The organism is Proteus sp. MB838 (assembly GCF_054767435.1).
The window spans coordinates 1-55575 of record NZ_BAABMO010000026.1 but is presented as its reverse complement, the minus strand read 5'-3'; the positions used below and the strand labels follow the sequence as shown (position 1 = coordinate 55575).

General features: G+C 39.2%; 46 protein-coding genes, 1 tRNA gene and 1 pseudogene. 29 read left to right on the top strand and 19 right to left on the bottom strand.

The features are described from left to right. The 7 genes from tssI to ACYUCW_RS12285 all read left to right on the top strand — a co-directional run. A partial coding sequence (gene tssI, locus ACYUCW_RS12315; protein ID WP_460408697.1) for a type VI secretion system tip protein TssI/VgrG occupies positions 1 to 1193 on the top strand: 1193 nt, incomplete at its 5' end. Between the two features lie 25 nt (positions 1194 to 1218). Then, positions 1219 to 1638 carry a DcrB-related protein gene (locus tag ACYUCW_RS12310; RefSeq protein WP_004251951.1) on the top strand — a complete coding sequence of 140 codons (420 nt, stop codon included), beginning with the start codon at positions 1219 to 1221 and terminating at the stop codon, positions 1636 to 1638. Between the two features lie 64 nt (positions 1639 to 1702). Further along, positions 1703 to 2791 carry a PAAR domain-containing protein gene (locus tag ACYUCW_RS12305; RefSeq protein ID WP_460408695.1) on the top strand — a complete coding sequence of 363 codons (1089 nt, stop codon included), beginning with the start codon at positions 1703 to 1705 and terminating at the stop codon, positions 2789 to 2791. After that, positions 2761 to 6402 (top strand): RHS repeat-associated core domain-containing protein, encoded by a 3642-nt coding sequence (locus tag ACYUCW_RS12300; RefSeq protein ID WP_460408694.1) that lies wholly within the window; start codon positions 2761 to 2763, stop codon positions 6400 to 6402. The genes ACYUCW_RS12305 and ACYUCW_RS12300 overlap by 31 nt, the downstream gene beginning before the upstream one ends. Continuing rightward, positions 6399 to 6962: a hypothetical protein gene (locus ACYUCW_RS12295; RefSeq protein WP_004247666.1), complete on the top strand. Its 564-nt coding sequence runs from the start codon at positions 6399 to 6401 to the stop codon at positions 6960 to 6962. The genes ACYUCW_RS12300 and ACYUCW_RS12295 overlap by 4 nt, the downstream gene beginning before the upstream one ends. A gap of 172 nt (positions 6963 to 7134) precedes the next feature. Further along, positions 7135 to 9153: a hypothetical protein gene (locus tag ACYUCW_RS12290; protein ID WP_460408692.1), complete on the top strand. Its 2019-nt coding sequence runs from the start codon at positions 7135 to 7137 to the stop codon at positions 9151 to 9153. Between the two features lie 72 nt (positions 9154 to 9225). Further along, positions 9226 to 10188, top strand: coding sequence for a hypothetical protein (locus tag ACYUCW_RS12285; protein ID WP_163748617.1), 963 nt, complete (start codon positions 9226 to 9228; stop codon positions 10186 to 10188). 221 nt (positions 10189 to 10409) lie between these two features. On the opposite strand, the gene ACYUCW_RS12280 is transcribed toward ACYUCW_RS12285, so the two are convergent. The 5 genes from ACYUCW_RS12280 to pncB form a co-directional block, all read right to left on the bottom strand. After that, positions 10410 to 10517: a type II toxin -antitoxin system TacA 1-like antitoxin gene (locus tag ACYUCW_RS12280; protein WP_157836037.1), complete on the bottom strand. Its 108-nt coding sequence runs from the start codon at positions 10515 to 10517 to the stop codon at positions 10410 to 10412. Between the two features lie 104 nt (positions 10518 to 10621). After that, positions 10622 to 11812 carry an amino acid aminotransferase gene (locus ACYUCW_RS12275; protein WP_012367734.1) on the bottom strand — a complete coding sequence of 397 codons (1191 nt, stop codon included), beginning with the start codon at positions 11810 to 11812 and terminating at the stop codon, positions 10622 to 10624. Between the two features lie 352 nt (positions 11813 to 12164). Then, entirely contained in the window at positions 12165 to 13301 is a 1137-nt protein-coding gene (locus tag ACYUCW_RS12270; protein ID WP_460408690.1) for a porin, read from the bottom strand. A 341-nt stretch (positions 13302 to 13642) separates the two neighbouring features. After that, the gene (asnS, locus tag ACYUCW_RS12265; RefSeq protein ID WP_004244664.1) at positions 13643 to 15043 is read right to left on the bottom strand and encodes an asparagine--tRNA ligase; all 1401 of its coding nucleotides are present in this window, start codon (positions 15041 to 15043) and stop codon (positions 13643 to 13645) included. A 279-nt stretch (positions 15044 to 15322) separates the two neighbouring features. Beyond that, positions 15323 to 16537 carry a nicotinate phosphoribosyltransferase gene (pncB, locus tag ACYUCW_RS12260; protein ID WP_049198950.1) on the bottom strand — a complete coding sequence of 405 codons (1215 nt, stop codon included), beginning with the start codon at positions 16535 to 16537 and terminating at the stop codon, positions 15323 to 15325. Between the two features lie 341 nt (positions 16538 to 16878). Between pncB and pepN the strand changes: the two genes are divergently transcribed. Further along, positions 16879 to 19494, top strand: a complete 2616-nt coding sequence (pepN, locus tag ACYUCW_RS12255) for an aminopeptidase N (protein WP_460408688.1) — start codon at positions 16879 to 16881, stop codon at positions 19492 to 19494. Between the two features lie 161 nt (positions 19495 to 19655). On the opposite strand, the gene ACYUCW_RS12250 is transcribed toward pepN, so the two are convergent. Beyond that, on the bottom strand, positions 19656 to 20687 hold the full coding sequence (locus ACYUCW_RS12250; protein ID WP_004247678.1) for a PDDEXK nuclease domain-containing protein: 1032 nt from the start codon (positions 20685 to 20687) through the stop codon (positions 19656 to 19658). Between the two features lie 356 nt (positions 20688 to 21043). Between ACYUCW_RS12250 and pyrD the strand changes: the two genes are divergently transcribed. Both pyrD and ACYUCW_RS12240 read left to right on the top strand, forming a co-directional pair. Then, positions 21044 to 22054, top strand: a complete 1011-nt coding sequence (gene pyrD, locus ACYUCW_RS12245; RefSeq protein ID WP_004251935.1) for a quinone-dependent dihydroorotate dehydrogenase — start codon at positions 21044 to 21046, stop codon at positions 22052 to 22054. Positions 22055 to 22268: 214 nt separating this feature from the next. Then, positions 22269 to 22820 (top strand): cell division protein ZapC, encoded by a 552-nt coding sequence (locus tag ACYUCW_RS12240; protein WP_460408687.1) that lies wholly within the window; start codon positions 22269 to 22271, stop codon positions 22818 to 22820. A 265-nt stretch (positions 22821 to 23085) separates the two neighbouring features. Here the strand turns inward: ACYUCW_RS12240 and ACYUCW_RS12235 are convergent, their stop codons facing one another. Next, the gene (locus tag ACYUCW_RS12235) at positions 23086 to 24228 is read right to left on the bottom strand and encodes a YcbX family protein (RefSeq protein WP_049198946.1); all 1143 of its coding nucleotides are present in this window, start codon (positions 24226 to 24228) and stop codon (positions 23086 to 23088) included. A 109-nt stretch (positions 24229 to 24337) separates the two neighbouring features. Between ACYUCW_RS12235 and rlmKL the strand changes: the two genes are divergently transcribed. The 7 genes and pseudogenes from rlmKL to rmf all read left to right on the top strand — a co-directional run bounded on the left by rlmKL (position 24338) and on the right by rmf (position 33139). Beyond that, a complete protein-coding gene (rlmKL, locus tag ACYUCW_RS12230; protein ID WP_004247681.1) occupies positions 24338 to 26452 on the top strand; it encodes a bifunctional 23S rRNA (guanine(2069)-N(7))-methyltransferase RlmK/23S rRNA (guanine(2445)-N(2))-methyltransferase RlmL in 2115 nt (704 codons plus the stop codon). A 6-nt stretch (positions 26453 to 26458) separates the two neighbouring features. After that, the gene (locus tag ACYUCW_RS12225) at positions 26459 to 28390 is read left to right on the top strand and encodes an ABC transporter ATP-binding protein (protein ID WP_460408685.1); all 1932 of its coding nucleotides are present in this window, start codon (positions 26459 to 26461) and stop codon (positions 28388 to 28390) included. Between the two features lie 92 nt (positions 28391 to 28482). Then, positions 28483 to 29772, top strand: coding sequence for a membrane integrity-associated transporter subunit PqiA (gene pqiA, locus ACYUCW_RS12220; protein ID WP_004247682.1), 1290 nt, complete (start codon positions 28483 to 28485; stop codon positions 29770 to 29772). Beyond that, on the top strand, positions 29765 to 31417 hold the full coding sequence (pqiB, locus tag ACYUCW_RS12215) for an intermembrane transport protein PqiB (protein ID WP_004244676.1): 1653 nt from the start codon (positions 29765 to 29767) through the stop codon (positions 31415 to 31417). The genes pqiA and pqiB overlap by 8 nt, the downstream gene beginning before the upstream one ends. Continuing rightward, positions 31417 to 31989, top strand: a complete 573-nt coding sequence (gene pqiC / locus ACYUCW_RS12210) for a membrane integrity-associated transporter subunit PqiC (protein WP_107336981.1) — start codon at positions 31417 to 31419, stop codon at positions 31987 to 31989. Before pqiB ends, pqiC begins: the two co-directional genes overlap by 1 nt. Before the next feature lie 87 nt (positions 31990 to 32076). Continuing rightward, positions 32077 to 32480 (top strand): annotated as a pseudogene (locus ACYUCW_RS12205) (ASCH domain-containing protein). Between the two features lie 488 nt (positions 32481 to 32968). Beyond that, entirely contained in the window at positions 32969 to 33139 is a 171-nt protein-coding gene (rmf, locus tag ACYUCW_RS12200) for a ribosome modulation factor (protein WP_004244679.1), read from the top strand. Between the two features lie 307 nt (positions 33140 to 33446). On the opposite strand, the gene fabA is transcribed toward rmf, so the two are convergent. Together fabA and ACYUCW_RS12190 are read right to left on the bottom strand one after the other, a co-directional pair. Continuing rightward, entirely contained in the window at positions 33447 to 33965 is a 519-nt protein-coding gene (fabA, locus tag ACYUCW_RS12195; RefSeq protein ID WP_004244680.1) for a bifunctional 3-hydroxydecanoyl-ACP dehydratase/trans-2-decenoyl-ACP isomerase, read from the bottom strand. Between the two features lie 83 nt (positions 33966 to 34048). After that, positions 34049 to 35791, bottom strand: coding sequence for an AAA family ATPase (locus ACYUCW_RS12190; RefSeq protein WP_063215311.1), 1743 nt, complete (start codon positions 35789 to 35791; stop codon positions 34049 to 34051). A 364-nt stretch (positions 35792 to 36155) separates the two neighbouring features. On the opposite strand from ACYUCW_RS12190, the gene matP reads away from it, so the two are divergent. Next, complete coding sequence (matP, locus tag ACYUCW_RS12185) at positions 36156 to 36623, top strand: macrodomain Ter protein MatP (protein ID WP_004244682.1); 468 nt, start codon at positions 36156 to 36158, stop codon at positions 36621 to 36623. A gap of 164 nt (positions 36624 to 36787) precedes the next feature. Here the strand turns inward: matP and ompA are convergent, their stop codons facing one another. Further along, on the bottom strand, positions 36788 to 37876 hold the full coding sequence (ompA, locus tag ACYUCW_RS12180) for a porin OmpA (protein WP_004247686.1): 1089 nt from the start codon (positions 37874 to 37876) through the stop codon (positions 36788 to 36790). A gap of 348 nt (positions 37877 to 38224) precedes the next feature. Then, positions 38225 to 38779 carry an SOS-induced cell division inhibitor SulA gene (gene sulA / locus ACYUCW_RS12175; RefSeq protein WP_004247687.1) on the bottom strand — a complete coding sequence of 185 codons (555 nt, stop codon included), beginning with the start codon at positions 38777 to 38779 and terminating at the stop codon, positions 38225 to 38227. A 226-nt stretch (positions 38780 to 39005) separates the two neighbouring features. Between sulA and ACYUCW_RS12170 the strand changes: the two genes are divergently transcribed. Beyond that, on the top strand, positions 39006 to 39620 hold the full coding sequence (locus ACYUCW_RS12170; protein ID WP_004251927.1) for a TfoX/Sxy family DNA transformation protein: 615 nt from the start codon (positions 39006 to 39008) through the stop codon (positions 39618 to 39620). Between the two features lie 129 nt (positions 39621 to 39749). Here ACYUCW_RS12170 and yccS read toward each other — a convergent pair whose 3' ends face one another. Beyond that, the gene (yccS, locus tag ACYUCW_RS12165; RefSeq protein ID WP_004247689.1) at positions 39750 to 41924 is read right to left on the bottom strand and encodes a YccS family putative transporter; all 2175 of its coding nucleotides are present in this window, start codon (positions 41922 to 41924) and stop codon (positions 39750 to 39752) included. 115 nt (positions 41925 to 42039) lie between these two features. On the opposite strand from yccS, the gene helD reads away from it, so the two are divergent. After that, a complete protein-coding gene (gene helD / locus ACYUCW_RS12160; RefSeq protein ID WP_460408684.1) occupies positions 42040 to 44091 on the top strand; it encodes a DNA helicase IV in 2052 nt (683 codons plus the stop codon). A gap of 4 nt (positions 44092 to 44095) precedes the next feature. Here the strand turns inward: helD and ACYUCW_RS12155 are convergent, their stop codons facing one another. After that, positions 44096 to 44554, bottom strand: coding sequence for a methylglyoxal synthase (locus ACYUCW_RS12155; RefSeq protein ID WP_004244689.1), 459 nt, complete (start codon positions 44552 to 44554; stop codon positions 44096 to 44098). Between the two features lie 138 nt (positions 44555 to 44692). On the opposite strand from ACYUCW_RS12155, the gene ACYUCW_RS12150 reads away from it, so the two are divergent. Beyond that, a complete protein-coding gene (locus ACYUCW_RS12150) occupies positions 44693 to 45106 on the top strand; it encodes a CoA-binding protein (protein ID WP_004247691.1) in 414 nt (137 codons plus the stop codon). A gap of 64 nt (positions 45107 to 45170) precedes the next feature. Here ACYUCW_RS12150 and hspQ read toward each other — a convergent pair whose 3' ends face one another. Further along, positions 45171 to 45491 (bottom strand): heat shock protein HspQ, encoded by a 321-nt coding sequence (gene hspQ / locus ACYUCW_RS12145; RefSeq protein WP_004244691.1) that lies wholly within the window; start codon positions 45489 to 45491, stop codon positions 45171 to 45173. Positions 45492 to 45690: 199 nt separating this feature from the next. Here hspQ and ACYUCW_RS12140 point away from each other — a divergent pair, with 199 nt between their 5' ends. Next, a complete protein-coding gene (locus ACYUCW_RS12140) occupies positions 45691 to 45975 on the top strand; it encodes an acylphosphatase (RefSeq protein WP_004244692.1) in 285 nt (94 codons plus the stop codon). 2 nt (positions 45976 to 45977) lie between these two features. Here ACYUCW_RS12140 and tusE read toward each other — a convergent pair whose 3' ends face one another. After that, a complete protein-coding gene (gene tusE, locus ACYUCW_RS12135) occupies positions 45978 to 46307 on the bottom strand; it encodes a sulfurtransferase TusE (RefSeq protein WP_004244693.1) in 330 nt (109 codons plus the stop codon). Between the two features lie 180 nt (positions 46308 to 46487). Between tusE and ACYUCW_RS12130 the strand changes: the two genes are divergently transcribed. Both ACYUCW_RS12130 and ACYUCW_RS12125 read left to right on the top strand, forming a co-directional pair. Then, positions 46488 to 46575: transfer RNA gene (locus ACYUCW_RS12130), tRNA-Ser, on the top strand. 193 nt (positions 46576 to 46768) lie between these two features. After that, complete coding sequence (locus ACYUCW_RS12125; RefSeq protein ID WP_036908197.1) at positions 46769 to 47299, top strand: GNAT family N-acetyltransferase; 531 nt, start codon at positions 46769 to 46771, stop codon at positions 47297 to 47299. Between the two features lie 233 nt (positions 47300 to 47532). Here ACYUCW_RS12125 and ACYUCW_RS12120 read toward each other — a convergent pair whose 3' ends face one another. Next, positions 47533 to 47877, bottom strand: a complete 345-nt coding sequence (locus ACYUCW_RS12120) for a DUF1869 domain-containing protein (RefSeq protein ID WP_052124586.1) — start codon at positions 47875 to 47877, stop codon at positions 47533 to 47535. A gap of 2 nt (positions 47878 to 47879) precedes the next feature. Continuing rightward, complete coding sequence (locus tag ACYUCW_RS12115) at positions 47880 to 48212, bottom strand: DUF1971 domain-containing protein (protein ID WP_004247785.1); 333 nt, start codon at positions 48210 to 48212, stop codon at positions 47880 to 47882. 355 nt (positions 48213 to 48567) lie between these two features. Between ACYUCW_RS12115 and cbpA the strand changes: the two genes are divergently transcribed. From cbpA to yafC, 3 genes are all read left to right on the top strand, one after another. Then, the gene (gene cbpA / locus ACYUCW_RS12110; RefSeq protein WP_004247010.1) at positions 48568 to 49512 is read left to right on the top strand and encodes a curved DNA-binding protein; all 945 of its coding nucleotides are present in this window, start codon (positions 48568 to 48570) and stop codon (positions 49510 to 49512) included. Next, complete coding sequence (gene cbpM / locus ACYUCW_RS12105; RefSeq protein ID WP_004247011.1) at positions 49512 to 49817, top strand: chaperone modulator CbpM; 306 nt, start codon at positions 49512 to 49514, stop codon at positions 49815 to 49817. The genes cbpA and cbpM overlap by 1 nt, the downstream gene beginning before the upstream one ends. A 144-nt stretch (positions 49818 to 49961) precedes the next feature. After that, on the top strand, positions 49962 to 50858 hold the full coding sequence (gene yafC / locus ACYUCW_RS12100; RefSeq protein WP_036971038.1) for a DNA-binding transcriptional regulator YafC: 897 nt from the start codon (positions 49962 to 49964) through the stop codon (positions 50856 to 50858). A gap of 56 nt (positions 50859 to 50914) precedes the next feature. Here yafC and dkgB read toward each other — a convergent pair whose 3' ends face one another. Beyond that, a complete protein-coding gene (gene dkgB, locus ACYUCW_RS12095) occupies positions 50915 to 51718 on the bottom strand; it encodes a 2,5-didehydrogluconate reductase DkgB (RefSeq protein WP_004247787.1) in 804 nt (267 codons plus the stop codon). A gap of 563 nt (positions 51719 to 52281) precedes the next feature. On the opposite strand from dkgB, the gene ACYUCW_RS12090 reads away from it, so the two are divergent. After that, positions 52282 to 53778: a C69 family dipeptidase gene (locus ACYUCW_RS12090; RefSeq protein ID WP_049202010.1), complete on the top strand. Its 1497-nt coding sequence runs from the start codon at positions 52282 to 52284 to the stop codon at positions 53776 to 53778. A 78-nt stretch (positions 53779 to 53856) separates the two neighbouring features. Here ACYUCW_RS12090 and ACYUCW_RS12085 read toward each other — a convergent pair whose 3' ends face one another. Continuing rightward, positions 53857 to 54753 carry an AraC family transcriptional regulator gene (locus tag ACYUCW_RS12085; protein ID WP_004251900.1) on the bottom strand — a complete coding sequence of 299 codons (897 nt, stop codon included), beginning with the start codon at positions 54751 to 54753 and terminating at the stop codon, positions 53857 to 53859. A gap of 351 nt (positions 54754 to 55104) precedes the next feature. On the opposite strand from ACYUCW_RS12085, the gene ACYUCW_RS12080 reads away from it, so the two are divergent. Continuing rightward, positions 55105 to 55437 (top strand): MliC family protein, encoded by a 333-nt coding sequence (locus tag ACYUCW_RS12080; RefSeq protein ID WP_004247019.1) that lies wholly within the window; start codon positions 55105 to 55107, stop codon positions 55435 to 55437. The last annotated feature ends 138 nt before the right edge of the window (positions 55438 to 55575 follow it).

The window sequence follows — 55575 nt, the reverse complement described above, 5'->3', positions numbered from 1 at the left end:
ATCCGTTGTCTCATGAAAACAAAATTGAGCAGGGAGGACAGCACAGTGTGTTTGAAAGTTATGGTCGTTTTCAATTAGACGATGAAGGTCGCCCCCTAACACAGGTGCGCTTTGAGCAATTACGTAACGGCAGCAAAGTGGGGCAAGCGACAACAAACTGTTTTGCACTGATGCCCGGCAAAATCTTCACCTTATCTCAGCATCCCCATCAGCCGATGAATGATCGCTGGCAAGTGATCAGCGTCAGCCATCATGGTGTACAGCCACTGGCGGATAATAGCGGGGGCGAAGGCACACAACTGTCGAATAGCGTCTCCTTTATTCCGGGCACGCAAGAGTGGCGCCCCCCTTATCGTTATAAACCGACGGCGGACGGCGATGAAGTGGCGACGGTGGTGGGACCACCAGGGGAAGAAATCTACGTGAATGAATATGGCGCCGTGAAAGTGCATTTTCATTGGGATCGTCGGGGAAGTGCCGATCACAGTGCTTCATGCTGGGTGCGGGTTGCCATGGGTTGGAGTGGAAATGGCTATGGTTTTTCGGCGGTACCGCGCATTGGCACACAAGTGCTGGTCAGCTACCTGAATGGGGATATCGACAGGCCCATCGTGACGGGATGTACTTATGATGGTCGTAACGCACCACCGATTAAGTTCCCAGAGAATAAGACACAAACCACTTTCCGTAGCCAAACCCACAAAGGGGAAGGTTTTAATGAATTGCGTTTTGAAGATGCGGGCGGTAAGCAAGAGGTGTTTCTTCATGCGCAGAAGGATATGAATACCGTAGTCCAAAACGATAAGGGAACGACGGTAGGCGCCAATCATACTGAAACCGTTATGCAAAACCAAAAGATCTCAGTACATGGTACGCAAACTACGGCGGTTCAAGCGGATCAAAAAAATATCGTGTTTGGTAACCAACATTCAATCGTGGATGGTGAAGTGTTGATCGCATCAGCCAAAGGTATTCGTTTAATTAGTGGCAACTCGGCACTTCAATTAAACCCTGACGGGACTATCACCTTAGTGTGTAACAACTTTGATTTTTACGGCCACGGTAGCGGTCGGATTGGTACTGGTGAGTTATTAGATTTGAATATGGACGGGGCAGGTCCCGGAAACCTTGAGATGAAACCCGATACTAGCACTATCGCTCAAGCGAAAGATCAGTTCTTCCCTAAAAAATAATTAAGCAAAAGTAATAAGGTCAGCCATGAATTATCAATTCCAAGAAGGTGCTATCACATTACCGGATGAAGAATATCAAGACAATAGTCTTAATATGCTGCGTTTCCCTACGCGACAAGGCAGTATTTCTATTACGCGTGATGTAGTGGCTCCAGAGATAACCCTCAATGACTATCTGGCTGGACAGTTGTCGGCCATCAAACGTGAAATGAAAAATGCGGTGGTAAAAGCACCCACAGATTTTCGTACCGAAAAAGGAGTTACGGGCTGTGAAATCTATTGTGAAACCAAACAAAAAGGGATCCCTATTTATCAGTGGATCGCCGCTTTTCGTCTCGAAAATAAAATAGTGGTGTTGACTTACTGCCAAATTAAACCGTTTTCCAATACTGAGCAGGCGCAATGGCAAGCGTTAAGAGACAGTTTTACGCCATCGCCCAATTAATGCAATCCCGATGTTTTAACCATACCCACTGACGATTTATTGTTTATTTTATAAGGATAGAGATATGGGAAATGAATTTTTCGCAGCCAAGCAAGGCGATAAATTAATGCACTCGTCAATCTTCGCCGATATCGTGTGTGGTGTGGTTAAAGGGGCGGTTTATGCCGCGATAGGGACGGCCGCTGTGGCGCTGACCATTGGGACAGGCGGTATGGCAACGGCCGCCGGTGCGGCCATTTTTGCCGGTGCAGGGCTGGCGGCGGGCTTTACTATTGGTGGATTGATTGATGATGCCGCTGATTGGGTCGCGGATGGGATCGATAGCTTGTTCGGGCTAAGTAACCCTGATGGTGAAATCGATACTGGCTCGAAAAATGTACGTGTCAAAGGCAAGGGAGCCGCTCGCGCAGCAGGAAAATTACCGTCACCCGTGCTACTCGCTTCAATTGCGGCGGATAATACCCCACCGAAAGAAGAAAAAGGTACCGAGATTGCCTTACGCGTATTGAAAAATACCGCCATGATGGCGACTGGGGCATTTTCTTTATTGGCGGGTAAGGTGCTAGGGAACCAAACCAACAATGCGGCACCCATAGCGCTCGATCCCTCCGAGTTTCCCGAATACCCCTCACCGGAGCAAGGCTTTTTTGACAGTATTCTTTCCCCAGTAAAAGCCGCGAAACACCCGAATGCTGAACCTATGCCATTGGACACCATCACGTGCGATAAATGGCATTGTGCTAGCGCCCCTTACTTTTTAGCTGAAGGGTCGAAAAAAGTCCAAATTAATAGCCAACCGGCGTGTCGTAACGGTGATAGAAGCACCTGTGAAGCCAAAATCAGTGATAATCAAGAAAAAGGGATTGTGCGTATTGGCGGTGGCAGTGTGGTGGTACGCGATATTATGAGTGGGCGTAACCCCTTTGCCGAAATGTTTGGTGAAATTCTCGGTGGCCTTGCTGTTGGCGCGGCGTCTACCCTGTTTCGCAGAGGGGGACTCAAGGCGATTAAACAGTGTTTGAATAGTGTAGGCTGTACTTTGGTGAGTGAAATCGCCAGTACCGCAGTGGGCAGTATGGTAGTCGCCTCGGTGACCCAAGCCTTTAATAGTGTGCGTCACCCGTGCATGCGGCTACGGGGGCGAAAGTCCTAAATGGAGAGGATGACACCGATTTTATTATTGATGGTGTGTACCCGTTAGTCTGGTCGCGTATTTACCAAAGTCGTAATACGGGTGAAAATCGTTTAGGACGCGGTTGGGCGATGCCGTTTGATGTCTTTTTGACAATTGACGACACGGGTAAAGGGCTTGAGAATGAAAACATTTATTATCATGACATGTCGGGGAGGCGTTTAGCGTTAGGAAAAATCGCCCTTGGACAGAAAGTGTTCTATCAAGATGAAGGCTTTACCGTCTATCGCACGACAAACAATCTTTTCCTTGTTGAATCGGCGGAAGGTGATTATCAATTTTTCGAAGCCAATCCACATAAAATCAATACACTGCGCTTAATGAAAAGTGCTGATCGTCATAATAACGCTTTACACTACCGCTATGCTAATGACGGTGAATTGGTACAAATTCATGATGATGCGTATCTGACCGATATCCGGTTACATTATGATGAAATCACCCAACGCTTACAGTCGGTGACCCGCCACCAAGGACAAGAAGAAAAAACGCTGGTCACTTATACTTATGATGCACAACAGCGTTTAGTGCAAGTCACTAATGCGGATAAGCGAGTGACTCGTCGTTTTGGCTGGGATGATGAATCGGGTTTAATGGCCATGCACCAATATGCCACAGGGGTCAGTAGTCATTATCGTTGGCAACGTTTTGATGCCTTTACCATTGAAGACAATGAACCTGAGTGGCGAGTGGTTGAGCACTGGCTTAAAGACGGTAAACGCTGTTTAGAGCATACCGAACTGACCTATGATTTAGCTCAACGAACCCTCACCACCGTGGAAACGGGGGGCGAAACCACCTTCCGTCGCTGGAATGAACAACAACAAATTATCGAATACACCAATGCATTGAATGAAACGTGGTGGTTTGAATGGGATACCAGCCGCCTATTAACGAAAGCAATAGCCCCAGATGGCAGTGAATGGGGGTATACCTATGATGAGCGCGGTAATTTAACCCAATCGACCGATCCCGAACAACAATCGACTTGCTATGATTGGGACAAAGATTTTGCGTTTCCCACGGCACAAACTTTGCCAAATGGGGCGGCTTGGCATTGGGAGTACAATGAGCACGGCGATATTCGTCGTGTGATTGACCCGCTTGGCCATATCACGCGCTTGGCGTGGGATGACCAAGGCCTGTGTCTGGGGCAAGTGGATGCTAAGGGTAATGAAACCAACTATCGCTATAATGCCCGCGGTCAGTTAATCGAGCAACGGGACTGTTCGGGTTATCCCACCACCTTGACCTACGATGATTGGGGACAACTTCGCTCGTTGACCAATGCACAGAATGAAACCACGACTTACACCTTTAGTGAAGCGGGGTTGTTGTTAACAGAGTGCTTACCGGATGGGACAGAAAACCGTTATGACTATGATGCCACCGGGCAATTAGTGGGAATAACGGATGCCGGAGAGCGCCATATTCTGTTGCGCCGTAACCGTCGTGGACAAGTAATAGCCCGACGCGATCCGGCAGGGCATTGGTTGCATTTTCACTATGATACTTTCGGGCGTATGCAGGCGCTGGAGAATGAACAGGGCGAGCAGTACCGCTTTGGCTATGATGCGTTACACCGTTTAACCGATGAACACGATTTAATCGGACAACAAAAGCACTATCAGTACGATGTGATGGGGAATGTCACCCAGATAAAAACCACTCCGGGGCCTTGCGTTGATACGCCGATGCCCTTATCCCCGCAGGTGACCACCTTCGGTTACGATAAAGTGGGACGGTTGCTGTTTCGAGAAAACGCCGATTATCGCACGGAATACCTTTATCAACCTTTGAGTGTGACGTTACGCCGAGTCCCCATGGCGATATGGCATGAAGCCGAACGCACCGGCACCACCGCCCGCGTAGAGTATCAAGACGCCCTGACCTTTACCTACGATAAAGTGGGGCAGTTGGTTCGAGAAGCCAGTGCCCGCGGTGATTATCAACATCACTATGATGTGCTGGGTAATATCACTCGCACCGAGTTGCCCCATCAACGGGCATTTGAATACCTGTATTACGGCTCTGGGCATTTACAACAAACGCAATGGCGAGATAATGCGCAACTGACGGTATTGGCGGAATATCAACGAGACCGTTTACACCGAGAAACGTTGCGCACCAGTGGCGCCTTAGACAATGAAACGGGCTATGACTGTCGGGGACGTATTACGCACCAAGTGGCGAGCCAAATGAATGCCTCACAGTTTGTGACCCCGGTGATTGACCGTCGTTATCGTTGGGATAAACGCAATCAACTTATCGAGCGCAGTGTCAGTTATGGTCAAACGGGCGAGGTTTTTACCGCCGGACATTGGTACTACCACAGTTATCAGTACGACCCACTGGGACAGTTGACAGCGCATTTAGGGTCGGTGCAAACCGAACACTTTCTGTATGATGCAGCAGCCAATTTACTGACCCGTCCGCACACCGAAGCACCGCATAACCAAGTACAAGGCAGTGATAAATTTGATTATCGCTACGACGGTTTTGGTCGCATGGTCTCCCGCTATGAAAAAGGCAGTAGCTCGGGGCAACGTTATCACTATGACAGTGACCACCGCATTATCGCGGTGGATATCGACCAAGGGCCCTTAGGGTATCAGCGAGGGGAATACCGCTACGATATCTTAGGGCGCCGGATTGAAAAACGGCTATGGAAAGCCAGTGCGATTGCCAATACGGTGACCTATCATCAACATGAGCCGGATGAAGTGTACACCTTTGGCTGGGTAGGGATGCGACTGGTGTCTGAGCACAGTAGCGCAGCGCCCCATACCACGGTTTATCATGCTTACAATGACCAAAGTTATACCCCTCTTGCCCGCATTGAATGTACGGATAACCCGCTTAATCCGCAACGGGCGATTTATTATACGCACAGCAGTTTAAGTGGCTTACCGGAAGCGTTGACCAACAGTGAGGGTGAAATAGTTTGGCAAGGGCAATACAGTGCTTGGGGGCATTTACAGCGTCAAACCCGCCCCACAAGCACATTTAATCGTGAACAGAACCTGCGTTTTCAAGGGCAGTATTTCGACAAAGAGACGGGCCTGCATTATAATACGTTCAGGTACTATGCCCCGGATTTAGGCCGTTTTACCCAACAAGACCCAATAGGGTTGGCGGGGGGGATAAACTTATATGCTTATGCGCCAAATCCATTGACATGGGTGGATCCTTGGGGGCATTGTGCGGTCAAACTTTCTAAAAATATGGTAGCTGATGGTACGCCTAGACCTGCCAATACCGCAGCTCATCATATTGTTGGTGATACATCTAAAGGTGCCCAGCCAGCCAGAGATATTCTGAAAAAACATGGTATTGATGTTGATGATGCTAGAAATGGTGTTTTCCTGCCAAATAGAAATAATGTTGATGAAGCATTGTCAGGAATAAAACATAATGGCAGACATCCAAATGATTATATAGAAGCAGTGAATGAAAGGATTATTAGGGCTGATAAAGAAGGAGGTAAACAAGGGGTAATAGATACATTATCTGAAATTCGAGAAATCCTATCCTCTGCTAGTAGAAATGCTAAATGGAAAACTATATTATGATTAATAAAGTCTATTATTTAAAATCAGATTTGGAAAACTATAGTTCTTTTATTCAAAATTATCCTGATGGAGAAGAAAGTATAATAGGGAGAGCGATGGATCAGCGATGGTCTAAATTTACTGATGACTATACTGCTATTTCATTAGAGTTAAATTCCAATGATTTTGGAAGAAAGAATTATAAATTTGATTTTAGTAGTTTTTTGTCGCCATTTATGGTTTTTAGTGAAGATGCATTGGTGTCTTTATCTGATATTTTGAGTTCAAGAGGACAAGTATTACCCGTTAAGACTGAGAGCAAACGGAAGAAATTTGTTGGTTATTATCCAACTAATTCACTTTCAGGATGTTTTGACAGAAAAAATTCTGTTTATCGGGAATACCCCAATGGATTAATGATTGAAAAGCCAGTTCTCATAAAAAATAACATCACTGATGAGTATTTATTTACTATTGACGAATATATTAGTCGAATCTTTGTTACGGATAAATTTAAACAAAGAGTAGAAGATGCAGGTTTAACGGCTTTCGATTTTTCAGTGGAAATAGAATTATCGTAAAAATAAAAAAGAAAGTAAAATTTTTCAATTATTGACTAACCAGTTACTAGGCTTTTTGTGTCAAAAAAAGTCGTGATTTAAAAATTATCGTTACTAGTCAATATTTAGCAGGTAATGGTTATGAAGGTCTGTATTTCGCTTTACCATTGAAGACAATGAACCTGAGTGGCGAGTGGTTGAACACTGGCTTAAAGACGGTAAACGCTGTTTAGAGTATACCGAACTGACCTATGATTTAGCTCAACGAACCCTCACCACCGTGGAAACGGGGGGCGAAACCACCTTCCGTCGCTGGAATGAACAACAGCAAATTATCGAATACACCAATGCATTGAATGAAACGTGGTGGTTTGAATGGGATACCAGCCGCTTATTAACGAAAGCGATAGCCCCAGATGGCAGTGAATGGGGGTATACCTATGATGAGCGCGGTAATTTAACCCAATCGACCGATCCCGAACAACAATCGACTTGCTATGATTGGGACAAAGATTTTGCGTTTCCCACGGCACAAACCTTGCCAAATGGGGCGGCTTGGCATTGGGAGTACAATGAGCACGGCGATATTCGTCGTGTGATTGACCCGCTTGGCCATATCACGCGCTTGGCGTGGGATGACCAAGGCCTGTGTCTGGGGCAAGTGGATGCTAAGGGTAATGAAACCCACTATCGCTATAATGCCCGCGGTCAGTTAATCGAGCAACGGGACTGTTCGGGTTATCCCACCACCTTGACCTACGATGATTGGGGACAACTTCGCTCGTTGACCAATGCACAGAATGAAACCACGACTTACACCTTTAGTGAAGCGGGGTTGTTGTTAACAGAGCGCTTACCGGATGGGACAGAAAACCGTTATGACTATGATGCCACCGGGCAATTAGTGGGAATAACGGATGCCGGAGAGCGCCATATTCTGTTGCGCCGTAACCGTCGTGGACAAGTAATAGCCCGACGCGATCCGGCAGGGCATTGGTTGCATTTTCACTATGATACTTTCGGGCGTATGCAGGCGCTGGAGAATGAACAGGGCGAGCAGTACCGCTTTGAGTATGATGCCTTGCATCGTTTAACCGATGAACATGATCTTATCGGACAACAAAAGCACTATCAGTACGATGTGATGGGGAATGTCACCCAAATAAAAACCACCCCTGGGCCTTCCATTGATACGCCGATGCCCTTATCCCCGCAGGTGACCACCTTCGGTTACGATAAAGTGGGACGGTTGCTGTTTCGAGAAAACGCCGATTATCGCACGGAATACCTTTATCAACCTTTGAGTGTGACGTTACGCAGAGTCCCCATGGCGATATGGCATGAAGCCGAACGCACCGGCACCACCGCCCGCGTAGAGTATCAAGACGCCCTGACCTTTACCTACGATAAAGTGGGGCAGTTGGTTCGAGAAGCCAGTGCCCGCGGTGATTATCAACATCACTATGATGTGCTGGGTAATATCACTCGCACTGAGTTGCCCCATCAACGGGCATTTGAATACCTGTATTACGGCTCTGGGCATTTACAACAAACGCAATGGCGAGATAATGCGCAACTGACGGTATTGGCGGAATATCAACGAGACCGTTTACACCGAGAAACGTTGCGCACCAGTGGCGCCTTAGACAATGAAACGGGCTATGACTGTCGGGGACGTATTACGCACCAAGTGGCGCGCCAAATGAATGCCTCACAGTTTGTGACCCCGGTGATTGACCGTCGTTATCGTTGGGATAAACGCAATCAACTTATCGAGCGCAGTGTCAGTTATGGTCAAACGGGCGAGGTTTTTACCGCCGGACATTGGTACTACCACAGTTATCAGTACGACCCGCTGGGGCAGTTGACGGCGCATTTAGGGTCGGTGCAAACCGAACACTTTCTGTATGATGCGGCGGCCAATTTACTGACTCGTCCGCACACCGAAGCACCGCATAACCAAGTACAAGGCAGTGATAAGTATGATTATCGCTACGACGGTTTTGGTCGCATGGTATCGCGCTATGAAAAAGGCAGTAGCTCGGGACAACGTTATCACTATGACAGTGACCACCGCATTATCGCGGTGGATATCGACCAAGGGCCCTTAGGGTATCAGCGAGCGGAATACCGCTACGATATTTTAGGGCGCCGGATTGAAAAACGGTTATGGAAAGCCAGTGCGATTGCCAACACAGTCATATATCACTAACATGAGCCGGATAAAGTGTACCAAAGGCTCTAGATGAGATCCTATAACAACTGAAAAAGGGAAAGAAAGATAATGGAGTATATAACTAATAAACATTGGGCCAAATATATCAAGGGATATATTTTTACTGGTTGTGCAATCCGAGATAAAAATATTGTGTACTTTTGTTTGCGCAAAGATATTCCATACGAAAAGGCTCGAAATTTATGGAACAGCGAAATCCCCTCACAGTTATTATGTATTTATTTAGACACACCAGATGACCCGATTGATTATATTAGAATTGAAGGGTTCGATAATCCTAAAGTAGGTATTTGTTTAAAACCGAAAGAACAAGGGATGCTTGCATCTAGAGGCGATGGTGGGTTTGTCAAGTGTATGGGCAGTGGATCTAAATTTCCGCTAGAAAAAGTTATGGATGGTGACTATGCAAACCCTAAAAATATCAAATGTGTTGGTGGATATGCTTATTATGTTGGCTCTGCACGCAAAATTTATAAACGTGTGGATATTGGGAAATGGCAGAGAATTCAACATGGGATACCAGGAGGAGAAACCAATACAGATATGGGGTTCACTGATCTCGATGGTTTTTCTGAGCAGGATATGTATGCCGTTGGCGGTGCAGGTGATGTTTGGCATTATAATGGCGAAATCTGGATCCCCTGTGGTTTTCCCTCTAATGAGCAATTAAGTACAGTTTTATGCGCCCCTGATGGTTATGTGTATATTGGCGGTGAAGGGGGCAGTTTATGGCGAGGGCGTGAATACCAATGGGAAAAACTTTATCACGGTAGTTCGGCTATTTTACTGAACCAGTTGCGTTGGTTTGAAGATAAAGTATGGGCATGTGATGACTATCGCTTACAGTGTTGGAATGGTAAAGAAATGGTCCGTCCCAAGGATGGTGATAAAAATGTTATCGCCTCAGGTCATATGGATGTCCGCGATGGGATTTTAGTTGTAGCTGATGATTATAATGTTGATCTGTATGATGGAACCGCTTGGCATAAGATAGTGAGACCTTATAAATAATAGGATTATTGTGAACATCAAGGCCTTATTGGAACTTACCCCAGTTTTTTAGCCTGAGTTCTAAAGCCTTTTCACCGGAGGAAAAACCTCCAGCCTATGGCCTATTTTGAGTGGTTCAGGTGCTGTCAGTTTCAATGTCATTCCTCTTAAGGGGATTTAGACATCACTGTTTTTCGTAATGTTTCGTTGCTTACAAGTGTTGCATCAAGTGGGTTGATAAATTACTGATAAACTTCGGAATTAACATTTATGACTCGCAGATCTGTCAGTGTTTCTTCGGCTGAACGTCGAACGGCTTTCAAAACAAATTCAGTATGGTTTTTTCCCACAGCACGAATAAAACAATAAAAAACCCAACAACATATCTAATTAAATGCTGTTGGGTTATAAAACGTGTTATCTAACTGTATGCTTTAAAACGATGAAAAAGCCATTAAAGTACAGCGACAATGGCTTCACACAATGGAACCATATTTTCCAGTGTTAAGCCTGCGACATTAATACGACCAGAGCCGACAATATAAATACCATATTCAGCACGTAGACGTTCAACTTGCTCTTTATTAAGACCACTAAATGAGAACATACCATTTTGGTCAATAATAAAGCTGAAATCTTGTTTTGCGCCTTTTTCTTGTAACGTTGTCACCAGCAATTGGCGCATACGCTGAATGCGCTCACGCATTGTGGTGAGCTCTTCAATCCACTCTTCTTTTAACTCTGGGTTAGATAAAATAGTGGTCACCACAGATGCACCATGTGCCGGTGGATTAGAGTAGTTTGCGCGAATAATCGCTTTGGCTTGGCTAAATGCTTTCTCAGCAGTATCGCTCTCTTTTGCGACAATAGTGCAAGCACCTACACGCTCATTATAAAGGCCAAAGTTTTTTGAATATGAGCTTGCAACAATCAGCTCAGGATTGCTTTCAGCAAATAGGCGTAAGCCTTGCGCGTCTTCTTCAAGACCATTAGCAAAACCTTGGTAAGCAAAGTCAAATACTGGTAACCAACCTTTCTCAGCGGATAAGGCAGCCAGTTGACGCCATTGCTCTAGCGTTGGGTCAATACCACTTGGGTTATGGCAACATCCGTGGAACAGCACAACATCACCTGCTTGTGCATTTTGTAGGCTGGCTAGCATACCTTCAAAATCTAAACCGTGGCTTTCTGCATCATAATAATCATATTGGCAAATTTCTAAGCCAGCAGTCTGAAAAATATTATTATGGTTGGGCCAAGTCGGGTTACTTATCCATACACGTTTAGCATTAGTTTGCTGAGCAATAAAGTCCGCAGCAATACGTAATGCCCCAGTACCACCCGGAGCTTGTGCTGTACGTGCACGTTTTTCTGTGATGATAGGGTGTTGTTCACCAAACAACAGTGCTTGAGTGACCGCACCAAACTCAGGAATACCGCTAATAGGAAGATAATTTTTAGTGGATTCGTTTTCTAATAAATATTTTTCTGCTTTTTTAACGGTGGTGAGTACAGGTGTTTTACCTGTTTCATCCTTATAAACACCAATCCCTAAGTTAATTTTGTTTTCACGAGTATCAGAACGGAAACTATCAGCTAAACCCAGAATAGGATCGGCTGGTGCAGCAATGATTTTCTCAAACATAGTGTAATTATTCCCTAAGCTCAAAACGAAGCAGAATTATGAGTAACAAGAGTAACGCTATAGAATCGGTTTGCCAACAGTTTGTAGAGAAATTAGCAAGAAGTTGTGAACTAAGTGAGAATAAATAGCAAAACAAGATGTAAATAAGTAAATCTTTCGTGATTACATTAACATGTAAATATAACCACTAAAAATAACTAACAGTTTAGTATAATAAACTGTTTATCTTGGTATTAGAAAAGGAGGAACAGAAAAGCGAGCAATATAAATAGGATAGGCAAATAAAAAAGCAACACCGAAGTGTTGCTTTTCAAATCAATTAACTTGACTGTTTAATTACCTTAAAGGGTAATTAGAACTGATAAGTCAGACCTAAACCAACTACGTTGTCAGTTGCAATGCCAGCTTCTTTAGTGAAGTCATTTTTATCAATCAGGTTGATTTTATAATCAACAACCGCAGTCATATTTTTGTTAAATTTGTAGAAAGAACCTACAGAGATATATTTAACTAAATCTTGGTCATTATTAAAGTTCTTGTAACCTAGATCTTTACCTTTAGATTGAACATAGGCTAAAGATGGTTTGATACCTAAATCAGCAAAATCATACTGTGCAGTTAACTCGATATTTTGAGTTTTGTTAGCAATATCTTTATCTTCACCGAAATAAGTCATGTTACGGGTTTCACCGTACATTGCTGCTAAGTAAACATTGTTAGCTTCGAATTTACCACCAACGTTCCATGCTTCAGCACGTTCACCACCAGCTAAGCTTGCGTGTTGTTGTGGTGCTGTACGAGCAGAACTTGAGTAACCACCACCCAGTGTTACGCCCCAGCCTAAGTTATAAGCGGTAGAGAAACCAAAACCGTCGCCATTTGATTTAGCATCTGCTTTACTTGACGCTGGATCTTTTGGATCATATGTACCACGAGTATTGTTGGTGTTTTCGTTATTTTTGCCTTGATATTGCAGAGCAAAGCTTAAACCATCAACATAACCGAACATATCAGTGTTACGGTAAGTTAATACGCCAGTAGTACGGCCAGTCATATAAACGTCAGTTTGCGCCATGGAGTCACCGCCCCATAAAGGCAGAACGCCAGTCCATGCGTTGGTGTCATAAATTACACCGTAGTTACGGCCGTAGTCTAAAGAACCGAAGTCAGCAAATTTCAGACCAGCAAAAGCTAGACGAGTTTTGTCGTTACCTTTGCTTCCTTCAGTATTATTAGTTTTAACTTCGTATTCAAAACGACCAAAACCAATTAGGTCTTTATTTATTTGAGTTTCGCCTTTGAAACCGATACGTGCACGAGATGCATCACCGTCTTCACCAGAATCTTTGTCAGCGAAGTAATGATGAACGTCAACTTTACCGTAGATATCTACTTTGTTGCCGTCTTTGTTGTACATTTCAGCTGCGTTTGCTGCACCAGCAAACATTAAAGCTGGGATTACCACTGCAAGAATATTGCGCTTCATCATTATTATTACCCTCATTGGTGTTATTCAGACACCTTTGCCACTGCCAGAAATAGTTTCTTAATTTTTATGGAACTATTTATGAGAGTTAAGTGTCGTCTGTGTCGGGTGACAGTGTTCCATTGGTAAAAAATTTTATCTACCCCGAATTTGCTACAAAATCGAAAAAAGTGTAACAAATTGTAACAATGTATTTCAAAGTGTGTATTTGGGGGAACTTTTCCATCAAATTGTAGCCATGCATAAAAAAAGCCAACCCTGAGGTTGGCTTCTGGTATAACTAAAGTTAGTACAATTAATCAGCAACACAAATGTTTTTTGTTGGCTACTAATTAATCAAACTATTAGAAATCGACATTTCTTGGTGTACGTGGGAATGGGATCACTTCACGAATATTTGTGACACCAGTCACATAAGCAACTAAGCGTTCAAAGCCGAGACCAAAACCAGAGTGTGGTACTGTGCCATAACGGCGTAAATCACGATACCACCAGTAGTCTTCTTTATTCATACCCATCTCAGCTAAACGTTTATCAAACATCTCTAAACGTTCTTCACGTTGAGAACCACCAATGATTTCACCGATACCTGGTGCTAACACATCCATTGCCGCAACTGTTTTACCGTCTTCATTCATACGCATATAGAATGCTTTGATATCTTTCGGGTAGTTCTTCACAACCACAGGGGCTTTAAAGTGTTTCTCAGCAAGATAGCGCTCATGCTCGGAGGAGAGGTCAACACCCCAATAAACTGGGTTTTCAAATTTCTGGCCGCAATTTTCTAACACAGTAATCGCATCTGTGTAGTCAATTTGTGCGAAATCAGAAGCGATAAAGTGCTCTAAACGTGTAATGGCTTCTTTATCAACGCGTTGAGCAAAAAACTCCATATCATCTCTGCGCTCAGCTAACACGGCAGAAAAGGCATATTTCAGCATTTTTTCTGCTAATCCGGCGATATCATTCAGATCAGCAAAAGCCACTTCAGGTTCAACCATCCAGAATTCAGCTAAGTGACGACTAGTATTTGAATTCTCAGCGCGGAAAGTTGGGCCGAAAGTATAGACTTTACTTAATGCAGAGGCATAAGTTTCGCCGTTTAATTGTCCTGATACGGTTAAGAAAGCTTCGCGACCAAAAAAGTCTTCGCTAAAATCAACTTCACCTTTATCAGTACGTGGCAGGTTGTTCATATCTAAGGTAGAGACACGGAACATTTCACCCGCACCTTCGGTATCCGCCGCCGTAATTAATGGCGTAGAAACCCAGAAAAAGCCTTGCTCATCGAAGAAACGATGTAGTGCTTGTGCCAAGGTATGGCGAACACGTGCAACAGCACCAATTAAGTTTGTGCGTGGACGAAGATGAGCAACTTCACGCAGATACTCAACGCTGTGACGTTTAGCGGCCATCGGATAAGTTTCCGGATCATCAACCATTCCTACTACCACAACTTTGGTCGCATGAATTTCAAAGTTCTGACCTTGACCCGGAGATTCAACAATTTTACCGGTGACTTCCACAGAGCAACCTGTGGTTAAGTGCAGCACTTCATCTTGATAATTCGGTAAATTATTATTAATGATGGCCTGTACTGGATTAAAGCAGGAACCGTCATAGACGGTAAGGAATGAGATACCAGCTTTTGAATCTCTTCTTGTACGTACCCAACCGCGAACGGTGACGTCTTCGCCAACCGCGATACGGCCTTGCAGTACGTCGACTACAGGCGCAACGATCATAAATAAATCTCTCTTCGTTTAATTAAAATAATTGTTTAGTAAATTCATTCTGCCCCTGTCGGACAGTTTTTCTATGTTACTTGCAATAGCGCAGGAAACAAGTAGGAAATTTCAGTTTAAAGAGGGAATCAGCAAGAGAAAAGCCTTTATAGAAAATATTTTGCTAAAAATAGGTAAAATCAGTCGAATAGTGGGGGTGATAGCAAAAAGAAAGGGCAATATTGGCCCTTTCTTTATAGATAGAATAGATAGAGTGAATAGATAGCGATTTAATCTTTATTAACAAGCTTGCCTAACAAGAGGAACATCAAAGGCTTTACGTAGCTTGTCGACAAACTCATCATCTTCACAAATGGTTTTACCTGGACTATCCGATAATTTAGCAACAGGTTTACCATTACACTCCACCAGCTTAATCACAATATTAAGAGGTGTAATATTCGGGATATTACAAGTCAATCTGGTGCCGATACCAAAAATTAAGCGGATACGCTTATGGAAATGCTTATAAAGTGCTAAGGCTTTCTGAAAGTCGAGGCTATCAGAGAATACCAATACTTTACTCATCGGATCGATGCCGAGCTTTTCATAATGAGCAATGGCTTTTTCACCCCATTCAATCGGATCACCTGAGTCATGACGTAACCCTTGATAACGGCTGGCGAATGGCATATCAAAGTCACGTAAGAATGCATCCATAGTGATACAATCAGTGAGTGCAATACCGAGTTGATCTGGGTATTCATCTAACCATGATTGCAATGCAGCCCGTTGACTATTGGCAAGCTCAGGACTAATTTGCTGATGTGCTTGGAACCATTCATGGGCTTGTGTGCCTACGGGGGCCAGTTGCATACGTTCAGCAAAATGATAGTTACTGGTGCCGATAAGATAAGGGAAATGATTTTTTAATTCATCGACAATGGCACGTTGCACATCATAAGAAAAGCGACGACGAGTACCAAAATCCATCAATTTGAAATCCGCTAAATCAATCTGTTGTTCAGCCGCATCACGATAGAAAATATCGATAAGTTTGCGTAATTGAATAACGGCGTCATCAGCGGTGATTTGTGGCGAACGAGCACGGTGGACAATTTCACTCACCAATGCTAACAAAGGAACTTCCCATAAAATAACTTCACGCCAAGGGCCAGTTATCTTAATTGTCAATTGATTGTCAGCAGTGGTCGCGATATGCACTTGCTCGGGTTTAAAGCGAAAATGTTTAAACCATTGCAGATAGTCATTTTTAAAGAAAGGCAGGCTTTGAAGATAGCCAAACTCTTCATTAGTTAATGACAAGTCTGCCATCATATCCACTTGATGGCGTAAGGTTGTTGCATATTCACCTAGACGTTCATCACTCCGGCAGCGGAATTCAGCAACGACAGGAATATCACTATAATGATGGTAAACCGCCTGTTGCATGTGGAGCTTGTATGCATCGGTATCCAACAGTGATGTAATAATCGGTGTAGCGTCTAAAATCATAGCGCGTCAAGCATCCTCACGGAGCGTTTTTATGTCAGCTAAATCGTTAAGGTTGGAGAGTATACCCGAATATGATGATAATGCGTCACTATTCGTTAATATTTCTCTGCGACATAAAAACAAGCTGTAAATCTCTATTGAGTTTACCACGTTAAACATAATTTGGGAGTATGTTAGCATCAATTAGCAAATAAATTAGTTACACATATTAATATCCCATTAACATTCTATTGACTTTTAATGTGCTCAATTGAATATTCGACTAGCTAAACCGTTTTTTGACGAGTAAGCTTTGGTTATATAACCGTAAAATAGTCGTGTTAACTAAAAGGCTTTTTTCTATGACACAACAAAGAATTGCTAAATATCGTAAAGATTACCGCGCCCCAGATTACACAATCACTGATTTGCATCTTGATTTTATCTTAGATAAAGAAAAAACACAGGTTACTGCTATTAGCCAATGCAAGCACTTAGAGACAACAGCAACGTCGTTGGTGTTAGATGGGGAAGATTTAACATTAAAATCTATTTTTGTTAATGATGTTGCTTGGACACACTATAAAGAAGAAAACGGCAAACTCATCATTGACCAATTGCCTGAACAGTTTACGTTAAAAATTATTAATGAGATTAACCCATCAGCTAATACCGCGTTAGAAGGGTTATATGTTTCTGGCGATGCGCTATGTACACAGTGTGAAGCGGAAGGTTTCCGTCATATTACTTATTATTTAGATAGACCGGATGTTTTAGCGCGCTATACCACCACGATCACTGCAGATAAAAAACAGTATCCTTATCTATTATCTAATGGTAACCGTGTTGCACAAGGTGATCTTGAAGATGGTCGTCATTGGGTGACTTGGGAAGATCCGCATCCTAAACCAAGTTATCTCTTTGCATTAGTGGCGGGAGACTTTGATGTATTACGCGATACATTTAACACTAAAAGTGGTCGTGAAGTTGCTTTAGAGCTATTTGTCGATAAAGGTAATCTTGATCGTGCTGATTGGGCGATGACATCACTAAAAAATGCCATGAAATGGGATGAGTCACGCTTTAATTTAGAATACGATCTCGATATCTATATGATAGTCGCCGTTGATTTCTTTAATATGGGAGCAATGGAGAATAAAGGGCTTAATGTCTTTAACTCTAAATATGTTCTTGCTAAAAGCGAAACAGCAACAGACAAAGATTATTTAGGGATTGAATCTGTTATTGGCCATGAATATTTCCATAATTGGACAGGTAACCGAATTACTTGCCGTGACTGGTTCCAATTAAGCTTAAAAGAGGGACTAACGGTTTTCCGTGATCAAGAATTTAGCTCTGATTTAGGCTCTCGCTCAGTTAATCGTATCAATAACGTGCGTGTTATGCGTACAGCACAGTTTGCCGAAGATGCAAGCCCAATGGCTCATCCAATTCGTCCAGATAGTGTGATTGAAATGAATAACTTCTATACCTTAACGGTATATGAAAAAGGGGCGGAAGTGATCCGTATGATCCACACGCTACTCGGTGAAGAGAAATTCCAAGCGGGTATGCAGATGTATATTCATCGTCACGATGGTAGTGCTGCGACCTGTGATGATTTTGTACAAGCGATGGAAGATGCCTCTAATGTTGACCTGACTTTATTCCGTCGTTGGTATAGCCAATCAGGTACACCGGTATTGACTGTACGTGATAGCTATGACGCACAAAAACAGCAATATACATTAACCGTCAGCCAAATGACGCCACCAACGGCAGATCAGGCGGAAAAACAAGTTCTACATATTCCGTTAGATATTGAATTATATAATCAACAAGGGGAGGTTATCCCTTTACGTTCACAAGGTCAGCCGGTTTCTAATGTATTAAATGTGGTGAGAGAAGAGCAGCAGTTTATTTTTGATGATGTTGCTCAACAGCCAATTCCTTCATTATTGCGAGAATTCTCTGCGCCAGTAAAACTTGATTATCCTTTTACGGATGAGCAACTCTCATTCTTAATGAAACATGCACGTAATGCTTTTTCTCGTTGGGATGCGGCGCAATCTTTATTAGGTCGTTATATTAAAGAAAACGTTTCGCGTGTTCAAAAAGGGCAACCATTAATTTTACCTGAAATGGTGATTGATGCTTTCCGTGCTGTATTGCTTGATAAAGATATCGATCCTGCCTTGGCGGCACTTATTCTGACATTACCTACCGATGTTGAAGCGGGCGAAGCTTTTGCTATTATCGATCCTATTGCTATTCATCAGACCTTAGGTTTTATTCGTAAAACTTTAGCCACTGAAATGGCTGATGAGTTCTCTGCGGTTTATCACTCAATGCATATCGGTGCTTACCGTGTCGATCATGGTGATATTGCTAAACGTGATTTACGCAATGTCTGCTTGGGTTATTTAGCCGTTGAAAACCAGCAAACGGGTAATCAATTGGTTGAAGCGCAATATCACAATAGCGACAATATGACCGATGCACTCGCGGCCTTAAATGCCGCAGTAATGGCACAATTACCTTGTAAAGAGGCACTATTACAAGAGTTTGATGATAAATGGCATCAAGATGGCTTGGTAATGGATAAGTGGTTTAGCTTACAAGCAATGAGTCCGGCAACTGATGTATTACAAACAGTACGCAGTTTGCTATCACATCGCTCTTTTACTTTAGCTAACCCAAATCGTACTCGTGCTTTAATCGGTGCGTTTGTGAATAATAACCCTGTAGCTTTCCATGCAGAAGATGGCTCAGGTTATTTATTATTGACAGAAATTCTGACTGACTTAAATAGCCGAAATCCACAGGTTGCATCTCGTCTTATTGAGCCGTTTATTCGTTTGAAACGCTATGATGCTAATCGCCAAGAGAAAATGCGTGCCGAGTTATTAAAGCTAAAAGCCCTTGATAACTTATCAGGTGATTTATATGAGAAAATCACTAAAGCATTAGCGGATTAACACTATATCGCTATCACTAAGTAAGTGATAAGAAGGTATTAAGTTAGCATGATAATTAGATCCCCAGCATATTCTGGGGATTTTTTATGGTAAGTATTTCATACAAAAAATTATAATGGTTTAATAATATGTATTGAATAAAAGCTAAGGGGTTATGACTATTATTCAAATAATTTTTGGCGTTCTTTTTCTAATTGTAAAATTAATTCTTTTTCGCTTGGTAATTCAAGCATATATTTTGAAGCGAATAGCTGTTTACTTTCATTTAGAATGGAGTATTTGGCTACTGTGTGATTTTTTTCAGTGCAAAGAATTAGTCCTATGGTTGGATTATCATCATGACGGCGTTTTTTCTCTTCATACATGCGGACATACATATCCATTTGCCCAACATCTTGATGGGTGAGTTTATGCATTTTTAAGTCTATTAACAAAAAGCATTTTAAGTGAAAGTTATAAAAAACTAAATCAATATAGAAATCACCATCATTAGTACTAATACGTTGTTGTCGTTCGACAAAAGCAAACCCTTTTCCTAATTCGAGTAAGAATTCTTTTAGGTTTTCTATTAAAGTTTGTTCTAGTTTATTTTCTTGCAGGATACTACTAGGTAGTCCTAGAAAATCAAAAATATAGGGATCACGTAAATAATCTTTGACTGAAGTTGCGAGTTCAGTAGTTTTTTGTTTTCCTTCAGCTAATACAGGATAAATACTTTGCTGTTTCCCCTGTGTTGAAAGTAATCGTTCATAATATAATGTGCTAATTTGTCTTTCTAATGCACGGGCGGACCAAGATTGTGTAATTGCTTCATCTATATACCATTGACGGGCGAGTTCATTCTTTAGTTTTAGTAGCGTTCTATAATGAGTCCAACTTAATTCGTGACGCACTGCGTCACGAATTGGAAATGTGAGATAAAATTTCCTCATATATCGAAGATTTGAGGTATCAAATCCTTTACCAAATTCTTTTGTTAATTCAGCTGATAAAGTTTGTAAAACTCTTTTTCCAAATTTTGCTCGATTATCTCCATGTTGTTCATCTTCAACAATTAAACGACCGATTTCCCAATATGTTTGTACCATTATGCTGTTTACTGCTTGTACTGTGTTTTTTCTACCTTGTATCAAGAGGTTTCGAATATTCGTAAGTAAAGGGGTGTGCGTGTTAATGGTTTTTTTATCGTTCATAAAGTAGTTTCCATTTTTGAGTATAAAAGACTCTTTTACTCAATTTACTATCCAAGTTTAGCGCTACTGAATTGCTAGGATTTAACTAGTGTTATATTGCTCAATAATTGTAGAAAACTTTATTTATTGATAAATATGAAAAAAATCTTAAATATTGATTTTTTTAAGTTTTTTGAGATGTTACATCATCTTAATGAAAGGAGAATTGTGCGAGGGACATCATAAACTGGGGATTTTTTATGGTGAATTGTGCAATTGAAACGTTTACTTTTCGTGCTTTTATCTATATGATGCTCGACGCTTAAATCGTCGTAGACATATCATTCCTAATACCCGATATTCTCAATGGAGATCGTATGTATTATTCCTTAGTAAGGAAGGCATTGTTTCGGCTAGATCCTGAACGTGCCCATGATTTTACCTTTCGTCAGTTAAAACGCTTATCTCATTCCCCATTTCAATTTCTTATTCAACAATCACTTCCTGCCAAACCCGTTTCTTGTATGGGACTTTCATTTAAAAATCCTCTCGGTCTTGCCGCCGGCCTTGATAAAAATGGTGATTGCATTGATGCATTAGGGGCAATGGGGTTTGGCTTTATTGAAGTGGGTACTGTTACACCACGAGCACAAGTAGGTAATGACAAACCGCGTCTCTTTCGCTTAGTAGAAGCTGAAGGCTTAATTAATCGAATGGGGTTTAATAATTTAGGGGTTGATAACCTAATAGAGAATGTAAAACAATCTCAATATGGTGGTGTGCTGGGTATTAATATCGGTAAAAATAAAGATACCCCCGTAGAGCAAGGAAAAGATGATTACTTAATCTGTATGGAAAAAGTTTACCCTTATGCAGGTTATATTGCGATTAATATCTCTTCACCTAACACCCCCGGCTTACGGACACTCCAATATGGTGAAGCATTAGACGATTTATTATCTGCGATTAAAAATAAACAACTTGAGTTACAAGGGAAATATCAAAAATATGTGCCTGTGGCCGTTAAAATTGCCCCTGATCTTACTCATGAAGAATTAATCCAAGTTGCAGATAGCTTAGTGCGTCACCATATTGATGGCGTAATTGCGACCAATACAACATTAGACAAATCATTAGTGAGTGGATTAGATCACTGTAATGAAGCCGGTGGATTAAGCGGTCGTCCGGTTCAATCAAAAAGTACACAAATCATTCGACAACTAAATGAAGAGTTAAAAGGCGCTTTACCTATTATTGGGGTAGGAGGGATTGATTCATTGACTGCCGCACGCGAAAAAATGGATGCAGGTGCTTCTTTAATACAAGTCTATTCAGGATTCATTTATCATGGTCCTGCACTTATAAAATCTATAATTAATCATATTTAATTACATTCAATAATCAGTTAAGGGCTTTTCTTCTGCCCTTAACTCGTTTATATTGCCTCTAGTTGATTATTTTTTATTAAATGGCAGTGATTGTGCTTAATTAATAAAAAAATGAACCCTGTTTTTGTTAGGTGGTATTAAATATTTTATTTAGGTTATTTAATATTGAGTATCAGAGAAAAAAGCAGGTAATAAATCGAAGGGGGAATAATTAGTGATAATAAAACCCGATGATCGCTGGCGTTGGTATTTTGATGACGAGCAACAAAAGTTGATGCTCGATTTAGCTAATGGAATGATTTTTCGTAGTCGTTTTCCAAGTAAAATGCTAAGTGCAACTGCTCATCAATCATCACCTTTTACTGTTGATGATGCTGCTCTTTATTATGGATATGATGAGCAAATCCACCAGATTGATATGCCTTCTGAGTCGCGAGCAGAATTAGCGTTAAACGCATTAATAGCCCATCGTTTTTTAAAGCCATTAATGCCTAAGAGCTGGTATTTTGAAGTGAGTCATTCATCAACCCGCCCTTATTTAGCTCAAGTGGTGGAAGCCGCATTGAAAGATAGCAATGAAAAAGTGCTTTTTTTAGTGGCGGAAGTGGGAGAGCAAGCCTGTTTATGCTTATTAGCCCAGCCTCAGTTAGCATTATTTGATAGAACACTAACGTTTTGTGATCCACTAAAAATCATGAATGATCGGTTAAGTGAATATCATAAACAGTCTGAGCCAAGATCGTTTTTGTACGAAAAAGTCATCTAATAAAAGAGTAAAAAGGACTTACTCTTTTATTTTCACTTATTGTTTATAATATGCTAAAAACAATTGGCCTTAAACAACACTTCCTAAAATCAAATCTGCATTATTCTCTTTTTGCAACAAATTTATAAAAGTAAATAAAGTGAGTTTATAGTTAATTTAAAATTGGGTTATTGATGAGATAATTCTTAATCAGTAGAGCAGATCATGCGAAATAAAAAGAAGATAAGACAGTTTACCTTCTTTTTATTTGTGATAAAGATAAGCGTTATTTTTTATTAAGTGAAAGTTTTACATTGCCTTTAGGAACACAACTACATGCGAGTATTCTGCCAGAACGTTTTATGGCACCTGCTTTTAATGCATTGACATCACCTTCATCTAATTGAATAACACAAGAGCCACAAATCCCCGCACGACAACTATAGGGAATAGCATAACCGTGATTTTCCAGTTGCTCTAACAACACCTCTTGATTATTCCCGGCAAAGCTGATGCCATTAAATTCAATAGTGACAGCTTGTTTTGGCTCTTGAGCGGAGGCTGCTGTAACCGCATTGTCAGTTGCCCGTTCGGTTGTTTGCTCTGTTGTTTGTAAATAATGTTTTGCTTCTTTATAAGCTAATATTTCAACTTTATCCCCAACACGAATAATACCTGATTGGCGAATGATAATATTTTGACCAAAATCCACATCGCCTTTTTCATCTGTACGGAATGTTTGCAGTGTTGCTAACGGTTCTGTGGTAGGATGTTTAATGCCTTTATCGATACTGATAGTGGTCATAATGCAGCGACTGCAAGGCTTGACTAAGTCCATGACGACAGAGCCAATACGGATTGTTTGCCAGCTATCTTCTGCAAAAGGTTTTGCACCTGTGATGATGATATTACCGCGAAATTGCTCAATATTGATTGAAGCTGGGCAACGCTGTTGCAGAGACTGAAATGAGGCTTCATTAATCAATAGATAAGGGTAACCGTCAGCGAACGAAACCGCGGTTTCAGGAGATTTTTTTACTCGACGTGTTGATTTTTCACCCGTCCAGCGAAGTTGTACATCCATGCCTAAATAGCGGCTGAACCATTGATTTATTTCATCTGGGGCAACATAAGCGGTAAAATGATTTCCCCACACTTCAGTTGGTTGTAATGAAGATTGAAAATCCTGATAAGTAATGGCAATTCCTTCACCATCGGGTGCTTGAATATAAATACCATTTGTCATTACAGTGGGAATAAAACACAGCAACAAAGGGTATTTACGTGCGGTGATAAATGTCCCCTCAGGGGTCGTTATCATAAAATCACGATCAAACGTGAAGCCGCTTTCACGGGCAAAGGCTTGAGAAAGACGGATCCCTTTCATTGATTTTACAGGGTGTATATAAAGGCGTGATACGTTGATCATCAGTGCTCCCAAAAAGGTTTTATTATTTTTTTATCGTCAGTAACTTTATGACAACGTAATACAATTAGCTATAATGCCCAACAATTTTATTTTAGGTGGTAACAATATTATGCGCTCTCTGTTTGCCAGCACAGGCCGAGGTCTGGAAGAATTATTAAAAACTGAACTTGAACACCTTGGTGCCCAGTCTTGCCAGATTACGCAAGGTGGTGTCTATTTCCGTGCTGATGATAAAACCATGTATCAGTCTTTGCTCTGGAGCCGTTTAGCTTCTCGCATCATGCTTCCGCTAAATGAATTTAATGTCTACAGTGATCTAGATTTATACCTTGGTGTGCAAGCAATTGATTGGAGCGAAGTATTTACAGTTAATCATACTTTTGCTATTCACTTTAATGGCACTAATGATGTGATCCGTAATAGCCAATATGGTGCATTAAAAGCGAAAGATGCTATCGTCGATTCATTCCAACGTAAAATAGGGCAACGACCGGATGTTGCTAAGCAATCACCGGATATTCGTTTAACTATACATCTACATAAAGAAAAAGCGTCATTATCTTTAGATCTCAGTGGCGATGGATTACATCAACGTGGTTATCGTGACTTAACAGGGCAAGCACCGCTAAAAGAGAATCTAGCCGCAGCGATTATTATGCGTTCAGGTTGGAAAACCGATACACCATTAATTGATCCTATGTGTGGCTCAGGTACTTTACTTATTGAAGCAGCAATGATGGCGACGGATTGTGCCCCCGCTTTAAATCGAGTCCATTGGGGTTTCCGTCATTGGTTAGGACATAATGAAGCGCTATGGAAAGAAGTCACTCATGAAGCATTTGCCCGCTTCCGTGAAGGTAAAAAGAATACTCAAGCGCGTTTTTATGGTTTCGATGTGGATAAACGCGTATTAGATATGGCAAGAGCTAACGCACGCCGTGCGGATGTGGCCGATTTAATTACTTTTACCCAAGGTGATGCAGCAAAGTTGACTAATCCAGTATCCACGGGTGTTAAAGGGACGATTATTAGTAACCCGCCTTATGGTGAACGTTTAGAAAGTGAACCCGCACTCATTGCCTTACATAGCCAGTTAGGACGTGCGGTAAAAGCCCATTTCCCAGGATGGCGATTATCACTTTTTAGTGCTTCTCCTGAATTGTTAAGCTGTATTCAGTTACGTGCTGAGCGTGAATTTAAAGCTAAAAATGGTCCGTTAGATTGTGTACAAAAAAACTATTTATTATCAGAAACACCTTCGACGATTAATACACGACTGGCGGAAGATTTTGCTAACCGTTTACGTAAAAATGAGAAAAAACTCGCAAAATGGGCAAAACAACAGCAAATTGAGTGTTATCGCTTATATGATGCTGATTTACCAGAATATAATGTTGCGGTAGATCGCTATGGCGAAAAAGTGGTGATCCAAGAGTATGCACCTCCAAAAACCATTAATGAACATAAAGCACGTCAGCGTTTATTTGATGTGATTAGTGCCACCATGGAGGTTTTAGCATTACGCTCTGATCAACTAATTTTAAAAACTCGTCAACGCCAAAAAGGTAAACAACAATATGAAAAAATGGCAGAGAAGGGGGATTTCTTTTTAGTTGATGAGTTTGGTGCCAAATTCTGGGTGAATTTAACCGACTATCTCGATACTGGACTGTTTTTAGATCACCGCATTGCCCGCAAAATGTTAGGTGAAATGAGCAAAGGAAAAGACTTTTTAAATCTCTTTGCTTATACCGGTAGCGCGTCAGTCCATGCTGGGTTGGGGGGAGCTAAAAGTACCACAACAGTAGATATGTCACGGACTTATCTTGAATGGGCTGAGAAAAACTTTCAAGCAAATGGATTATCAGGTAGACAACATCGTTTAATGCAGGCGGATTGCTTACAGTGGCTAAGCCAAAGTAATGAACAGTTTGATGTGATTTTTATCGATCCTCCGACGTTCTCTAATTCAAAACGCATGGAAAATACCTTTGATGTACAACGTGATCATATTGAATTAATGAAACATCTAAAGCGTTTGTTAAGAAAAGGCGGAACAATTATGTTCTCAAATAATAAACGTGGTTTCAAAATGGATCATGAAGCATTAGCGAATATTGGGTTAACAGCAAAAGAGATAACACAAAAAACATTATCGCAAGATTTTGCACGTAACCGCCAAATCCACAATTGCTGGCTATTAAATCATGCTGGTGAGGAATAATTTACAATGCCGTTAATTAGTTTGACTGGGGCTTATTTAGCGTTTAGTGATGCCCCTTTATTAGATAATACAGACTTGTTTATTGATGAAAATGAACGCGTTTGTTTAGTCGGTCGCAATGGTGCCGGAAAATCGACCCTATTAAGAGTGTTAGCCAAAGAGCAGCCCTTAGATGATGGGCAAGTGGTGTATGAACAAGATCTGGTGACTGCACGTTTACAACAAGATCCCCCCAGAGATATCGAAGGCACCATTTTTGATTTTGTCGCGCAAGGCGTTGCAGAAGATGCGCAATATATTACCGAATATCATCGTGTTTCAAAGGTAATAGAAACGGACCCTTCTGAAAAAAATCTTAATCGATTAGCTCAGTTACAAGAAGTGCTCGATAACCGTAATCTCTGGTTATTAGATAGCCGTATTGCTGAAGTACTGGAAAAATTAGGGTTAAATGGCGAAGCTGAGCTTTCCTCACTTTCTGGAGGATGGTTAAGAAAAGCCGCATTAGGGCGCGCATTAGTGAGCGCACCGAAAGTGCTCTTTTTGGATGAGCCCACCAACCATCTAGATATAGAAACTATCTTATGGTTAGAGAAATTCTTAAAGGATTTCCAAGGTAGCATTGTCTTTATTTCCCATGACCGATCATTTATTCGTAATATGGCAACCCGCATTATTGATTTAGATCGTGGAAAACTATCCTCATGGCCGGGAAATTACGATAAATATCTGGAAAGTAAAGAAGAGGCATTGCGTGTTGAAGAGCAACAAAATGCTGAGTTTGACCGGAAATTAGCGCAAGAAGAAGCATGGATACGTCAAGGGATCAAAGCTCGCCGGACTCGTAATGAAGGTCGTGTACGGGCATTAAAAGCATTGCGAGTTGAACGAAGTGAACGTCGCGAAGTATTAGGCAGTGCTCGTATGCAGGTCGAAGAAGCAACGCGCTCAGGTAAAATTGTGTTTGAATTAGAAGATGTTAATTATAGCATCGGTACGCGTAGGCTCGTTCGGGACTTCTCTGCAAAAGTACAACGAGGAGATAAAATTGCCTTAGTTGGCCCTAATGGTTGTGGTAAAACCACACTACTCAAATTGATGTTAGGGGATTTAAAAGCAGATAGTGGTCGTATTTATTGCGGCACTAAATTAGAAGTTGCTTATTTTGATCAACACCGTGCCACACTTGATCCTGATAAAACAGTGATGGATAACCTTGCAGAAGGTAAGCAAGAGGTGATGGTAAATAGTCGTCCTCGTCATGTTTTAGGTTATTTGCAAGATTTCTTATTTCCACCAAAACGTGCCATGACACCTGTTAGAGCACTTTCGGGGGGCGAAAGAAATCGTCTATTGCTTGCTCGTTTGTTCTTAAAACCAAGCAATTTACTTATTCTTGATGAACCAACTAATGATCTTGATGTTGAAACATTAGAACTATTAGAAGAGCTGGTGGATGCTTATCAAGGCACTGTGTTGTTGGTTAGCCATGATCGTGAATTTGTTGATAATAGTGTTACGGAGTGTTGGATCTTTGAAGGTGATGGCGTAATCAATAGCTATGTTGGCGGCTATTATGATGCGCAGCAGCAGCGTGCACAGTCTGTTTCTCTTAAAAATGAAGCGAATAAGTCACGTAATGCACCAGAAAAAACTGAAAAAGAGACTAAACCAAAACAGAACGCCAAAAAGGCTACACGAAGTAACAATAAGTTAAGCTATCATTTGATCCGCGAGCTTGAACAACTGCCCGCTAAACTGGAACGTTTAGAAGAGGAATTAGGTTGTTTACAAGAAGAAGTGGCTGCAGCTGATTTCTTTACACGTCCTCATGAAGAGACAGAAAAAGTGCTAAAAGCATTAGCTGATAAGGAAAATGAACTTGAAACAGCTTTTGATAGATGGCAAGAGTTGGAGATGATGCAAAACGGTGAATAACGTATGCCAACTCATAACGGGGCATAATGCCCCGTTTTAGTCTCTATACTTATTGTTGTTTATTGATTATCAAATAAATGAGAGGTGCCGTTGTGTGTTCGGGTCAACATTCTTGTCATGAAGAACAACATGAGCAAATATTGTGCCCTCAGTGCGATCTGGTAGTGAGTGTTCCTGAATTAGCCCAAGGAACCAAGGCGACCTGTCCACGTTGTCACACTTTGCTAACAGCACGTTGGCGACAACCTTTTTATCAGCCTGTAGCCCTGGCGATTAGTGCATTATTTATGTTGTTAATGGCTTGCCAATTTACTTTTGTCAGTATGGAAGTGGCAGGAATTACCAATAACATTACTTTAATGCAGATCCCAAATGTGATGTTTAGCGAAAATTATGTTGAGCTAGGCGCTTTCTTTTTACTCTTTGTACAAGTGGTTCCTGCTTTCTGCATGATAGCGATTTTACTGCTTTGTACACCCATTAAGCTGCCAAGAAAATTACAAATTTGGCTATCACGAATTCTTTTCCAATTAAAATCGTGGTGTATGGCAGAGATTTTTTTAGCCGGTATTTTAGTCAGTTTTGTCAAGTTAATGGCGTATGGTGATATCGGCTTAGGGTTAAGCTTCCTACCTTATGTACTTTACTGCTTATTACAAATTCGTGCATTTCAATGTTTAGATCGCCATACATTATGGGAAAAACTAGAATCGCGACCCGCTTATCCTAAAATTGAATCAGGTAAAACAGGTTTAAAGCAAGGGGTAAGATTATGTCGTTCTTGCACTGCTATTTTACCGGCTGATCAATATGAATGTAGTCGTTGTGAAGTAAAAGGGTATGCGAGAAAACCTCATAGTTTGCAATGGACGCTCTCTTTCTTAATTACTTCTTTAATTCTTTATATTCCGGCTAATCTATTGCCAATTATGGTGACGGAATCGCTGGGTAATAATCTTTACTCAACCATAATGGCTGGGGTTATCTTACTTTGGGAAGATGGCTCATATCCTGTGGCAATGGTTATTTTTATTGCCAGTATTATGGTACCCAGTTTAAAAATGGTGGCTATCGGTTGGCTATGTTGGGATGCACATAAAGCTAAAGGAAAACGTGATCCGGCGAGAATGCACTTTCTCTATGAAGTGGTTGAATATGTAGGGCGTTGGTCAATGATTGACGTTTTTGTTATCGCTGTTTTAGCTTCATTAGTCAGAATGGGACGTCTGATGAGTATCTATCCCGATTTTGGTGTAGTGCTATTTGCATTGGTTGTTGTATTAACGATGTTCTCTGCAATGATGTTTGATCCTCGGTTAACATGGGATAAATGTACTGCCGATGATGATAAACCCATGATTAAGGAGCCTAAGGGTGACTGAAAAGAACGATACTGCTTTAACACAAGCAAAAATTAATAAACTGAAAAGCTGGTCTCCAGTTTGGATAATACCTCTTGTTACGTTATTGATAGGAGCTTGGATACTTTATTATCATTTCAGTCATCAAGGTCCTGAAGTCACATTAATAACCTATAATGCTGATGGTATTGAAGCAGGTAAAACTAAAATAAAGAGCCGTAGTGTTGATATTGGCTTAGTCGAAAGTGTGACATTAGATAGTAATTTTAGTCGAGTGATCATCAAAGCTCGTCTCGATAATGAAATGAAAGAACTACTGCGTGCTGATACCGCTTTTTGGGTGGTTAAACCACAAGTGGGAAAAGAAGGTGTCACTGGTTTAGGTACTCTACTCTCAGGTGCTTATATTGAGCTACAACCCGGTTTAACAGGCAAAGAGCAGGATGAATTTAATTTATTGGACTCTCCGCCACTGGCCTCTCCGGATGCAAAGGGGATACGCATTAATTTAGTCAGTGAAAGAGCAGGCCAGCTTAATGCAGGTGATCCGGTATTATTTAGGGGTTATCAAGTCGGCTCGGTTGAGACGAGTGAATTTAATATTGAAAGCCGAGATATGCACTACCAGCTTTTTATCAAAGCACCTTATGACAAAATGGTCACGTCGAATGTTCGTTTCTGGAAAGATTCAGGCATTGCATTTGATATGTCATCATCAGGGGTTCGTGTTGAAATGGCTTCGCTTTCCACACTGTTTAGCGGTGGGGTGAGTTTTGATGTGCCAACGGGGTGGTTACCTGGTGAAGCTATTGCCCCTAAAACAGAATTTAAACTTTATGATAACGAAAAGAGTATTCAAAATTCGTTATATACCGATTACCGTAGCTATATTATGTTTTTCTCTGATTCTATAAGAGGATTACAAGCCGGAGCGCCAGTTGAGTTCCGTGGTATTAGAATGGGTACGGTTGTTCAAGTACCTTATTACACCCAAGAAATGCAACAATCGTTAGATAAAGATTTCCGTATTCCTGTGCTTATCCATGTTGAGCCGGAACGTTTTGCGAATGATGTAGGTGAAAGTTTTGATTTTGTAAAAGAGCTTTCTTCTGCTGCTAAAAATGGATTAAGAGCATCGTTAAAATCAGGCAATCTATTAACAGGTGCGCTGTATATTGATCTGGACTTTTATCAAGATGTTGAACCTTGGAAAGGGCCACAAACTGTTGCAGGATTACCACAAATACCCACAGTCAGTTCTGGTTTAACGCAAATTCAGCAAAAAGTGATGACTTCATTGGATAAGATCAACAATCTTCCTGTTGAGCCAATGTTGAAAGAGATGACTGCGACATTAACCGAAAGTCAAAAAGCGGTTGCTGAAGCGAAGGAAACTCTGAAATCATTAAATGCTATGATTGGTAGTGATGACTTCCAAAAACTGCCTAATGATATTCAACAGTCATTAAAAGAGATCAATCGCAGTATGCAAGGTTTCCAACCTGGCTCACCGGCATACAGTAAAATGGTTGATAATATGCAACGCTTAGATCAAGTGCTAAGAGAGATGCAACCGCTATTGAAGACCTTAAACAATAAGAGCAACGCATTAATTTTTGAAGCACAACAAGGTAAAGATCCTGAACCAAAGAGGGCTGAAAAATAATGAAATATATTATTGGGATAGCGGTATTGATGCTGACGGCTTGTTCAAGTGTGCCTGATAAAGCTTATTATCAATTACCTGATGTTTATCAAGGTGCAAATAATAAGGTTGTTACAACCACTGAGAGCGCAAAGCAAGATCAGATTTGGGTTCAGCCTATCCGTTTATCTGATATGTTAGTTAACACGGGCATTGTCTATCAAACCAGTGATATCAATTATACCGTTGCTAACCAACATTTGTGGATAAACCCGCTTGATCAACAGCTACAGCAAAATCTGGTTGTGGGATTAGCAAAAAAATTCCCTAATCGAGTGGTTTCGACACAACCTATTGAAGATAAACTTGCTAAATTGACTGTCAATGTTAATTATTTTCAAGGTCGATATGACGGCAAAGTGATTATTGCTGGTGATTGGATCTACACTCAAGGCAATAAAGTGATTAGTCAGCCTTTTTCTGTCGCGTTAACACAAACGCAAGATGGCTATCCGGCTCTGGTACGTACGCTAGGGGAAGGATGGCAGAATGTCGTCGCTGAGATCGCAAAAACAATTAAATCACAATATTAATTGTTTTATACAGTAATATAGGAATAACCAATGCCTGACTAAAATCAGGTGTTGGTTTTTTATTCGAGATAACGAGAGAAAAATCTCATGCTGGAATTGATAAAAAAGAAATACCCTACAGCGATTTGTTGGTCTTTCGGGGATAATCCGCAGCTTGCTGATGAACTTGCACAACTTGTCGTTGAAAGAAAAAAACAGCAACATGTAGCTCATTAAGTGGTTTTTTTAGTGATCCAGTCACGCCAACAATTGGTGGTTACAATATTATTTTAAATAGCCATGGGGTTCCTATTTGTGTTATCAGAACACGCTCTTTAACATTGGTACGTTTTTCTGAGGTCACAGAACAGTTAGCGCGTAAAGAAGGTGAGGGTGATCTAAGCTTGTCATATTGGCAACAAGGACATAAAGAATTCTTTATGCGAGAAGGCACCTACTCTCCAGATATGGAATTAATATTTGAAGAATTTGAGTTAATAGAGGTTTTTTAGTTAACAGGCTTCATATTTGTCGATAACTTAAGTTATATCATTAATGTTGCTATGGTTATTTGGCATAAATTTTATTTTTACTACTGTGAATAGTAGAAAATAGGCAATTCTAATAGGATTGTGATATTGACATAAATTGAAAAAAATCGATTATTTATTTTCAAGCTATTGTTTTTATTATTTAGGTCAGAAATCGGATCTTTAATATTATTTTTTTATAAAAATAAATAAAAATCAGCTTGTTATGATTTGCTTTATGTCTTTTATTAATAAATACAAATAGATATAAATTATTTAATTATATTAAATATAATTAATTGTAATCTAAGGTGATTTAAATAGGATCCAGCTTAGTATCACAAATATGACAATTATATTAATTTCTTTACTTGCTTAAATCCTCAATAAAGCGTATCAATTTATAGTGGTTGTATGAAAAACAATCATTATCTTTCCGCTTAAACTTAGAACGTGAGGGTTGTCTAAATATGAAAAGACAGAAACGAGATCGTTTAGCTAGAGCATTATCGAAAGGTTACCAAGCCGGTATGCAAGGTCGTTCAAAAGAGCAGTGTCCCTATTTTGCCATTGATGCACGTTCACATTGGCTAGGAGGTTGGCGACAGGCCATGGAAGATCGCCCTGGGCTTGCAAAATAAATAACCCGTCGACGTGATACTGCGGACACATGTGTTATCGCAAATATTATCACCAAGATTTAATTGATAATCAAAAGAGGGTTATTTATGCATATTCCTATGAATAACTTGAACATAGGACAATTTGAATATAAATAACAATTGTGAATTGGAAATAAAAAGGTCTACCGCGGTAGGCCTTTTTATGTTGTAAAGTACGGTAGGGCGAAAACTCGCCAAGTACTCTTATCTGAGATACACCATAAAAGAAAAAGCCTAATCTCAATCGAAGAGAATAGGCTCTTATCTATACATATGTAATATTGACTTAGAATGCGGAGGTATCTTTAAATAAGCCGACTTTTAAATCTTTGGCTTCATAAATCAGTTTACCATCAACATAAACTTCACCGTCAGCAATACCCATAATAAGCTTACGATTGATAACACGTTTGAAATCAATTTTATAGGTGACTTTTTTGGCTGTTGGTAGAATTTGTCCAGTGAACTTCACTTCACCCACACCCAAAGCTCGGCCTTTACCTTCACCGCCTAACCAACCTAGGTAGAAACCTACCAGTTGCCACATTGCATCAAGCCCTAAACAACCCGGCATAACAGGATCATTGACAAAGTGGCAATCAAAAAACCATAAGTCTGGCTTGATATCGAATTCTGCTTCGATAAAGCCTTTATTATGGGAGCCGCCATCTTCAGTCATTTTAATGATGCGATCCATCATTAGCATATTACCTGAAGGCAGTGGTGGGCCATCTTGGCCAAATAATTCACCACGGCCTGAAGCAATGAGGTCTTCTTTAGAATAAGATTCGCGTTTATCAACCATTGTTTATATAGCCTTTATCAAGTGTAAGGTAACAGAATAGCTTACACTTGTACGCTGAACAACTCCGATCACTTGAAACAGAATTATCTGAATAAGCGTAGGAACCAAGGTAACTTAGGCCTATCCTGATTATTCGCTTGTGTTATTCGATCATGAATAACAGCTAACAAGTGTTCATTTGATTGTGGATTTTCACATTGTTCTTCGTAATAAGGCTGATGTGTTAGCAAAGTAATTGCTTCTGCAACATGGACAACCGGCCAAATATGGAATTTATTTTCTTTGACGGCTTGTATCACGCTCTCGTTTAAAACCAGATGTCGCACATTTGCCAGCGGTATAATAACCCCTTGTGATCCTGTTAATCCTCTTTGCTGACAGATATCAAAAAAGCCTTCAATTTTTTGATTAACACCACCAATAGGTTGTACCTGACCAAATTGATCTACGGCACCGGTTACGGCGATTTGTTGATCAATTGGGTGTTGTGACAATGTACTGATCAGCGCACATAATTCTGCTAGTGAGGCACTATCACCATCTACTTCACCGTAAGATTGTTCAAAAACGACGGAAGCACTAAAAGGTTGTGGCTGATCTAATCGTAATTCAGAATTTAAGTAGGCTTGCATAATCATCATGCCTTTTGCATGGATATTGCCACCTAATTCTGCTTTTCGTTCAATATCGACCAGTTCGCCATCACCAATATGAGCCACACAGGTAATACGAGTTGGCTCGCCAATTAGATCGGGATAACCGGGATAATCTAAGACAGAAAGACCGTTTATTTGGCCTACCATTTCACCTTCCGTGTGAATAGTGACTTGGCCTTGTAATATTTCATCACGGCTTCGTTCTAATAAGTAGCTATGTCGCCATAAACGATTTTCTTGCGCTTTTTTAAGCGCCTCAGCACCAAGATAAGCGTCATGATTAAAACGCATGGCATAACGCAATTGGCGTAATATGAATTCAAGATCGAGAGATAAGATAAGCTGATCTTCATGTTCTCTTGCGCCCTGAGTAAGTAATACTTGCCAAGCATCAGCAGATAATGAAGGGAGACGATATTTTTGGCAAAGTCCATTAACAAAACCACACCATTGGCTCAGAGCGGTTTCATCTTCTAAATACATATCGTACTCATATTCGCCATATAGTGCCGTACTGCTAATATTAGGCTCCATAAACTCAAGCTCTTCTAAGCTTAGGCGATCGCCCACTAAAATAACACGCAAGTGAAGGGGCATGGCTTCAATAGGCAAAGGAAGGGCTTGATGGTCATTCCACACTAACCATTCAAAGCGTTGCTCTTCAACCATCTTTTTCAGTCGGAACCACATTAAGGGTTGTGCTAAGAGCGTTTTAATGGATAAGACTAAAATACCACCATTGACTTTATGCAACAGTCCTGGGTTAACGAGGAGCTTATCTTTATGATAATAAAATGAACCAAAAAGTTGTTCTGGCTCTATCCATTGGCAACAAGCAATAGATTCTGATGATGAAAATGAGCCTTCTACATTTTCTTGCCAATAAATTTGATTAGATTCAGCTTGATAGGCACCTACAACAGGATAAGTTTTTATCTCTGCTTGTTGTAATGTATCAGCGAGTGTTTCGAAATAAGCAGTAGAATCTTCTGCTTTTAACAGCATAAATTGGCCTGCTTCTGCATTATTTAGCCACTGTAAGCTTTCATACAAGCGAGGTTGAACCTCACGAAGTGAAGATGCAGGCAATTGCGATGCTGTTTGAAAGAAAGTCTGGTAGGAGGCGTAATCTGGGCGTAACGCCTGCCATTCTAATTCGTTGTTTTTCAAGGTTACCGTTTTTATTATTGAGTAGTGAACATGGAAGTTAACATAAAGCGTTAATAGCTGGTATCTATCCTGCAATAAGACAGCTATTGACAGTTATATTATGTCTATACTTTTGGCCGGGAATATACGTTGCCATTACTTTTGCTATAACCTATTAAATTGAATGTATTGTTTTATTATAGCGACGCACGATTCTATCACAACGTGGTTAGAAAACTATCCCTTCTGACATTTGGCAGTGGGAGGTAACAAAAGCTACTTATCTTTTTTGGTGATAATTTAAGCAAAAATATTCGGTTTAAGGCAGTTTTTTGGCAAAATTGTTGATATGCTAGTATATAGTTACGTTGTCACGGTGATTTGTATGAAATATCAACAGTTAGAAAATCTAGAATGTGGCTGGAAGTGGGCTTATTTGGTAAAAAAACATCGCGAAGGTGAATTAATCACCCGTTATGTTGAAAAGAGCGCCGCCGATGAAGTGGTTGAGCAACTATTACGTCTTGAGTCTCAACCATTAAAAGTCCTTGAATGGATCAATTTACATATGAACCCTGAGTTATCGAATAGAATGAAGCAAACTATTCGTGCTCGAAGAAAGCGTTATTTTAATGCTGAACATCAGCATACGCGTAAAAAATCTATCGATTTAACTTTTAAAGTTTGGCAACGCCTATCAGCACTATCTCAGCGCCGAGGTTTGACATTATCAGAAACGATTGTCCAGCTTATCGAAGATGCGGAGCGAAAAGAGCAATATGCACTAAAAGTACATAACCTAAAAGATGGCCTAATTGAGTTACTAGAACGAGACAAACAGAAAAAAGAGTAGATGACAATAGCATTGTTTATTATCGAGAGATCATCAGTATAGCGTTAACTTAAGAGGTATAGAGAATATCTCTGCTAATTATTTAAAGTCATCATCAAAAGAAAAACCCTGCCGAAGCAGGGTTTTTTTAGAATTCATTACAGTAGATGTCTCTACTATTTGAATTATTGACCAGGTTGAACAACAACTTCAGTTGTACCTTGGATTTCGATTTCTACACGACGGTCTGGCGCTAAGCAATCGATCAGAGCTGCACGAGCTTTGATGTTGTCACAAGTGTTGCCAGTTACTGGGTTTTCTTTACCACGACCTTCTGCAGAGATGCTGTTTGCAGGAATACCTTTAGATACCAGGTAATCAACTACAGATTGAGCACGTTTTTCTGACAGAGGCAGGTTGTAGTTTTGAGAACCGATACGGTCAGTGTAACCGATAACTACGACACGACCTTGAGTTGGGTCGATGTTAGCTAATTCGTTGTACAGACCATTCAGTGCTTCTTGACCTTCAGCTTTCAGAGAAGATTTGTTGTAGTTGAACAGAACGTCTGAACGCAGAGTAAAGGTTTTGTTCTCAACAACTGGAGCTGGAGCAACTACTGGAGCTGGCTCAACAACTGGAGCTGGAGTTTCTTGGTTGAAACGGTAAGCAACACCAACACTCAGCATACCATTGTCTGGACGAGCGTTCAGAGTACCTTTATCACCGATGTTGTTGATCCACTGATACTCAAGACGAGTAGCAATGTTAGGAGTGATCGCGTATTCAGTACCTAATGCGAATACTGGAGAAACGCCAGTATCATTTTCAGAGAAACGTTTTTGAGTTCCTGCTGAAGTTGCATTAATAGTTGCAGTTGAATCTGCACGCCATACCATACCACCTAAACGTGTATAAACGTCTAAGTCATCCATTACTGGATAGCTTAATTTAGTGGTTAATTGGATACCTTGAGCTTTGAATGCACCGTTGTTGTATGAACCTTTATAAGCCATACGACCTAACCAGTCATAACCCAGTTCAAAACCTAAGTATTGGTTGTACTGATAACCAGCAAATGCACCAGCACCAATTTGGTCTTTGTGTGTGCTACCGTTACCGATATTCACGCCGTCCCAATTGTTACCAGTACTTTGATACTGAGACCAACCTAATTTACCACCGGTATACCAAGTATTGTCTTTTGGAGCTGCTTGCGCTGCAGTTGCGAAAGCTGCCACTGCCACTGCTAATGCGATAGCTGTCTTTTTCATTTTACGCCTCGTTATCATCCAAGTTAGGCATTTGGCTTTAAGCCTTATTATTTGCCCTTGGTTAAATTATTGTTAGGAATTCGATGCTTTCATCAAATGATGATCCCCAAAAACGGGATTTAAAGCATAACCTTAACGATATAAAGTCTACAATGAACTTAAAAAGTTACAAGTATCCCTTTAAAATTCGACTTAAAATTTTAAAAAGATCGGCCGTTATTCACAATAAGAATTATTCTATATTTTTGTTAAATTTCTTGTAACCATATGATTTAAGTTACAATTGATTATGACTTATCTTAAATGATAATGTTGCGTTATGAGTATTAGGAAAACTCTTAAATTTCACTAATGGTAGTGATTTGAATGAATTTTTATCGAGTTTAAATGTCGTTTAGAGGAATTATTGTTTTCTATTTGGATATGATTACTGTTTTGTTGTCGCATGATAAAACCTAACGCTTTACCGATGCTGGCAGCGTATTCTAATCTTTTCATCTCTTCTGACGATATTTCTGGTAACCAACCCAATACTACACTGTAGTTTCCACTTAGTAGCGCTTTCTCCATTAATTCCACAGTATTAATTGAATCAACATGATTGAGTTGAATGATTTTATTCAGGGGTAAGCCGGTTTCTTTTAACCAACTACGATTTAATTTTTGTTGTGGACTTAACCACAGTAACCAACGTGATTCATGGCTATACTGTTTTAACAGAGGTAGTAAGATGTGGTTAATCATCAAGGGATTTTGGTAAAGCAGTTCACTTACCATGCCTTGTCTATTATCGGGCATTGTTGTTGTAATTGCATCGGAGGCCATAGAGAGAGGTAATACCTCAGTAGAGATCTCTTGGAAAAGGCCATTTTGTCTTGCCAAAGATGATGTTGAGAGTTTCATATTTACCTCGTTCAATATGTACTGTATGTATATACAGTATACCTGAGTTTCACTTAAATCAAGATCAATTTTTTGAAAGTTGCTCTCAAAATTTATGTAAATTCATATTTTTGAGCGGGTAACTATTGGCAAAAAAAGGACATTTATTTATTGTCTTAACCATCAAGAATACAGTCATATATTTGAATTTTAAGATAAAAAATATTTTTTGTGGTTTGGAGATCTGATGTCAATTTTACCTGAGCAAAGGAAGGCTCATTTATTATCGCGCGTAGCGGAATATGGAAAGTTAAGTAAGAAGTCTCAATTCGGCGGTTATAGCTTAATGGTTGATGAGGTTATCTTTGCGATTACTGCTGATAATGAATTTTATTTAAAAGGGAGTGGTTTTGTTGAAACACTCTATAAAGCAAACAACATGGATGCATACGTCTATCTAAAAAAAGGTATCCCCATTACATTGCGCTATTATCGTATTACGCAAGCAATATGGCGTAATAGCGCTAAGCTCAATCAATATATCGATTTTGCATATCACTATAGTACTCAGGAGTTTTTAGGGCAGCAAAAGCAGCCTCGTCGTATCAAAGATTTACCCAATTTGGGCATAGCATTAGAGAAAAAGCTGAATCAAGTTGGGATTAACCGTATCGAGGAATTACGTACGATCGGTGCGAAGGCATGTTATTTAAAACTGATTGCGCAACCTAAGCAAGGAAATAGCGACTTATTGCTTGCGTTAGCAGGTGCTATTGTTGGCTGTCATCGCTCTGTGTTACCTAGTCAATTAAAAATGGAATTGTTAAATTGGTATAAAGAGTTATCCGTTAAATCCTATTAAACTACAGTACTCGGACTTGAGTACATTAGAATGAACAGGAATAACGGAATAAGAGCAAACTTAAGCCAATAGAGTCTGTTATTTTCTCTAAGGTTCTAATAGAAATTAGAGAAAATAACTTTTTATCCATCAAGCTGTAGCTAATTTATCTTTATCGTTTTGCCATTCTGTTTGCTCAATTAGCTCAATGCAATTGACAATTTGTGGCAATAAATCCAGTAACAAGCGTATTTGCGTTAACACTAATTGAATACGGGCGTTATCTGAACTTGGTTGTGCATTAACACGTGCGATAAGTTGATCGTGAGATTGTATAAAATCATTATCTTGTGGTTTTTTACGTCTCAACGCTGAATCAATATAACAGACAGTATCATTAAGCAGGGTGAGTACTGCTTCATCTTCAATTTTGCAACGATGAACACCTAACGCTGAAATATAGCTCAGTAAAGTATGATTTAAACACAGTAATTTAAATGCTTCTTCTTGAGAGGTTTGAAAGCTTTTAGGCTCTGATGACATATTAGAAATTAAAGATGCTAACTCACCATCACTGCTATGTGCATTACGGCGTGCAATACGATAATTAACGCTATTATCTCTTCCTTGATAATACTGAATGAGGATCGCATCAAGATAGTAGCAGTTATTGGTCATGGTTTTTTGGATGAGCAATGGCAACTGACGGAACTTCCAATCCGGCCAAATAAAACTGACTGCGAACCAGGCAATGGCACATCCAATTAACGTATCAATGATCCGCGGTAGTGCGACATCATAGCCTTCACCTAATAAATTAAAACTCAATAAAACGAGTAGGGTAATAAACAAAGTGGCATGAGCGTATTGTACGGTTCGGAAAGCAAAAAAGAGCGTACCTGTCACAACAATAAGCACTAATTGACCTTCGATGGAAGGCACAAAATAGAGAATAGGGAAACCAATTAAAATACCAATAATAGTGCCACTGACCCGTAATGTTAATCGTCTACGTGTCGCATTATAGTTAGGCTGACAAACAAACAAACTGGTTAATAAAATCCAGTACCCTCGATGCAAATCAAAAAACTGGATGATCACATAACCTATACATAAGACAAGTGACATTCGTACTGCATGTCTAAATAGAGCTGATTTTGGTGTTAAGTGACCTTTTATTCTTAGCACGATATCTCGCCACCCAGTAAGCCCTTCATCAGATAACTGAGTTTCTTCTTTTTGGTCATGAGAGATTTGATATTGCTCTGTACTAATACTTTTTAATAAAGCATCGATGCCCTGTAAGTTTTGTAATAAATTATAGAGTGGCGCAATAATTTGTGGATCAGAAGTACTGTTTTTTACATTATTAAGTGCATTTTCTAAATGAGTGATTGCACGTTCAAAATGAGGATTATGTTGGTACTTTTTATGCCAAAGAATAGATTGAGCGACTTGTTCGCAGGCTCTTGCTTGCATTGACAGTAAGCGCTGAAAGCGGAAAAGGACATCACTGTGGCGTAATCTATCACTCAGTAATTGATATTGAATATGAGAAGAGCTGGCCCGTTCATGAATATCTTGAGCCACAAAGTAATAATGCAATGTGAAACGACTGCTACGCTGGCCCCTATCACCTTTTAAACGGCTTAGTAATGTTAGTTTAGTTTGGCTCATTGCCTCAATTAACTGATTATTAGCCAATGCCAAGTTATACAGTAATTGCTGTTGATCACCTTCAATATCGGGATCAAATAATGCGGCCTTGGCTTCTAGATAAGCGGAAAGCTGCTGATAATAACGCGTAAGGCTATCTTGAACGGGACGAATAGGGAAAAGTAGGTGACCAATTAAGGTAAGCAAATTATACCAAATCGCGCCTAAAAGGAGCCAAATAGGTTGTTCATGCCATTCTGGGAAAATCGGCATACCTAACATGGTATAAATAGCGATTAATAGCGCACCAAAGGCGATGGTAGCATAACGCTGACCCAAGGCGCCTAATAAAATAAACCCCCAAGTGGAGATAGCAAGACCACAAAAGAATAAAATAGGGTAAGGGTAGAGTAATCCGATAGATGTTGATGCTAATAAGAAACAACATAAGGTGATCACAAGGTTTCTTAAGCGGCCCACAAGCCTATCATCTAAGTCAGTTAATGCGGCTGCGACAACACCTAATGTAAGAGGTATAGTATATTTTGGTTCTTGTCCTAAAGCCCATGGAAATAAAGTCGTTCCCGTAAGTGCGATTATTATGCGAATATAATATAAAAAGTGGCTATTATAGATAAATCGGCGGGCGCCATTAAACAAATTGAACACAAAAAGCCCTTAAATAAACAAGATGGAGATAATTACCTCTTAGAATATAGGGTTTATTACAGATAAAAAAGAGTTTAACGACAGACTATTTGTTATTTATTGTAGGAATTACAGAATGGAACTGAAGTCAACCCCAATGGGACAACGTTTAGCTCAGCATCCTTATAACAGGGTAAAATTGTTAAATGCGGGTATTGAGGTCAGTGGTGAAAAGCATCAATATTTAATTCCTTTTAATGAATTGATCGACATTTTTTGTAAAAAAGGCATTGTGTGGGGAGAGTTAGAGTTTTTACTGCCCGACAATAAAGTGGTTCGTTTGCATGGAACGGACTGGGAAGAAACGCAACAATTTTACCGCTATCTTTATCAAACTTGGCAAATATGGAGCCAAGAGATGAGTGAGATAACGGCGCAAGTACTTGAAAAGCAACTCTCTTCTATCCAAGATATAATTCAAAGCGATAAATGGATAAAACAAAACCAGTTAGCCGGTATTCAACAGGCTATCCAAGAAAGTTTTTCTGCTATTCCTCTTCCTCTGGAACGACTTGCTCAATTTGATAACTGTAAGGTGCATTATCAACGCTGTTTACAGTGGTTACAGAAAGGTAAGGCATTAATTGTGCAAGAAAATGAGCAATGGATCACCCGTATGTTGACAGAGCATGCGGAGTTTTTTACTACCATTGAAACATCGCCTTTAAATGAATCGCAATGTAAAGCCGTTATCAACGGTGAAGATAATATATTGGTATTAGCGGGTGCTGGTAGTGGTAAAACGTCGGTACTAGTGGCAAGAGCGGGGTGGTTGTTACGTCGTAAACTAGCAACCTCTGAACAAATTCTACTATTGGCTTTTGGACGTAAAGCCGCTGAAGAGATGAACCAACGTTTATCTGAGCGCTTAAACGCTGATATTACGGCGAAAACCTTTCATGCATTGGCATTATTTATTATCCAACAGTCAACTAAAAAACAACCCAAGATCAGCGAATTAGAAATCAATAGTGAAAAGAGAAGAACACTATTGTTAACGCAGTGGCGTGAGCAGTGTCAGCAGAAAAAAGCACAAGCGAAAGGCTGGCGTGAGTGGTTATCTGAAGAGCTAGCATGGGAAATCCCTGATGGGGAATTTTGGCATGATAAAAAATTAGAAAATCAAGTTGCCGTAAGGTTAGAGCGGTGGATCAGTTTATTAAGAATGCAAGGTGGTAGCCAAAAAACAATGATTGATTCTGTGCCTGCAGAATATACGGATGCATTTAAAAAGTGTTTAAAACTATTAGCACCACTGTTAAAGGCATGGAAAACCGCATTAAAAGAAGAGAATGCCATTGATTTTTCAGGGCTATTACATCAAGCCATTAATCTGATAGAAAAAGGGCGTTTCGTCAGTCCTTGGAAACATATTCTGGTGGATGAATTCCAAGATATTTCACCACTAAGAGCAGCACTATTAAATGCGTTAAAACAACAAAATACACAAACTTCATTATTTGCAGTTGGTGATGACTGGCAAGCTATTTATCGCTTTAGTGGGGCTGAATTATTACTAACAACAGCGTTTCATCAATCTTTTGGTGATGGTGCTGAGTGTGTATTAGATACCACTTATCGTTTTAATTCGACTATAGGTGACGTTGCCAATACATTTATTCAACAAAATCCTAATCAATTAGCTAAGCCTTTAAATAGCTTAACAAAAGGTAATAAAAAAGCCGTTGTATTATTGCCGGATGATCAATTAGAAAGTTTATTAAATAAAATGAGTGGTTATGTCAGTGACGATGAAACGATCCTTTTATTAGCGCGTTATCATTACTTACAACCTGATTTATTGAAAAAGGCGAAAACGCGCTGGCCCAAATTAAAATTACAGTTTATGACTTTTCATGCTTCAAAAGGTCAACAAGCTGATTATGTGATTATATTAGGTTTACAATCGGGTAAAGACGGATTTCCAGCTCCGGCAAGAGAGTCGATTATAGAAACCGCTTTATTACCCCCTGTTGAAGACTATCCTGATGCTGAAGAGCGCCGATTAATGTATGTGGCATTAACAAGAGCAAAAAAACAAGTATGGTTATTATTTAATAAACAACAACCATCTTGTTTTGTGTCAGAATTAAAATCTCAAGGTGTCCCTACGCAAAAAAAACCATAAGGCATTATTTTAAACGTTCTTTTAAATAACCTTCATAGTCGGGAATTTTAATTTTTGACTCTTGTGAAAAAAGAGGGGACGAAATAAGAAAATTAGCCGTCGCACGATTGGTTGCTACGGGAATATTCCAGACTGTTGCTAGGCGTAACAGCGCTTTCACATCTGGATCATGAGGAACGGCATTGAGTGGATCCCAAAAGAAAATAAGAATATCAATTTTCTTTTCTGCGATCATAGCACCAATTTGTTGATCACCTCCCATGGGGCCACTTAACATCTGAGTGACCTCTAATCCTGTATGGTGATTAACCAGATTTCCTGTTGTTCCTGTGGCAAATAACTTATGGTGAGAAAGCTGTTCACTGTTGTTTTTAACCCATTCAAGCAATGAGCTTTTACAGTGATCATGTGCAACTAACGCAATATTTTTTTCTGTGGCGAGTGTGCGGTCAATTTGTTCCATTTGCTACCTTTAAAAATAAATACAGTTATTATTCCAGTTGTCAACATACCTTTTTTTATCTTACAAGCTATGAGCGGAACAAGATACTATGATGTATCATAAGATTTTCAATCTTCCTGCTGATAACGGAGCATATAAATGGTTGATTCAGAGATTTATGACATTCTAAGAAGTGTCAAAACAATTGCACTGGTTGGTGCAAGTCATAAAGAAGATCGCCCTAGTTATAAAGTCATGAAATTCTTATTAGAGCAAGGCTATGAGGTGATCCCCGTTAATCCGGGTATGGCAGGGGAAACAATATTAGGCCAGCAATGTTATGGTCATTTGCAAGATATTCCTGTGGCGATTGATATGGTAGATGTATTTCGTCAATCAGCAGCAGCGCTCGAGATTGCCAAAGAAGCGATTAAAATTAATGCTAAAGTTTTATGGTTACAGATAGGTGTGATCAATGAAGAAGCAAAAGCATTAGCTGAACAATCGGGGTTGCGTGTGGTTATGGATCGCTGTCCTAAAAAAGAGATAGAAGCCCACGGATTGCCTTGGTAATAGGCAGAGTAAAATCGCCGAAATGTATTCGGCGATTATCATTAAGGTTAAGAATGGAAGAAAATTAGTTTCTTAATCGCGGGGCCTGTAATTGGTTGCGGATTGATTGTGACAACTCATCCATTGAGTCATTATCTAAATGCTCATCTGAGAGTTCATAAGTTATTTGAGCTTCAGCTAAATAGGTATGAACCGGTTGTCCTTCATCATCTTCCATGACAACATGATACCAAGGCGCTGATCGCAAGGTCATATTAGATGCAATATCATCCTCGTTAGGTTGATCAAGGGAATATTCAGCATCCACATCAACAACTACACCTAAATAACCGAGTAGTTTATGTCTAACCTGCTGGCCTATTCCAAATTTGCTGGCGATCATCATTTATCACCTCCGTAAAACCTTGCTTTATTAATTTCTGTATATGAGGGCATAAAGTGAAATTTCAAGGTGTAACAAAATTAAACACGTCGTTATCCAGTGTAAATGCAAACCTCACAAAATCAGATTATCTATTGTATAAAGAAAAGACAACAATCTTATCGGAATTTTTGCGTCACATGTAAGTTTGGAGGGTAGGTAAATGAAGGTTGGTAGAGAATATATTATTCAAGGTCGTGTACAAGGTGTCGGTTTCCGCTTTCATACTTATCAATGGATGAAAAAGCAGCCTATTACGGGTTATGTGTGGAATCGTGATGATGGCAGTGTGGGGATCAGAGCTTTTGCTGAAGAGCAGGTACTGAGAAAAATAGAAGATTGGTTGGCTGCTGGAGGACCAATAGGGAGTAAGATTGTATTCTGGTCGGCAACACCATGCCAATATGAAGAAATGGCAGACTTTTCAATCCGCCATTATGCATCTTAGTATTAAATACATTTGACAGGTTTAGGTAAGCCCGCGAGCTTCGTTGCCTGTTTAGCAGGACCTTTAGGGAATAAGCGATATAGATAACGGCTATTGCCTTTTTCATCGCCATATTTTTGTGCTAATGCTTTCACTAACATTCGGATCGCCGGTGAGGTATTAAATTCTAAATAAAACTGGCGCACAAAACGGATAATTTCCCAATGTTGCTCTGTGAGTTCAATTTCTTCAAGTTCAGCTAATATTGGCACCATCTCTTCGGTCCATTCATTGCTGTTTTTTAAATAACCGTGACTATCTGTCTCGATTTGTTGTCCGTTAAATACAAACATGTGTTTCTAACCAATCAAAAATAATCGTTTAATTTAGCAAAAATAACCGCAATACCCAAGTCTAATGCGTAAATCGTTGATAAATTAAGCTGTTAAATCAAAGGACGTTTAAAATTACGCCAAACAAGACAATAAGGGCTTTACAATATAAGCGTGGATGTTTATATTGCTCCCCATTGCGGAGGGGTGGCCGAGCGGCTGAAGGCAGCGGTCTTGAAAACCGCCGATGGGAAACCATCCGAGAGTTCGAATCTCTCCTCCTCCGCCATTTCAATGTCTTCTAGCGTCTCCTGAAGTCTCCTTAACTTCCTTTGATCCACTAAAAACAAATTTCCTAGTCAACAGTTTTATTCATAATTATTCAAATTTCTGTTTGTATAAAGAGTATTGAGCATTATTGTAACCTCTAAATATTTCGAATAGATTATGGTTGAATATATTTACGACTGGGGACACTCAATATGATGATTTATTGTTATGATGACAAAATAAGTGAAATTAAAATAGAACAACTCACCAAATTGTTATATAGATGTGTCCTTGGTGGGGCAAGTGTTGGGTATACTGACGCAGAAACTCAAATAGATGATATGAGAAATTATTGGCTTAGTGTTAATCACTCATTATCAACAAATACGTTTAAATTAATTACTGCAGTGATTGACGGACAAATAGTCGGTGTTGTTGGTCTTGAATTATGCACTAAACCAAATGGCAAACATCGTGGGGAGATTTGCAAACTATTAGTATCCCCTGATCATAGGCATAAAGGAATAGCACAGCAATTGATGCAAAAGGCTGAACAAATAGCATGGGAGAGAGGGATAACACTTTTAACTTTAGATACCATTACAAAAGGTATGACGGTGAGTCTATATCGCTTTCTTGGTTGGCAAGTTAGTGGTGAAATTCCTGAGTTTGCTCAAGCAGTTGATGGTAAGTTTGAGGCTACAACCATTATGTTTAAACTTAAGCCTGAGAGTAATAGTTAAATAAAAATAAGTTAATGTCATTTTGCTATATATGATATTTTTCTAAATACACCAAAATAAGCCCCAGTCCTAGAGCTTATTTTTAAATTAACGATTAAAAAATTTAATTATTAATAATCGTTAATGTACTAAATGATGAATAAGATATTGTATTCATCATTTAGTAGCTTATTAACTCTATTTCCTTTATAGAATGAGATAGTGACTGCTTTAATTGTTGATTAATTTTTAATTTACCAACCACAAACATTGGCTTCTTCATCCATATCATAACCACGGACGATATTGATTAAATCTTTAACCATTAGACTCGCCATATCAGGATCAAGTAAATCTTTTATCTCGCATTCTTTATCCACTGAAACACCATTATTTTTATTGGTGAGCGTTAAAGTCAGCGCTTGGGCTGAGAGATCTATTTTGCCCTTTAATTCGTTAGTTAATAACAAAATTTCTTTAGCGGCAACATCAGGAATATAAAGTATCTTAGGATTAAGGAAGATTTTCTCTGCTTTATCATCACTGTTATCACAAATAAGTGTCAATAAATAACCTTTATTATCATTTTCCATAGTCATTTTTAACCTTCAGCAAGTATTTTGGGGTCAACATAAAAGTCGATATTAAACACGGTGTCTTCAGTTTGTGCTTCAATTCTGTGCCAAGTTTCTGGTGGAAATACACCAAACTCACCCTCCTTAATCACTAAGGTTTCGGTAGGCTTTGGGCTATATTGATCGGCATAGGCATAATAAATAATAGTGCCTTGCATCACGGATAATCTAGGGTATACCCCTTGCTGGGTGCCTTTGTCTAAATGTCTCTCCCAGATTGATTTAGGGGCTGTCTCCCTTGTCCAAAAAGGCGTTGTTCGTATATGAATATAGTTTGTGGGAATAATGATACGTTTCATTGCTTCTCCCTTATTATTGCCAGTTATTTTGTTGCTTTTTCTCTTAGTGAAAATAAAAAACAGAGATAAATCACCTGATAAATTATTTCTTCTTTGACCAAAATTTACCGCCAATAAAGAAGTATTTCAAATGCAATTTAATGATATTTAGATGATTAGTTATTCGATTTAGCTCTAACTATTTGTTTTTATTTATTTAAAAATATTTTAATAAATAAAAAATTTTTTAAGTTTAGCCTTCTAATAAGCTTAAATAGGGATTTATGAAACTTATTTTGGTTAACAAAAAAGCGTTCTCTGTCCTATAATCTATAGATGTAGGGTATTTAATGTTTAACATAATCGAGATATCACTATGGAATTAAAGGATTATTACGCCATTATGGGGGTAAAACCCACTGATGACATGAAAACAATTAAAACTGCTTATCGCCGTTTAGCGAAAAAATATCACCCAGATGTAAGTAAAGAGCCAGATGCTGAGGAGCGTTTTAAAGAAATAGCGCAAGCTTGGGAAATTCTTGGTGATGAACAGCGCAGAGCTGAATATGACGAACTTTGGGCTCACCGCAATGATCCGAAATTTAAACAATTTACACAGCACAACAATTCACATTCAAACCAACAAAGTTTTAGTCAGGAAGATTTTGACGATCTTTATGCTTCTTTCTTTGGTCAAGGTTCACCTTTTGAAGGGCGCCATTCACGTCAAGCACCTAGACAACGTGGACAAGATCTAGAAATTGAATTACCGGTTTTTCTTGAAGAAGCACAAGAAGAGCATAAGCGTACCATTAGCTATCATTTACCGGTTTATAATGTCTTTGGCATGATAGAGAAAGAAATTCCTAAGACCTTGAATGTCAAAATTCCTGCCGGTGTTGTTGATGGACAACGTATTCGTTTAAAAGGCCAAGGTACTGCTGGGGAGAATGGCGGAGAAAATGGTGATTTATGGCTAACTATCCGTATTGCACCTCATCCATTATTTGATGTAAAAGGGCATGATCTTGAAATTGTGGTTCCTATTGCACCTTGGGAAGCCGCATTAGGTACTAAAATTGCTATTCCTACACTTAAAGATAAAATTTTACTTACTATTCCTCCCGCTAGTCAGGCAGGTCAACGCCTGAGAATTAAAGGAAAAGGCTTAGTAAGCAAGCAAAAAAGTGGTGATCTCTATGCCATTTTGAAAGTCGTCATGCCACCTAAAGTGGATGAAAAAACACATTCATTATGGCAACAACTCGCCGAAGCCCAAGCCGATTATAATCCACGTAAAAACTGGGAGAATAAATAATGGCACAATTAACAACAATATTTACTATGACTGAGCTTTGTCATCATACTGGTGTTTCCAAAGAGGAACTTCAAGAAATTGTTGAATTAGGGGTTATTGAGCCTGTAGAAATTACCACACAGGAGTGGTTTTTCAATGATGATGCAGTTGTTGTTGTACATCGGGCGTTAAAACTTCATCGAGAGTTAGCATTGGATTGGCATGGTATTGCAATCGCCTTGACATTGTTGGATGAAAATGAACGATTAAAGCAAGATAATAAACAACTTCGACAACAGCTTATGCGCTTTATTAATAATGAATAAAGTGTCAGATAATATATCGCTAATTGCTTGAGAAAAACTAACTATAAAAATATAGAAATAATTTTTTAAAGCAATTAGCGTATATATTATATAATAAGAGTGATTCGTTATTAGGTTATTATTCACTCGTTTCTAAGGTCAATAATGAAAGCCACCTCAGAAGAAGTCCAAGTTTTTATTGCAGTGGTTGAAAGTGGTAGTTTTACACGTGCTGCAGAAAAATTAGCATTAGCCAATTCTGCTGTTAGTCGTACAGTAAAAAAACTTGAGTCAAAGCTAGGCGTTAATTTATTAAATCGGACTACGCGACAATTGAGTTTAACGGAAGAGGGGGAGCATTACTTTCATCGTATGCAAGTTATCTTACAAGATATGAAATTAGCTGAAGATGAATTAATTAATACACAAAAAACACCACAGGGTCTATTACGTATTGATGCCGCAACGCCGGTTGTTTTGCATCTACTGGTGCCTTTTATTAAACAATTTCAGCAAAAATATCCTCAAATAACCCTCTCTTTAGTTTCATCTGAAACATTTATCAATCTTATTGAACGTAAAGTAGATATCGCGATTAGAGTCGGTAATTTAACGGATTCCAGTTTACGGGCAAAACCACTATTGAATAGTTATCGGAAAATCGTTGCGACCCCGGACTATCTCGCCCGTTATGGACAGCCTAAAATCGCAGAAGATCTGCTTGACCATACTTGTCTAACTTTTACTGAACCAGTATCACTAAACACATGGCCTATTGAGCGAGAGAATGGACAATTATTAGAAGCTCCTATGGGAATATCGTCGAATAGTGGAGAAACGATAAGACAATTGTGTCTCGAAGGTAATGGTATTGCTTGCCTTTCCGATTTTATGGTGGTTAATGATATCGAAAATGGTCGATTTATCGAATTATTCCCCGATAAGCTGCAACCTATAGCTATGCCTTTTAATGCCGTTTATTATAGTGAAAAAGTGGTTAGCCAACGCATCCGTGTATTTATTGATTCTCTGAGTGAGTATATTGCTAAAAAAGTAGGTTAAGATATATAGGTGATAAAAATAATATCACCTATATTACGATTTAAATTGGTTAATCATTAATCCCAATGAGGCGCTAAACCTTCTGGGCTAACTAAACGATCATGACAATCTAACTTTGCAATCGCTTGTTTATCTTCACTATCCAATTTGATATTTACGCTGAGTAAATTACTGGCTAAATTTTCACGTTTTGTTGAAGATGGAATAACAGAATAACCTTCATTCATAGCCCAAGCTAAAATGATTTGTGCTGGTGTTGCATTGTGTTTTTTAGCAATGGTTTGTATTGTTTCATCTTTTAATGCTTTGCCGTAAGCTAGAGTCATATAAGATGTAATATGAATGCCATGCTGTTTAGCCCAATTTACCACTTTATGATTTTGTAAATAAGGTGATAATTCGATTTGGTTTGTTGCGATATTTTCAACACCAACGGCAGCAATAGCTTGTTCCATTAATGGAATGGTAAAATTTGAAATACCAATTTCTCGCGTTAATCCCATCTGTTTCGCAGCTAATAACTCTTGCATAAATTCTTTAACAGAAACTGCATCATTTGGTGATGGCCAATGTACTAGAGTTAAGTCAACATAATCTGTTTGTAAATCACTTAAGCTTTGTTTCAAACTAGGAATTAATTTATCTTTACTTAAATTTTCTACCCAAATTTTTGTTGTGATGTAAAGCGCATCGCGAGATATACCACTTTCTGAAATAGCTTGTCCTATAGCAGCTTCATTTTCATAAATTTGTGCTGTATCAATAGCACGATAACCTAGTTCTAGTGCAGTTTTTACAGAATTTATAACCGCATCGTCTTTTAAACGAAAAGTACCAAGACCTAAAACGGGAACACTCATACATCTCTCCTGAAAATGGTAATAATAGTAGGGGAATTAAGTTGATATTTGTGACACCTTATTGGGTGTCTCATCGTCATGGTGGACAGTATAGTCTTTTTTATTGTTCTAAAAACAAGCTATAAAGCAAAAGACTTTTGTGATAAAAGCAATAATCAAAAATATCAGTTTATAGGGGATAAAAAGTTCTTGGTATAAACATAATTAAAAATAAAATAATAAATTTATAATTATATTTTAGGTAAATAAATACGTTTTTTTATTAACGATATATCATATGATTATATTTTAATACACAATTCAACCAACATAGTTTGCGATATTTTTTAATATTTGACTACATCATATAATATTATTTGATTTTATATGCACTATAAAAAATGGTTGTTAGACTGATGCGATTTTTATTTTTTAAATAGTTAATCATTGAGATGTTAATCACGGTAATTGATTGTTTCTCATTGCTAATATTCTGCAGACCAAAAAATATCAAGTTTTTTACTCTAAAATAGAGATAATTAATTGAGATATAAATTATAAATAACAAGCAAATGAGGCATTATATGTTTTTATTTAAAAAAGCTGTTATCGCTTTGTCAATTAATATCGCATTAGTTTCTTCGGCTCTGGCCTGCACAACGTTATTAGCAGGGAGTGAAGCAACTAATGATGGCTCTTTGATTGTAGCTCGTAGCGCAGATAGTGATGCTTTAAAAGCACAACATTTTGTTATTCATCCAGCCAAAAATAATCAGACTGGTATTTATAGCACTCAAGCCCATCATGGCGCTAATAACTTTACTTATCCACTACCTAAACACTCATTACGTTATACCACTGTACCTAATTGGAAAACTCAATTGCATGGTGCAACGGGTTTTAATGAGCTAGGCGTTGGGGTGAGTGGTACAGAATCCATTTTTGCCTCACCTAAAGCATTGGCGTTCGATCCTTATGTTGAAGATACGGGGATCACTGAAGATGATATTCCAGATATTTTACTCTCAAGGGCAAAAACTGCCCGTGAAGCAATTGAATTACTGGGAAACATCATCGAAACACAAGGTGCGGGAGAAGGGTTTGGGGTTGCCGTCGTTGATAAAAATGAGGTGTGGTACCTAGAAACAGGTACAGGTCATCAATGGATGGCGCAAAAACTACCAAAAGATAAATATTTTGCGACGGGTAATCAAGGGCGTTTACAGACTTACCATACAGATAGTAATGATAATTTAGGTTCTAAAAACTTAGTTGAGTTTGCAATAGAAAAAGGACTTTATGATCCTGCCACTGATGGCGAATTTAATTTTTCTAAAGCCTATACGCGTGATGATGAACGTGATCTCACTTATAATTACCCGAGGGTTTGGGTTATCCAGCAACAATTTAACCCTTCTCTGAAACAGAATGTGGCAGATGGTCGTCAATTTGCACCTATGCTGACACCGGAGAAAAAAGTATCAGTAGAAGACGCCAAAGCGATGTTACGCAACCATTTTGACGGTACAGAACATGATCCTTATACCAATGGATTGAATGGCAATGAACCATGGCGACCAATAAGTGTGTTTCGTACTTATGAATCTCATGTGATGCAAGTAAGACCTGAATTACCGCAAGAGATTGGTGAAGTGACTTATGTTGGTTTGGGAATGGCTGATCTAACCGCTTTTGTTCCTTATTACAGTGGATTAAAAGCATATCCGCAACACTATGCTATTGGAACAGATAAAGCAGATAATGACTCTATCTATTGGAAATATCGTAAGTTACAAACATTAGTAATGACAGATTATCCTCAATTTGCTCCTATTGTTAAAAAAGCATACCAAGAATGGGAAGCTAAAACAGCATTAGAACAAAAAGAAATGGAGGCTAATTATTTGTCAATGAGTAAAAAGAATAAAGCAGCAGCGGATAACATGCTGAATGAATTTAACTTACGTGTAATGGCTGATGCAGAGCAACTAACTGAAAACTTAACTAATCAACTCTTTACTCTTAAAACTAAAAATATACAAGATGAGATCTTTTTTGCTAATCAATCTAAAAAAGATTAATTACTTTAACGTATTATAAATATTAAAAAGATCTCAAGATGCGTAATCAGATTGAGATCTTTTTATTTTTATTAGCGACTAAAGAACAGGAATATAGTAACTAATTTCTTGTAGATGCTGCTCACTATGGCCGATTAACTTATCATAGCTAACCGATTGTTTTAAGGTATAGCGCTCAATATCTGGACCAGATCGACGTAGCAAATTCATCTTTGGTAATACTTTGGTATAGACAGTATAAATGATATCATCATACCCGGTGAGGGAATCTAAAATATTATCCATCTCAAAAGTAATAACTAAATATTTCCCATTGGGTAATTCTACTTTAGACATAGTGGAAATATTAGCAGAGCTTGTTAATTGTTCTTTACTTACTGCTGTTGTATAAATATAAGTCGTATCATCTAGCGAGCCTGCAGAAGCACGATGTGTGGCATACATTTCTGTAGGGATGGTATGTATTTCTTTTAAAAACTTCTTCCAGAATTCTTTTCTAAATTTTTTCTTATCATAATTCCATGCTGAAATATTTTTATTGTATTGATGAGCCATACCTATCAACTCTTTAGAAGGCAAGGTCATTACTTCATATTTTGCTTTAAGTTCAACAGTTTCTAATGCTGGAAAGATAAGTTCACTAATATCCCAACCTTGCTTTTTCCTATATTCAGAAGGGGTGATATTAAATTGTTTTTTAAACGCACGACAAAACGTTTGTTGCGAATCAAAATGGTATTTTAAAGAAATATCTAAAAGGCTACTACGAGTGATCCTCAACGCATAAGCGCCACAAGATAAACGGCGTGCTAGGACATATTTGCCTAAAGATATTCCTGTATATGCTTTAAATAAGCGCTGGAAGTGCCACTTGGTATAGCCTGATTTTTCAGCAATAATATCTAATGATAAACGTGAATCTAAGTTTTGCTCGATCCAAACAATGATATCTTTAACTACATTTTCTTGAAGCATTGATCTTCCCACTATTTCACTTTATCGATATTATTAGATTAATCTATTGAAAATTAATCAAATTATTATTTGACAATAATATCATATTAGGCAGATTCTGTTACTCTAATTAAGGTAAAAGTTAATAACAATAATGTAAAGTTATGTATTTGAGTTGGTTTCTCCTTAAAAATTAAGCTAGTAAAACTAATCTAGACTATTATACAGTGTGAAATAATTGCTTAGAAAATCGCTTATTTCTTTATATTCCCCCTATAATTAAATACGGAGATATCTTATTTTTTATTTTATAAAAGCTATCTAACCTAATTGGACTAACCATAGTTACTTTAATTATTTTAGGAGATGTAAATGCGTAAATTACTTTCTATCTCTGCAATTGCTTTATTAACTTCAATTATTGCAACACCTGCATTAGCTGCTAAAACAGAAACTTACGACTGTGAAGGGCAAAAAATCAGAGTTTCTTTCCCTAATGATGATTTGGCCGTAATGGATTATAATGATGAATTAATCGTGTTAAAATCTGCAGTCGCTGCAAGTGGTGCGCGTTATGTTGGAGAAAGTTTCCAACTGTGGGGTAAAGGTAGTGAAGAGTTTAATTTAGCGACGATGTCAGAAGATGAAATAGTCAATGATCGTATTGCTGAAGATACAGGGCGTACTTGTAAAATAGTAAAATAATTTAATGATTATTTATTGAGATAAAGGCGAGCTAGACTCGCCTTTATTTTTAAGTAGTTATATATTTTTTATCGGCAGTTTGTTAGGATATCTAAATATTGATTATTTTATCTCAGATAAAATATAACTGTATAAATC

Excerpts from the sequence above, each read along its gene's own strand:
- ACYUCW_RS12310 (WP_004251951.1), top strand. The coding sequence starts at position 1,219 with ATGAATTATCAATTCCAAGAAGGTGCTATCACATTACCGGATGAAGAA.
- ACYUCW_RS12305 (WP_460408695.1), top strand. The coding sequence starts at position 1,703 with ATGGGAAATGAATTTTTCGCAGCCAAGCAAGGCGATAAATTAATGCAC.
- ACYUCW_RS12295 (WP_004247666.1), top strand. The coding sequence starts at position 6,399 with ATGATTAATAAAGTCTATTATTTAAAATCAGATTTGGAAAACTATAGT.
- ACYUCW_RS12285 (WP_163748617.1), top strand. The coding sequence starts at position 9,226 with ATGGAGTATATAACTAATAAACATTGGGCCAAATATATCAAGGGATAT.
- ACYUCW_RS12275 (WP_012367734.1), bottom strand. The coding sequence starts at position 11,812 with ATGTTTGAGAAAATCATTGCTGCACCAGCCGATCCTATTCTGGGTTTA.
- ACYUCW_RS12270 (WP_460408690.1), bottom strand. The coding sequence starts at position 13,301 with ATGATGAAGCGCAATATTCTTGCAGTGGTAATCCCAGCTTTAATGTTT.
- asnS (WP_004244664.1), bottom strand. The coding sequence starts at position 15,043 with ATGATCGTTGCGCCTGTAGTCGACGTACTGCAAGGCCGTATCGCGGTT.
- pncB (WP_049198950.1), bottom strand. The coding sequence starts at position 16,537 with ATGATTTTAGACGCTACACCGATTATTACATCACTGTTGGATACCGAT.
- pepN (WP_460408688.1), top strand. The coding sequence starts at position 16,879 with ATGACACAACAAAGAATTGCTAAATATCGTAAAGATTACCGCGCCCCA.
- ACYUCW_RS12250 (WP_004247678.1), bottom strand. The coding sequence starts at position 20,687 with ATGAACGATAAAAAAACCATTAACACGCACACCCCTTTACTTACGAAT.
- pyrD (WP_004251935.1), top strand. The coding sequence starts at position 21,044 with ATGTATTATTCCTTAGTAAGGAAGGCATTGTTTCGGCTAGATCCTGAA.
- ACYUCW_RS12235 (WP_049198946.1), bottom strand. The coding sequence starts at position 24,228 with ATGATCAACGTATCACGCCTTTATATACACCCTGTAAAATCAATGAAA.
- rlmKL (WP_004247681.1), top strand. The coding sequence starts at position 24,338 with ATGCGCTCTCTGTTTGCCAGCACAGGCCGAGGTCTGGAAGAATTATTA.
- ACYUCW_RS12225 (WP_460408685.1), top strand. The coding sequence starts at position 26,459 with ATGCCGTTAATTAGTTTGACTGGGGCTTATTTAGCGTTTAGTGATGCC.
- pqiC (WP_107336981.1), top strand. The coding sequence starts at position 31,417 with ATGAAATATATTATTGGGATAGCGGTATTGATGCTGACGGCTTGTTCA.
- rmf (WP_004244679.1), top strand. The coding sequence starts at position 32,969 with ATGAAAAGACAGAAACGAGATCGTTTAGCTAGAGCATTATCGAAAGGT.
- fabA (WP_004244680.1), bottom strand. The coding sequence starts at position 33,965 with ATGGTTGATAAACGCGAATCTTATTCTAAAGAAGACCTCATTGCTTCA.
- matP (WP_004244682.1), top strand. The coding sequence starts at position 36,156 with ATGAAATATCAACAGTTAGAAAATCTAGAATGTGGCTGGAAGTGGGCT.
- ompA (WP_004247686.1), bottom strand. The coding sequence starts at position 37,876 with ATGAAAAAGACAGCTATCGCATTAGCAGTGGCAGTGGCAGCTTTCGCA.
- sulA (WP_004247687.1), bottom strand. The coding sequence starts at position 38,779 with ATGAAACTCTCAACATCATCTTTGGCAAGACAAAATGGCCTTTTCCAA.
- ACYUCW_RS12170 (WP_004251927.1), top strand. The coding sequence starts at position 39,006 with ATGTCAATTTTACCTGAGCAAAGGAAGGCTCATTTATTATCGCGCGTA.
- helD (WP_460408684.1), top strand. The coding sequence starts at position 42,040 with ATGGAACTGAAGTCAACCCCAATGGGACAACGTTTAGCTCAGCATCCT.
- ACYUCW_RS12155 (WP_004244689.1), bottom strand. The coding sequence starts at position 44,554 with ATGGAACAAATTGACCGCACACTCGCCACAGAAAAAAATATTGCGTTA.
- ACYUCW_RS12150 (WP_004247691.1), top strand. The coding sequence starts at position 44,693 with ATGGTTGATTCAGAGATTTATGACATTCTAAGAAGTGTCAAAACAATT.
- hspQ (WP_004244691.1), bottom strand. The coding sequence starts at position 45,491 with ATGATGATCGCCAGCAAATTTGGAATAGGCCAGCAGGTTAGACATAAA.
- ACYUCW_RS12140 (WP_004244692.1), top strand. The coding sequence starts at position 45,691 with ATGAAGGTTGGTAGAGAATATATTATTCAAGGTCGTGTACAAGGTGTC.
- tusE (WP_004244693.1), bottom strand. The coding sequence starts at position 46,307 with ATGTTTGTATTTAACGGACAACAAATCGAGACAGATAGTCACGGTTAT.
- ACYUCW_RS12125 (WP_036908197.1), top strand. The coding sequence starts at position 46,769 with ATGATGATTTATTGTTATGATGACAAAATAAGTGAAATTAAAATAGAA.
- ACYUCW_RS12120 (WP_052124586.1), bottom strand. The coding sequence starts at position 47,877 with ATGACTATGGAAAATGATAATAAAGGTTATTTATTGACACTTATTTGT.
- ACYUCW_RS12115 (WP_004247785.1), bottom strand. The coding sequence starts at position 48,212 with ATGAAACGTATCATTATTCCCACAAACTATATTCATATACGAACAACG.
- cbpA (WP_004247010.1), top strand. The coding sequence starts at position 48,568 with ATGGAATTAAAGGATTATTACGCCATTATGGGGGTAAAACCCACTGAT.
- cbpM (WP_004247011.1), top strand. The coding sequence starts at position 49,512 with ATGGCACAATTAACAACAATATTTACTATGACTGAGCTTTGTCATCAT.
- yafC (WP_036971038.1), top strand. The coding sequence starts at position 49,962 with ATGAAAGCCACCTCAGAAGAAGTCCAAGTTTTTATTGCAGTGGTTGAA.
- dkgB (WP_004247787.1), bottom strand. The coding sequence starts at position 51,718 with ATGAGTGTTCCCGTTTTAGGTCTTGGTACTTTTCGTTTAAAAGACGAT.
- ACYUCW_RS12090 (WP_049202010.1), top strand. The coding sequence starts at position 52,282 with ATGTTTTTATTTAAAAAAGCTGTTATCGCTTTGTCAATTAATATCGCA.
- ACYUCW_RS12085 (WP_004251900.1), bottom strand. The coding sequence starts at position 54,753 with ATGCTTCAAGAAAATGTAGTTAAAGATATCATTGTTTGGATCGAGCAA.
- ACYUCW_RS12080 (WP_004247019.1), top strand. The coding sequence starts at position 55,105 with ATGCGTAAATTACTTTCTATCTCTGCAATTGCTTTATTAACTTCAATT.